Origin of the sequence: Rhizobium centroccidentale, from assembly GCF_030182565.1 — a bacterium.
Lineage (GTDB): Bacteria > Pseudomonadota > Alphaproteobacteria > Rhizobiales > Rhizobiaceae > Rhizobium.
On record NZ_JAQJCG010000018.1, the window covers coordinates 1 to 57,671 of the forward strand.

The 57,671-nt window shown below is 61.1% G+C and carries 47 protein-coding genes (1 of these 47 running past the window's edge); 25 read left to right on the forward strand and 22 right to left on the reverse strand.

The genetic code is table 11. From position 1 onward, the window contains the following. Positions 1–393: 393 nt before the first annotated feature. From hrpB to PH562_RS21720, 3 genes are all read left to right on the forward strand, one after another. The gene (hrpB, locus tag PH562_RS21710) at positions 394–2,859 is read left to right on the forward strand and encodes an ATP-dependent helicase HrpB (protein ID WP_285175699.1); all 2,466 of its coding nucleotides are present in this window, start codon (positions 394–396) and stop codon (positions 2,857–2,859) included. A 47-nt stretch (positions 2,860–2,906) separates the two neighbouring features. After that, positions 2,907–4,199 (forward strand): ActS/PrrB/RegB family redox-sensitive histidine kinase, encoded by a 1,293-nt coding sequence (locus PH562_RS21715; RefSeq protein WP_285175700.1) that lies wholly within the window; start codon positions 2,907–2,909, stop codon positions 4,197–4,199. Positions 4,200–4,274: 75 nt separating this feature from the next. Next, complete coding sequence (locus PH562_RS21720; protein WP_113233595.1) at positions 4,275–4,862, forward strand: ActR/PrrA/RegA family redox response regulator transcription factor; 588 nt, start codon at positions 4,275–4,277, stop codon at positions 4,860–4,862. Positions 4,863–4,922: 60 nt separating this feature from the next. Here the strand turns inward: PH562_RS21720 and PH562_RS21725 are convergent, their stop codons facing one another. Further along, on the reverse strand, positions 4,923–5,459 hold the full coding sequence (locus PH562_RS21725) for an MmcB family DNA repair protein (protein WP_285175564.1): 537 nt from the start codon (positions 5,457–5,459) through the stop codon (positions 4,923–4,925). A 181-nt stretch (positions 5,460–5,640) separates the two neighbouring features. Between PH562_RS21725 and PH562_RS21730 the strand changes: the two genes are divergently transcribed. Beyond that, positions 5,641–6,315, forward strand: coding sequence for a L,D-transpeptidase (locus PH562_RS21730; protein WP_285175565.1), 675 nt, complete (start codon positions 5,641–5,643; stop codon positions 6,313–6,315). Between the two features lie 256 nt (positions 6,316–6,571). Here the strand turns inward: PH562_RS21730 and PH562_RS21735 are convergent, their stop codons facing one another. The 6 genes from PH562_RS21735 to hslV form a co-directional block, all read right to left on the reverse strand. Continuing rightward, positions 6,572–8,740: a malate synthase G gene (locus PH562_RS21735; protein WP_285175566.1), complete on the reverse strand. Its 2,169-nt coding sequence runs from the start codon at positions 8,738–8,740 to the stop codon at positions 6,572–6,574. A 118-nt stretch (positions 8,741–8,858) separates the two neighbouring features. Next, positions 8,859–10,862, reverse strand: coding sequence for a hydantoinase/oxoprolinase family protein (locus PH562_RS21740; RefSeq protein WP_285175567.1), 2,004 nt, complete (start codon positions 10,860–10,862; stop codon positions 8,859–8,861). A gap of 86 nt (positions 10,863–10,948) precedes the next feature. Further along, a complete protein-coding gene (locus tag PH562_RS21745) occupies positions 10,949–12,343 on the reverse strand; it encodes a cytochrome P450 (protein ID WP_285175568.1) in 1,395 nt (464 codons plus the stop codon). A 119-nt stretch (positions 12,344–12,462) separates the two neighbouring features. Beyond that, a complete protein-coding gene (locus PH562_RS21750) occupies positions 12,463–13,416 on the reverse strand; it encodes a DUF1402 family protein (protein ID WP_285175569.1) in 954 nt (317 codons plus the stop codon). A gap of 163 nt (positions 13,417–13,579) precedes the next feature. Continuing rightward, a complete protein-coding gene (hslU, locus tag PH562_RS21755; RefSeq protein ID WP_285175570.1) occupies positions 13,580–14,890 on the reverse strand; it encodes an ATP-dependent protease ATPase subunit HslU in 1,311 nt (436 codons plus the stop codon). Between the two features lie 44 nt (positions 14,891–14,934). Then, positions 14,935–15,462 carry an ATP-dependent protease subunit HslV gene (gene hslV / locus PH562_RS21760; RefSeq protein WP_113233576.1) on the reverse strand — a complete coding sequence of 176 codons (528 nt, stop codon included), beginning with the start codon at positions 15,460–15,462 and terminating at the stop codon, positions 14,935–14,937. 213 nt (positions 15,463–15,675) lie between these two features. Here hslV and hisB point away from each other — a divergent pair, with 213 nt between their 5' ends. From hisB to coaA, 7 genes are read left to right on the forward strand one after another with little or no spacing between them, the layout of a single operon-like run. Next, complete coding sequence (gene hisB, locus PH562_RS21765) at positions 15,676–16,284, forward strand: imidazoleglycerol-phosphate dehydratase HisB (RefSeq protein WP_285175571.1); 609 nt, start codon at positions 15,676–15,678, stop codon at positions 16,282–16,284. A 23-nt stretch (positions 16,285–16,307) separates the two neighbouring features. Next, positions 16,308–16,805 (forward strand): DUF2628 domain-containing protein, encoded by a 498-nt coding sequence (locus PH562_RS21770; protein ID WP_285175572.1) that lies wholly within the window; start codon positions 16,308–16,310, stop codon positions 16,803–16,805. Positions 16,806–16,807: 2 nt separating this feature from the next. Continuing rightward, positions 16,808–17,458, forward strand: coding sequence for an imidazole glycerol phosphate synthase subunit HisH (hisH, locus tag PH562_RS21775; protein ID WP_285175573.1), 651 nt, complete (start codon positions 16,808–16,810; stop codon positions 17,456–17,458). A gap of 25 nt (positions 17,459–17,483) precedes the next feature. After that, positions 17,484–18,227, forward strand: coding sequence for a 1-(5-phosphoribosyl)-5-[(5-phosphoribosylamino)methylideneamino]imidazole-4-carboxamide isomerase (gene hisA / locus PH562_RS21780; RefSeq protein WP_285175574.1), 744 nt, complete (start codon positions 17,484–17,486; stop codon positions 18,225–18,227). Next, complete coding sequence (hisF, locus tag PH562_RS21785) at positions 18,224–19,012, forward strand: imidazole glycerol phosphate synthase subunit HisF (RefSeq protein WP_285175575.1); 789 nt, start codon at positions 18,224–18,226, stop codon at positions 19,010–19,012. The genes hisA and hisF overlap by 4 nt, the downstream gene beginning before the upstream one ends. 14 nt (positions 19,013–19,026) lie before the next feature. Further along, positions 19,027–19,341 (forward strand): phosphoribosyl-ATP diphosphatase, encoded by a 315-nt coding sequence (locus tag PH562_RS21790; RefSeq protein ID WP_285175576.1) that lies wholly within the window; start codon positions 19,027–19,029, stop codon positions 19,339–19,341. 7 nt (positions 19,342–19,348) lie between these two features. Continuing rightward, on the forward strand, positions 19,349–20,344 hold the full coding sequence (gene coaA, locus PH562_RS21795; RefSeq protein ID WP_285175577.1) for a type I pantothenate kinase: 996 nt from the start codon (positions 19,349–19,351) through the stop codon (positions 20,342–20,344). Between the two features lie 3 nt (positions 20,345–20,347). On the opposite strand, the gene PH562_RS21800 is transcribed toward coaA, so the two are convergent. The 3 genes from PH562_RS21800 to PH562_RS21810 all read right to left on the reverse strand — a co-directional run bounded on the left by PH562_RS21800 (position 20,348) and on the right by PH562_RS21810 (position 23,536). After that, positions 20,348–20,956 (reverse strand): alpha-ketoglutarate-dependent dioxygenase AlkB family protein, encoded by a 609-nt coding sequence (locus tag PH562_RS21800; RefSeq protein WP_285175578.1) that lies wholly within the window; start codon positions 20,954–20,956, stop codon positions 20,348–20,350. A 291-nt stretch (positions 20,957–21,247) separates the two neighbouring features. Then, entirely contained in the window at positions 21,248–21,682 is a 435-nt protein-coding gene (gene arfB, locus PH562_RS21805) for an alternative ribosome rescue aminoacyl-tRNA hydrolase ArfB (protein WP_106999661.1), read from the reverse strand. A gap of 243 nt (positions 21,683–21,925) precedes the next feature. Further along, entirely contained in the window at positions 21,926–23,536 is a 1,611-nt protein-coding gene (locus PH562_RS21810) for a phosphoenolpyruvate carboxykinase (protein ID WP_285175579.1), read from the reverse strand. A 351-nt stretch (positions 23,537–23,887) separates the two neighbouring features. Between PH562_RS21810 and PH562_RS21815 the strand changes: the two genes are divergently transcribed. The 12 genes from PH562_RS21815 to trxA all read left to right on the forward strand — a co-directional run bounded on the left by PH562_RS21815 (position 23,888) and on the right by trxA (position 41,751). Further along, positions 23,888–24,619 carry a response regulator transcription factor gene (locus tag PH562_RS21815; protein ID WP_208409584.1) on the forward strand — a complete coding sequence of 244 codons (732 nt, stop codon included), beginning with the start codon at positions 23,888–23,890 and terminating at the stop codon, positions 24,617–24,619. A 39-nt stretch (positions 24,620–24,658) separates the two neighbouring features. After that, positions 24,659–26,497: a sensor histidine kinase gene (locus PH562_RS21820; protein ID WP_113233586.1), complete on the forward strand. Its 1,839-nt coding sequence runs from the start codon at positions 24,659–24,661 to the stop codon at positions 26,495–26,497. Between the two features lie 8 nt (positions 26,498–26,505). Then, the gene (locus PH562_RS21825; RefSeq protein ID WP_113233587.1) at positions 26,506–26,970 is read left to right on the forward strand and encodes an HPr kinase/phosphorylase; all 465 of its coding nucleotides are present in this window, start codon (positions 26,506–26,508) and stop codon (positions 26,968–26,970) included. A gap of 140 nt (positions 26,971–27,110) precedes the next feature. Further along, entirely contained in the window at positions 27,111–27,512 is a 402-nt protein-coding gene (locus tag PH562_RS21830; RefSeq protein ID WP_015338202.1) for a PTS sugar transporter subunit IIA, read from the forward strand. A gap of 19 nt (positions 27,513–27,531) precedes the next feature. Continuing rightward, on the forward strand, positions 27,532–27,807 hold the full coding sequence (locus tag PH562_RS21835) for an HPr family phosphocarrier protein (RefSeq protein WP_069613940.1): 276 nt from the start codon (positions 27,532–27,534) through the stop codon (positions 27,805–27,807). A 181-nt stretch (positions 27,808–27,988) separates the two neighbouring features. Next, positions 27,989–29,389: an adenosylhomocysteinase gene (gene ahcY / locus PH562_RS21840; RefSeq protein ID WP_113233588.1), complete on the forward strand. Its 1,401-nt coding sequence runs from the start codon at positions 27,989–27,991 to the stop codon at positions 29,387–29,389. Positions 29,390–29,706: 317 nt separating this feature from the next. Then, complete coding sequence (locus PH562_RS21845) at positions 29,707–32,286, forward strand: PAS domain-containing sensor histidine kinase (RefSeq protein WP_285175580.1); 2,580 nt, start codon at positions 29,707–29,709, stop codon at positions 32,284–32,286. Beyond that, positions 32,283–33,794 carry a tRNA (adenosine(37)-N6)-threonylcarbamoyltransferase complex ATPase subunit type 1 TsaE gene (tsaE, locus tag PH562_RS21850; protein WP_285175581.1) on the forward strand — a complete coding sequence of 504 codons (1,512 nt, stop codon included), beginning with the start codon at positions 32,283–32,285 and terminating at the stop codon, positions 33,792–33,794. Before PH562_RS21845 ends, tsaE begins: the two co-directional genes overlap by 4 nt. 74 nt (positions 33,795–33,868) lie before the next feature. Next, complete coding sequence (locus PH562_RS21855; protein ID WP_285175582.1) at positions 33,869–34,600, forward strand: nucleotidyltransferase family protein; 732 nt, start codon at positions 33,869–33,871, stop codon at positions 34,598–34,600. Between the two features lie 4 nt (positions 34,601–34,604). Continuing rightward, positions 34,605–37,796 carry a double-strand break repair protein AddB gene (addB, locus tag PH562_RS21860; protein ID WP_285175583.1) on the forward strand — a complete coding sequence of 1,064 codons (3,192 nt, stop codon included), beginning with the start codon at positions 34,605–34,607 and terminating at the stop codon, positions 37,794–37,796. After that, a complete protein-coding gene (gene addA / locus PH562_RS21865; protein WP_285175584.1) occupies positions 37,789–41,355 on the forward strand; it encodes a double-strand break repair helicase AddA in 3,567 nt (1,188 codons plus the stop codon). The genes addB and addA overlap by 8 nt, the downstream gene beginning before the upstream one ends. A gap of 75 nt (positions 41,356–41,430) precedes the next feature. Then, complete coding sequence (gene trxA / locus PH562_RS21870; RefSeq protein ID WP_015338194.1) at positions 41,431–41,751, forward strand: thioredoxin; 321 nt, start codon at positions 41,431–41,433, stop codon at positions 41,749–41,751. A 252-nt stretch (positions 41,752–42,003) separates the two neighbouring features. Here the strand turns inward: trxA and PH562_RS21875 are convergent, their stop codons facing one another. From PH562_RS21875 to PH562_RS21925, 11 genes are all read right to left on the reverse strand, one after another. Continuing rightward, positions 42,004–43,356, reverse strand: coding sequence for a bifunctional folylpolyglutamate synthase/dihydrofolate synthase (locus PH562_RS21875; protein ID WP_285175585.1), 1,353 nt, complete (start codon positions 43,354–43,356; stop codon positions 42,004–42,006). A gap of 32 nt (positions 43,357–43,388) precedes the next feature. Further along, on the reverse strand, positions 43,389–44,300 hold the full coding sequence (accD, locus tag PH562_RS21880) for an acetyl-CoA carboxylase, carboxyltransferase subunit beta (protein ID WP_015338192.1): 912 nt from the start codon (positions 44,298–44,300) through the stop codon (positions 43,389–43,391). Between the two features lie 110 nt (positions 44,301–44,410). Continuing rightward, a complete protein-coding gene (gene trpA, locus PH562_RS21885) occupies positions 44,411–45,250 on the reverse strand; it encodes a tryptophan synthase subunit alpha (protein ID WP_112338587.1) in 840 nt (279 codons plus the stop codon). A 10-nt stretch (positions 45,251–45,260) separates the two neighbouring features. Continuing rightward, positions 45,261–46,475, reverse strand: a complete 1,215-nt coding sequence (trpB, locus tag PH562_RS21890) for a tryptophan synthase subunit beta (RefSeq protein WP_112606984.1) — start codon at positions 46,473–46,475, stop codon at positions 45,261–45,263. Continuing rightward, complete coding sequence (locus PH562_RS21895; RefSeq protein ID WP_113232986.1) at positions 46,472–47,146, reverse strand: phosphoribosylanthranilate isomerase; 675 nt, start codon at positions 47,144–47,146, stop codon at positions 46,472–46,474. The genes trpB and PH562_RS21895 overlap by 4 nt, the downstream gene beginning before the upstream one ends. Positions 47,147–47,421: 275 nt before the next feature. Continuing rightward, on the reverse strand, positions 47,422–48,183 hold the full coding sequence (locus PH562_RS21900) for a M48 family metallopeptidase (protein ID WP_285175586.1): 762 nt from the start codon (positions 48,181–48,183) through the stop codon (positions 47,422–47,424). 191 nt (positions 48,184–48,374) lie between these two features. Beyond that, entirely contained in the window at positions 48,375–48,815 is a 441-nt protein-coding gene (locus PH562_RS21905; protein ID WP_167078379.1) for a DUF2852 domain-containing protein, read from the reverse strand. Between the two features lie 435 nt (positions 48,816–49,250). After that, on the reverse strand, positions 49,251–50,528 hold the full coding sequence (locus tag PH562_RS21910) for a polyhydroxyalkanoate depolymerase (protein ID WP_285175587.1): 1,278 nt from the start codon (positions 50,526–50,528) through the stop codon (positions 49,251–49,253). A gap of 299 nt (positions 50,529–50,827) precedes the next feature. Further along, positions 50,828–51,670 (reverse strand): fumarylacetoacetate hydrolase family protein, encoded by an 843-nt coding sequence (locus PH562_RS21915; RefSeq protein ID WP_167078383.1) that lies wholly within the window; start codon positions 51,668–51,670, stop codon positions 50,828–50,830. Positions 51,671–51,802: 132 nt separating this feature from the next. After that, positions 51,803–53,221, reverse strand: coding sequence for a pyridoxal phosphate-dependent decarboxylase family protein (locus tag PH562_RS21920; protein WP_285175588.1), 1,419 nt, complete (start codon positions 53,219–53,221; stop codon positions 51,803–51,805). Between the two features lie 63 nt (positions 53,222–53,284). After that, positions 53,285–54,238 (reverse strand): glutathione S-transferase family protein, encoded by a 954-nt coding sequence (locus tag PH562_RS21925; RefSeq protein WP_285175589.1) that lies wholly within the window; start codon positions 54,236–54,238, stop codon positions 53,285–53,287. Positions 54,239–54,399: 161 nt separating this feature from the next. On the opposite strand from PH562_RS21925, the gene PH562_RS21930 reads away from it, so the two are divergent. Together PH562_RS21930 and PH562_RS21935 are read left to right on the forward strand one after the other, a co-directional pair. After that, positions 54,400–54,690, forward strand: a complete 291-nt coding sequence (locus PH562_RS21930; protein WP_285175590.1) for a DUF2218 domain-containing protein — start codon at positions 54,400–54,402, stop codon at positions 54,688–54,690. A gap of 79 nt (positions 54,691–54,769) precedes the next feature. Then, on the forward strand, positions 54,770–55,369 hold the full coding sequence (locus tag PH562_RS21935) for a nitroreductase family protein (protein ID WP_285175591.1): 600 nt from the start codon (positions 54,770–54,772) through the stop codon (positions 55,367–55,369). A 63-nt stretch (positions 55,370–55,432) separates the two neighbouring features. Here PH562_RS21935 and gyrB read toward each other — a convergent pair whose 3' ends face one another. Then, positions 55,433–57,671 carry the 3' portion of a DNA topoisomerase (ATP-hydrolyzing) subunit B gene (gene gyrB, locus PH562_RS21940; RefSeq protein WP_285175592.1) on the reverse strand. 197 nt of this gene lie beyond the right edge of the window, so the window shows 2,239 of its 2,436 coding nt (coding positions 198–2,436); its start codon lies off the right edge, out of view; it ends in the stop codon at positions 55,433–55,435.

A 57,671-nucleotide genomic window follows, 5' to 3' on the forward strand; every position in this document is an offset into this window, starting at 1 on the left:
TGATCGGGCTTATAGACCCTACCCAATGAAGTAGTCAACACTCCAGCTGTAAAAATTCTGACATTTTTGTAACACCATGAAAAACAACAGGAATTTGTGGGTAATGGGGGAATTGTGGAGAATTTTTCGCGATTGACCACGATTTTGGGATTCATTTTACGCCGACTGCCGGAATCGTCCAGATAAGCGCTCCCAAAGAGCTACTTGCGCCCGTTGCAAGCATCGGATCCAGCTCGCATTGCCAGCTGGACACCCAGGACCTAATAGACATCGAGAGATTGAAGGGAGCGGATATGGTGCTTCTCGATAAAAGGCGGGCGCAAGCCGCGCCCACCCAACAGATGCACGTTTTGCCCATAGACATATGCGGAGCGGGTAGGCGTGACCTATAGAGTGCCCTCATTGCCGGAACTGCCGGTCTCGCATGTGCTTGCCGATATCGGTGCGGCACTCACTAAAGAACGGCGTGCGGTGCTCTCCGCGCCGCCCGGCGCCGGCAAGACGACGCTGGTGCCGCTTTATCTATTGGGCGAAGCCTGGCGCGGCGATGGCAGGATCGTTCTTCTGGAACCACGGCGGCTGGCGGCAAGGGCCGCTGCTGCCCGCATGGCCTCGCTGCTGGACGAACAGGTTGGCGATACTGTTGGCTATCGTATGCGGCTCGACAACCGTATTTCTTCCAAGACCCGCATCGAGGTCGTGACAGAGGGCGTGTTCGCGCGGATGATCCTCGACGACCCCGAACTCTCCGGCATCTCCACTGTCATCTTCGACGAATTCCACGAGCGCTCGCTGGATGCGGATTTCGGCTTGGCCCTGGCGCTCGACGTTCAGTCGGCACTGCGGGAGGATCTGCGCATCCTGGTGATGTCGGCGACATTGGACGTGGAGCGTGTCGCAATCTTACTTGACCATCCACCCGTTATAGAAAGCATGGGCCGCAGCTTTCCGATCGATATCCGCCATCAGGATAGGCCGGCGGGAGAGCGGATTGAGGATACGGTGACGCGGGCCATCCTCAATGCGCATGCGAGCGAACAGGGTTCCATCCTCGGCTTCCTGCCCGGTCAGGCGGAAATCACCCGCACGGTGCAGCGGCTCGAAGGCCGCTTAGGATCGGAGACAATGATCGCGCCGCTCTACGGCAATCTCAGCCAGAAGGAGCAGGATGCGGCGATAAAGCCGGCCGCGCAGGGCACCCGCAAGATCGTGCTGGCGACGTCGATCGCTGAAACCTCCATCACCATCGACGGCGTGCGCATCGTCATCGACAGCGGATTGCAGCGCCTGCCCGTCTTCGAGGCTTCGACCGGCATTACGCGGCTAGAGACGGTGCGCGTATCGCGCGCCTCGGCCGATCAGCGCGCCGGCCGCGCCGGGCGAACCGAGCCTGGCATCGCCATCCGCCTGTGGCATCCGGGACAGACGGCGGCGCTTCCGGCCTTTACGCCACCGCAGATCCTTTCGAGCGACCTTTCAGGTCTCGCACTGGATCTCGCTCATTGGGGCGTACAGGATCCTGCAACACTTTCTTTCGTCGACCAACCGCCGGCAACGACGCTTGCCGAAGCACGAGCCCTGCTGCGGCAGCTGGGCGCGCTCGACGCGGACAACGGGCTGACGGCACGCGGACGGCTGATGCGCGAGCTCGCCTTGCCTCCACGGCTGGCAGCCATGGTGATTTCGGCTGGCGAATTCAGCCAAGCGCGCGAGGCGGCGTTGCTTGCCGTGCTGCTGACGGAACAAGGGCTCGGGGGACAGAGCATCGATCTGGAAGACCGGCTGCGACGCTTCAAGACGGAAAAGGGTGAGCGGGCCGAGGCGGCGCGCCGGCTGGCCGCGCGACTCGCGCAGGCTGCTGGCAGCAAAGGCAGCGCCGCCACTTCTGCTCCTCCGCTTGCTGGCGCGCTGCTGCTGCATGCCTTTCCCGATCGTATCGCCCTGCAGCGCGGCGGGCGGGGGCGATTCGTCATGGCCAATGGGCGCGGCGCGGAACTGCCGGAGACCGAGCGGCTGGCAGGATCGCAGATGCTCGTCATCGCCGACCTGACGGGACGGGCGGCACAGGCGCGCATACTCGCGGCGGCGGAGATTTCCCGCGCCGATGTCGAAGAACATCTGCCGGGCGAGATCCGCACCGAAGATCAGAGCTTCTTCGATAAAGCGAGCCGACAGGTGCGGGCGCGGCGGGCGACAAGGCTCGGCGCCTTCATCTTCGAGGAGACGCCTCTGCCTCGCCCCTCCGGTGAACAGGCGGCCAAGGCGCTCGCCGAAGGTATTCGCGAACTCGGGATCGGTATCTTGCCTTTCTCCAAGGAAGCCACGCAGCTGCGGGACAGGATCGGCTTCTTATATAGGACGATCGGCGAGCCCTGGCCCGATATGAGCGACGAGGCGCTGCTTGCCCGGCTCGACGAATGGTTCACGCCGTTTCAAAGCGATGTGCGCGGCCTCTCCGATATCTCGGCCGGCGGGCTCTCGAATGGACTGATGTCGCTGGTGCCGCACGAACTGCAGCGCGATCTCGCCCGGATGGCGCCGACGCACTTCGAAGCGCCCACCGGCCAGCGCCATCCCATACAATATGATGGTGAGGAGCCGCTCCTCACCATTCGCGTTCAGGAGCTCTTCGGGCTGAAACAGCATCCGGCGATCGGCGGCGGCAGATTGCCGCTGGTGCTGGAGTTGACATCGCCGGCGCATCGCCCGATCCAGACGACGCGCGACCTGCCGGGCTTCTGGGCCGGATCCTGGAAGGACGTGCGCGCCGATATGCGCGGCCGCTACCCGAGGCATCCCTGGCCGGAAGACCCGGCCGAGGCCTTGCCGACAACACGCGCCAAGCCACGAGGGACCTGATAATGGCACGCTTCTTCCGGGGACTGGAAAAACTCTCCGAAGCCGAAATGAAGGCGCAGGAGGGGCATCATACCAGCCGGCGGCTAAGGTTGCAGACGCTGGTGCGCCTGCGCTGGCTTGCGGTCGGCGGCCAGACGGTGACTGTCATGATCGTCGCCTTCTGGCTGAAATTTCCCATGCCGCTCCTGCCCTGCTGCGTGCTGATCGCCTGCCTTGCCTGGATCAACTTCTTCCTGACGCTGCGCTATCCGCCGACGCACCGGCTGGAGCCACCGGCCGCCTTCGCGCTGCTCAGTCTCGACCTTCTGCAGCTCTGTGGACTGCTGCTGATTACCGGCGGATTGGCCAATCCCTTCTCAGCGCTGGTCTGCGTGCCCGTCATCATTTCCTTCGCCTCGCAGCCGATCCGCTACAGCATGCCGCTGATCCTGCTGGCGATGATCTGCATTACCGGCCTTGCCTTCTCACCCTTCCCGCTTCCCTGGTACGAGGGTGTCTCCGTCAACGTGCATAGCGTCATGCAGCTGGGCGTCTGGTGTTCCATCGCTTCCACCATGGCCTTTGCCGCCTTCTATGCCTATCGCGTCTCCATGGAAGCCTCGCAGCTTGCCGACGCGCTCTCGGCAACCGAACTGGTGCTGCAGCGGGAAAAGCACCTGTCGCAGCTCGACGGACTGGCGGCAGCGGCCGCACACGAACTCGGCACGCCGCTTGCGACGATCAGCGTCGTCGCCAAGGAGATGGAACGGGAGCTTAAAGAAGACGACCGGTTCCGCGAGGACGTGGCGCTGCTGCGCAGCCAGAGCGAACGCTGCCGCGATATCCTGCGGCGGCTGACGACGCTCTCTTCCGAGGACGAAGCGCATATGCGGCGGCTGACGCTCTCGTCGATGATGGAAGAGATCATCGCGCCGCACCGCGAATTCGGAATCAACCTGGAACTCATCGAAAAGAGTCCCCGCTCCGGCGAGCCTGTTCTCTCGCGCAATGCCGGCATCATGTACGGCCTTGGCAACCTCATCGAAAATGCAGTCGACTATGCCCACAAGACGGTGACCGTAACGGTGGAATACACCGCCGAAACTCTGACTATTATCATCGAGGACGATGGCGGCGGGTACTCGCCGGAAATACTGGCACGGATCGGCGAACCCTATGTCACCTCCCGCCAGCGGGACGACACGGCAGGCGGCCTGGGGCTCGGGCTCTTCATCGCCAAGACGCTGCTCGAGCGCTCGGGCGCCACGCTTTCCTTCGGCAATCGCGATTCCGAGACGCCGGGAGCTCGCGTCCGCGTCGAATGGCCGCGCGTGTTAATCGACAGTAATTCGACAAAATGATTTTCGCGGCTTAAAACTGCCATCGTCAAAATCGGTTGAATATACAGGCGGATGGTCGCCGGGATAGAAGATAAAATGACGGATAAGGAAAGCGTTGCTCCGCAAGCCGGGGCCAAGGATGCTGAGGCCCATATCGGCCCGGATGCTACATTGCTGATCGTCGATGACGATGGTCCCTTTCTGCGCCGGCTGGCGCGGGCAATGGAGGCACGCGGCTTTGCAGTCGAGACGGCGGAATCCGTGGCGGAAGGCGTTGCCAAATCCAAGGCGACCCCGCCGAAATATGCCGTGGTCGACCTTCGCCTCGGCGACGGCAACGGGCTCGACGTGATCGAAGCCATCCGCCAGCGGCGGGACGACACGCATATCGTGGTTCTGACCGGCTATGGCAACATCGCGACGGCGGTGACCGCCGTCAAGCTCGGCGCGCTCGACTATCTGGCCAAGCCTGCCGACGCCGACGATGTCTATGCAGCGCTGACGCAGCGCCCTGGCGAGAAGGCCGAAGTGCCCGAAAACCCGATGTCTGCGGACCGCGTGCGCTGGGAGCATATTCAGCGCGTCTATGAAATGTGCGAGCGCAATGTTTCGGAGACGGCCCGCCGGCTCAACATGCATCGCCGCACGCTGCAGCGCATTCTTGCCAAGCGGGCGCCGAAATAGAGCATACTTTTGCCTCTGGAGAAGGACGCTGTAAGCGCGAGTTGCAAAAAGCACTCGAAGCTAAAGCTCCTTATCCCCCTCATCCGCCCTTCGGGCACCTTCTCCCCGAGGGGAGAAGGCAAAATCTTTACCCGTTGCCCACTCGGCCAACATTAGGCGCTGGGCGGCGGCGCGGGAGAAGTTGAGCGTTACAGATTTGCGCGTCGCAGGCGGCAGGCGATGATCCGGCGCCTCGCGCAGCATATGGGCGCCGTAACCATCAGACAGAAACAGCCCGCAATCCTCCGGGAAGATATCCAGCGGCACGTCCTTGTGCGTAGCGAAGAACATCCGGTCGCAATGCTGCCGGTATTCGGGCCATTTGCGGTCGACGCGAAAATCCTCGATCGAGGTCTTGATCTCGATGATCCAGATCTCGCCCTTTTCCGAGAGGCTGATGAGATCGGCGCGGCGCCCGCTGGCGAGCGGCAGCTCGGGTAGCACGGCGTGACGCATGTCGTGCAGTAATAGTTGCACGCCCTTGCGTACAAGCATGGCCCGTTCCGACTGCCGGCCATCTATTAACGGATTGTTATTGTAAACGTTCAAAATCGTCATGAATTGTCTCGTGGACAGGCCCGGCGTTGTTGCAAAAAAACCATGTCCTTCTAATTTGCGCGCCGGCCCTATTTTTGTAGGGCCAGAGCAGCTTGCAAAGCCAAGTTTAATGGAAAATAAACTTTAGACAAAGATGGTTGATAGCCATCCGTTTCCCGCCACGAAAATTCAAGAGACTTCCATGCGCATCCGTAATGCTATGACCGCACTCGGCCTTGTCGCAATGCTCGCATCGGCTGGCTATGCCACCACCGCCGCAGCAGCGCCGGCCGCTACCGCAAATTCGGCCACCGATACCATCAAGACGTTCGATGGCGACTATGGTGTGACGACCGACAATGGCTTTCAGCTGCCGGCGATCCCGATCCAGAAGGTGAAGCCGCAGTTCCGCCGTCAGATCGTCGAATACAAGACGAATGAGGCCGAAGGCACGATCATCGTCAACACGCGCGAACGTCACCTCTACTACATCCTCGGCAATGGCGAAGCGATGCGCTACGGTATCGGCGTCGGCAAGCAGGGCTTCTCCTGGTCCGGCACGGCATACGTAGCCTGGAAGCAGGAATGGCCGAATTGGCACCCGCCGAAGGAAATGGCTGTTCGCCGTCCGGAAATCGCCAAGTATGTCGATGGCGGCATGAACCCCGGCCTGTCGAACCCGCTCGGCGCGCGCGCCATGTATCTCTATAATGAAAAGGGCCAGGACACACTGTTCCGCCTGCACGGCACACCGGAATGGGCTTCGATCGGCACCGCCGCCTCCTCCGGCTGCATCCGCCTGATCAATCAGGACGTGATCGATCTCTACAGCCGCGTTCTTCCGGGCCGCAGCACCAAGGTTGTGGTGGTCCAGTAATCACTGGATGTTCGGATTGAAAAGGCCGCCGGATCGGTATCCGGCGGCCTTTTTGTTTGGTGCGGGAAGCACTCCCCTTCTCCCCTCGGGGAGAAGGAGCCCGAAGGGCGGATGAGGGGGGAGGTGCGGCAAAGAGATGATTCTTTCTGAAACATTGAGGTGGCGGCAACACCTCCTCACCCTGCCCTCTCCCCAAGGGGAGAGGGAGATCGCGCCAAGCACGCAGCTTCACCGAAAAAACAATAGAAGCGAAGGCTCAACCCGCCTGCTTCGCCTTCAGTTCCATGCGGCGGCGATGCAGGACCGGTTCGGTATAGCCGTTCGGCTGCTCGCGCCCTTTGAGGACGAGATCGAGCGCTGCCTGGAAAGCAACCGAACCGTCGAAATTGCCAGACATGGCGATGTAGTTGGGATCGCCGGCATTCTGCTGATCGACGACGGCGGCCATACGCTTCATCGTTTCCAGAATCTGCGCTTCGGTGATGACCTTGTGGTGCAGCCAGTTGGCCATGTGCTGCGCCGAGATGCGCAGGGTGGCACGGTCTTCCATCAGGCCGATATTGTTGATGTCCGGAACCTTGGAGCAGCCGACGCCCTGATCGACCCAGCGAACGACATAGCCGAGGATGCCCTGGCTGTTGTTGTCGATCTCGCGCTGGATTTCCTCCGGCGTCCAGTTCGGCCGCGAGGCGACCGGCACGGAGAGGATGTCTGATAGCTTGGCGCGGGCGCGGCTCTTCAGGCTCTTTTGCACCTCGGCGACATTGACGCGGTGGTAATGGGTAGCGTGCAGCGTCGCCGCCGTCGGGGACGGCACCCAGGCGGTGTTGGCGCCCGCCTTCGGGTGAGCGATCTTCTGCTCAAGCATGGCCGCCATCAGGTCCGGCATGGCCCACATGCCCTTGCCAATCTGGGCATGGCCGGAGAGGCCACATTCGAGGCCGATATCGACGTTCCAGTTTTCATAGGCCCCGATCCAGGCCGCCTGCTTCATGTCGCCCTTGCGGATCATCGGGCCGGCTTCCATCGAGGTATGGATCTCATCGCCGGTGCGATCGAGGAAGCCGGTATTGATGAAGACGACGCGTTCGCGGGCAGCGCGAATGGCTTCCTTGAGGTTGACCGTCGTACGGCGCTCCTCGTCCATGATGCCCATCTTGATGGTGTTCCGCGGCATCCCAAGCAGGTCCTCGACGCGCGAGAAAATATCGACGGCGAAGGCGACCTCTTCGGGACCGTGCATCTTCGGCTTGACGACATACATCGAGCCGGTGCGGGAATTCTTGCGGCGGCCATTTGGGCCGATGTCGTAGAGCGCGATCAGGCCGGTGATGGCGGCGTCCATGATGCCTTCCGGCACCTCGTTGCCGTCGCGGTCGAGAATGGCGGGATTGGTCATCAGGTGACCGACATTGCGCACCAGCATGAGGGAGCGGCAATGCAGATCGAACGTGCTGCCGTCTGGCGCGGTATAGGCGACATCGGGGTTGAGCCGGCGCGTGAAGGTCTTGCCGCCCTTCACGACTTCCTCTGTCAGATCGCCCTTCATCAGGCCGAGCCAGTTGCGGTAAACTTCGGCCTTATCCTCGGCATCGACGGCCGCGATCGAATCCTCGCAGTCCATGATCGTCGTGATCGCCGACTCCAGGCGGACATCGGAAATGCCGGCTGAGTCGGTCTTGCCGATGGCCGTGCTCGTGTCGATGACGATTTCGATATGGATGCCATTCTGCTTGAGCAGGATATCAGTCGGCGTGGCGGCATCGCCGAGATAACCGGCGAAATGGCTTCTGTCGGCCAGCTTTACAGCGGCGCCGTTGGTCGTAACCGCCAAGGCGCCATCCTTTACGGCAAAGCCGGTGATATCCTTCCAGCTTGCGCCATCAAGCGGCACGGTGGAATCAAGAAAATCCCGAACCCAGGCGATGACCTTCTCGCCACGCTTGGGATTATAACCCCCACCCTTTTCGGCGCCATCCGTCTCGGGAATGGCATCGGTCCCGTAGAGGGCGTCGTAAAGCGACCCCCAGCGGGCATTGGCAGCGTTCAGGGCATAGCGTGCATTCATGACGGGAACGACGAGCTGGGGGCCGGCGATCTCTGAAATTTCAGGATCGACATTAGCAGTCGATACGGCAAAGGCCGGGCCTTCGGGCACGATGTAGCCGATCTCGCGCAGGAAGGTTTCATAGGTGGCGAGATCGATGGGCGCGCCGTTCTTGCGATACCAATCGTCAAGTGCCGCCTGCATGCGGTCACGTTTCGCGAGAAGCTCGCGGTTCCTTGGAGCGAGATCGTGGACGATCTTGGAAAAGCCGGCGAAGAAGGCTTCAGCATCGACGCCCGAACCGGGTAGCGCCTCCTTGAAGAGGAAATCGTAGAGGACCTGTTCGATCTGAAGCCCGTGTTTTTCAATGCGGCTCATGCCATATACTCCTCAAGGCCGTGTTACGGCTCAATTTTTACATGTTGCCACTTTGCTCACGGTTTCACTTCTGTCAATTTGGCAATAGTTCGAAAGATTTATGCCGCTCGGGAAATAATTAGTCTGCGGCGATGCGCGGCCGGCCCGTGGCGGTCGCCACGAACCGGGCCTCGATCAGCTTGCGACTGCCCTCCACCTCTGGCGCATCCACCTGCTCGTCCACCGCCACCACCAGATCCACGGCACCGTTAAGCCTTGCTTGCGCCATCGCAGCGTCGACAGCGCGCGAGCGGGCATCGGCGAAGCTACGATCCTCATCAGTGAAGCGCAGACTTTCACCGGCGCCGTTCAGCACATAAATGCCATCCTCCGGCATGGTGACGAAGACGGTGACGCTGGTGCGGACCTGACCGACGACGGCACCGACGGCATTCGCCACATCCGAATCGCTGGGAATGGCGCTCTCGGTCGCCAGCATCCCGGCAATAGCTGGATAATAGACCGGAGCGGAAGCGCCGAGGCCGACAAGCGGCCGATCGAGCGAAATGGCAAAACGCGCGATCCCCGGCGCACGGCGAAGCGCACGATCGATGGAGATGGATTTGGCGGGGTCCAGATCGGCCACGCCATCTTCGGCCAAGCAGGCGGCAAGAATGACGTCGGCTGACTGACGGGTGAGGCGATCGACGATCTTCTGCGCCAATTCCTCGACAGATTCGGCGATGAGACGTCCAGACCCATCCTTCAGCCGCATCGCCAGGGCCAATCCCAATCGGGCAGCCTCGGCATTCCACTGGCTTTGCCGGCCGAGCATATGCATGGCATCCGAAGGCGTCAGGCCGCTCAGATGCACGAGACCGCGCGCGACAAGCCGATCCAGTGTCGCCTTCTGCGATGTCATTGTCAGAAGCTTGTCGAGCGCAACGGGAACGGCACCGATTCGATCGAACAACCCCTGCTCCGGGCCGCTGAGGCCGCTTGCCAGATGATCCGGCACACCGGTGCGCAGCGCAAAGCGGCCGGCATTGCGGGCAAGATGCGTCGCCCGCAGCTGCTGCTCCAGGACATTCAAGACGGCATCGCCATGCATGTGAGCGGCGAGGCTCAGCGGCAACAGGCGGCGCGGGCCGAGTTCGAAGGCGGCGGAGAGGCCGCGGTCGTTGATCTTCACTTCGGAATCGCCACCGAGGCCATAAGTACGCATGGCCACAGCCTCGACCATGGTGCGGTAGCCGCCGACCACGGCGCCATCGGCATCGAGACGCGGCCTACCATCCTCCATGACGGCGACGTCGGTGGTGGTACCGCCGATATCGGAAACGACGGCATTGTCGAGGCCGGTGAGATAGCGGGCGCCGACGAGACTTGCGGCCGGACCCGAGAGGATAGTCTCGATCGGCCGCAGCTTGGCTTCATCGGCCGAAATCAAGGCGCCATCGCCGCGCACCACCATCATCGGCGCGGCAATGCCGCGCGTCGCCAAAAACCCTTCGCAGGCACCCACGAGGCGATCGATCATCGAGACGAGGCGGGCGTTCAGCAGCGTCGTCAGGGCGCGGCGCGGGCCGCCAAGCTTCGATGAAAGCTCGTGGCTGCAGGTGACCGGCAGATGCGAAAGCTCGCGGATACAATCGCGCACCCTGATTTCATGAGCCGGATTCCGCACGGCGAAATAGCCGGCGACGGCGAAAGACGACACCGACTTCGCCAATCCGGGTAACGCATCGCGCAAAGCCGTCAGATCGAGCGGGTTTTCATTGCCGTGAACATTGTGGCCGCCAGGGAGGAACAGCACCGGATCGGAGCCCAATGCTTCCGCAAGGCCATCACGCTTGAGATCCTCGGGGCCGAAACCGATCATGACCAGCCCGGCCCGGCCGCCCTGCCCTTCCACCAGCGCGTTGGTGGCAAGCGTCGTCGACAGCGACACGAGCCCGATGGCCGAAACGGGAACGTCAGCCTTGGCGATGACGGTATCGACGGCGCCGGCAATGCCGACGGCCAGATCATGCCGCGTGGTTAGCGATTTCGCCTTGGCGATCACGCCATCGGTTTCATGGAAGAGAACGGCATCGGTGTAGGTTCCACCCGTATCGATGCCGAGCAGGAAATGAGACGTCACGACAATATCCAGCCTTGAATGCACGGTGATGTCGTTATTGCACCCTTCCGGGTCGGGCCGCTAGCTGGCAAACGGCAAAAACAGTCCTACCGCCTCGTAACCCGCATCGGCAGACCGCCACGCGGCTGGGTCGTCAGCTTCTGCACCGGCCAGGGATCGGTGTCATCAGTCAGGTCGAAGCGGAAACGGCGCATCATCACGGCAAGGGCGATGACCGCTTCCTGGAGCGCGAAAGTCGCGCCGATGCAGACGCGGGGACCGGCGCCGAAAGGCAAATACTGGAAGCGGTTGATCTTGCCGCGGTTCTCCGGAAGAAAGCGCTCCGGCATGAAGGCACGTGGCTTCTCCCAGTAGAGTTCGTGACGATGCAGTGTCCAGGGCATGATGAGGACGGTGATGCCCTTCTCCATCGTCACGCGCTCGCCGGTGGCGCTCGTCCATTCGTCATCGGCGATGGCGGCGCGATTGATCGACGGTGCCGGCGGATAGAGGCGCATCGCCTCCTCGAAGGCGGCGCGGACGTTCAGCATCAGGTCGAGCCAGGCGACCGGCTCCGCATCGGTTGCGAGCACCCGATCGATTTCCTCTTCCATAGCTTGGCGGATATGCGGGCTGTTAGCAACGCAATAGAGCGTCCAAGCAAGGGCACGGGCTGTTGTCTCATGGCCTGCCCCGATGAAAGTGAGGATATTGTCCTCGATCTCTTCCATGGTCAGTCCATCCGGACCGGCCTTTTCGAGCAGTAGCGTCAGAAAATCATCCGGCGCGCTGGCGCGATCCCGGCGCATCTTTTCCAGCCGCTGGTCCATGGTTGTGCGGACGATGCCGCGGAACTTGTCGAGCACGCGCTGGCCGCCGATGCGGGTGATGCGCGGCACCCAGGCAGGGGCGCGCAAAAGATCCATCGGATCGACCCGGCCCATGCGATGCAGGAGCTCATTGACCTCATCGGAAAAACTCGTGCTTTCGGTGACGATCTCGCCGGAGAACAGGGTTTCGGCCAGAATGACGAAAGTCAGCTCGGTCATGTCGGCAGCGATATCGAATACCGCACCCTCCGCGCCAATGTCCTCATATTTTTGCACATAGTCCAGGCTCTGGCTCAGCATCTGGCCGGCGAAGCCCTGTGCGTGGCGTGGCGTGAACACCGGTGCCACAGCCTTGCGCGAGCGCTTCCAGACCGGCCCTTCCGCCGTCAGCAGGCCATCGCGCAGAATGGGCCGCAGCACGAGCTGGCGGATATCGGCCATGCGGTAATTGGCGGCATTGTCGACCAGAATATGCTTGATCAGGCCGGGATCATTGACGATCAGCGTCCGCTCGTTGAAGAACTTGGTCTTGATCCAGGGCAGCGTATAGGAGGGCTCACCCCAAAGCTCGAGCGGATTGCGCAGGATCGTGCGGATGATCGTCAAGCGCGACGGCGGCACGTTGCGCGGAATCGGCGCCGGCGGAGAGAAGGCTTCTGGAATCATGTCCATGGATCAACTCTCCTCGAAAACCAGCCATTTCCCGAACGAACACGGCCGGAACGGCGCATCCGTCCGATATGGAGAACGCCGCCTGCGAAATCCAGACGATAAAACGTCGCGCTACGCGCTTATAACAGCGACTTCAGGTCGCTCAGCTTATCATTGATGAGCCAGCCGTAGTAATTTTCTTCCGGCCAGACCGGCTGCGAAGAGCCGCGGTTCTTGGCGGCAAGGGCGGCGGCGCGCTTGCGGGAGTTGCCGAGATTGTAGAGCGTCGCGGTGATGCCGGGATTGCCTGATATATCCATGCCGGCGATCGAGCGGTAGTCGTCGATCGACTTGCGGATCGAGGCCGCAACGAAGGCAAGCGACAGATCCGGGTCCATGATCGCCTTGTAGACACCGCCCGCATCCTTCTCGCTGAGCTTCGGGATGCCCGAGGTGCGGCTGACGAGATCCGAAAGCTCAAGGGCCGTCAGCGGATTGACCTGACCGAGGCCGAAAGTCTGGCCGGCATAGAAGGGCTGGAAGAAGACAGCACTGAAACGATTGTCGGGATAGGATTTGCCGCCGACCGTCTTGCCACGGAAATCGTCTTCCCAGACATCCTCGCGGCAAGTCCAGAGACTGTAGGAATCTTGCCTGCCCTTGCAGGTATCGAATTGCGGCCGCGCGACGAAATCATCAACGTTTTCACCATTATAGGCGAAGCGGAAGCTCTGGCCGGCATAGGACGCCGCCTTGACGTAGTAGGACTGCAGACCGTCATAGGCGTCGACATTGTAGGTATGCTCGCCGACGAGCGCGCCGATGATGTGGATGGGCTCGATACCATAGGCCCGCGCCGTCGACTTGATCTTTGCCATCAGCTTCGTATCGGTCGCCAGCAATTCGCGGACTTTCTGATACTTGCGCTCAAAGCTCGAATTCGTGCCGCGGGTCCGCCGGACGGAGGCGCCGGGAACCGGCGGCTGCTCAGCATTGCGGTTGCCCGAAGGCACCGTTGTCGCCGCATCCGCATAGGCAGGGATCCAGGAAAGGCTGACAACTGCCAGAAAAAGAGTGATCAGTATCCGTCGCAAGATGGCTGTCCTGTCGAAGTTTAAACCGATGTTTCCGTGCGGCTGCCTGAAGGATAATCTTGGCCGAATAAAGCCACGCGACACAAAGAAACGGGCCCCTAACTAAAAAGTTAACGGCCCGCTGTCGAGTGTTTACTGTCTTAAATCGCCTTTGCCGGCCCGCTTACAGAATGAAGCGGGACAGGTCGGTGTTGCTGGCAAGGTCGCCGACATGCTCGCGGACATAGGCGGCATCGATGGTTATCGATACCCCGGCACGATCCGAGGCGTTGTAGGAGATCTCATCGAGCACTCGCTCCATGACGGTCTGCAGGCGGCGGGCGCCGATGTTCTCGACGGTGGAGTTCAGATGTACGGCGACGTCGGCAAGAGCGTCGATTGCATCGTCGGTGAAGTCGAGCTTCAGGTCTTCCGTTTCCATCAGCGCCTTGTACTGGCGGATGAGGCTTGCCTGCGGCTCGGTGAGGATGCGGCGGAAGTCTTCCTTGGTCAGCGGTCGAAGTTCGACGCGGATCGGCAGGCGACCCTGCAGTTCCGGCAGGAGATCCGAAGGCTTGGAGACATGGAACGCGCCGGATGCGATGAAGAGAATATGGTCTGTTTTGACCGGGCCATACTTCGTCGAGACCGTCGTGCCTTCGACCAGCGGCAGCAGGTCGCGCTGCACGCCTTCGCGGGAGACGCCCGCACCCATGCCGCCATCGCGGGCGGCAATCTTGTCGATCTCGTCGAGGAAGACGATGCCATCATTCTCGGCGGACTGCACGGCTTCGCGCTGGATCGCCTCATTGTCGATCAGCTTGTCGGATTCGTCGCGGATCAGTTCCTTGTAGGAATCCTTGACGGTCGTACGCACCTTCTTGGTGCGGCCGCCCATGGCCTTGCCGAACATTTCGGAGAGGTTGAGCACGCCGATATTGGCGCCGGGCATCCCGGGGATTTCAAAGCCGCCGGGCATGCCGGAGCCTGTATCGGCCACTTCAATGTCGATTTCCTTGTCGTCGAGCTGGCCATCACGCAGCTTCTTGCGGAAGCTGTCGCGCGTTGCCGGCGATGCGGTAGCGCCAACCAGCGCATCAAGCACGCGCTCTTCGGCGCTCATATGCGCCTTGGCCTGCACCTCGGCGCGCTTCTTTTCGCGCACCAGGCCGATGCCGACTTCGACGAGATCGCGGATGATCTGCTCGACATCGCGGCCGACATAGCCGACTTCGGTGAACTTGGTGGCTTCGACCTTGATGAAGGGGGCGCCGGCGAGCTTGGCAAGGCGGCGGGAGATTTCCGTCTTACCGACACCGGTCGGGCCGATCATCAGGATGTTCTTGGGCATGACTTCGTCGCGCAGTTCCGGCTCGAGCTGCTGGCGGCGCCAGCGATTGCGCAATGCAATCGCCACGGCGCGCTTGGCCTCATGCTGGCCGACAATATAGCGATCGAGCTCGGAAACGATCTCGCGGGGGGAAAAAGTGGTCATTTCGTATGTTCCCTGTCAGGGCTGGAAACTATCAAGAGAGGAACTTAGGCTTCGGCATCGAGCGTTTCGACGACCACGTTATGGTTCGTGTAGACGCAGATGTCGGCAGCAATATCGAGGGCGCGGCGGGCGACGTCTTCAGCCGATTTGTCGCTGTCCATCAGCGCGCGTGCGGCGGCGAGCGCGAAATTGCCGCCGGAGCCGATCGCCATGGCGCCGTGTTCGGGCTCGAGCACATCGCCGTTGCCGGTGATGGCGAGCGTTACTTGTTTGTCGGCAACCAGCATCATGGCTTCGAGGTTGCGCAGATATTTGTCCGTCCGCCAATCCTTGGCGAGCTCGACGGCGGCGCGCATCAGCTGGCCGGGATATTGTTCGAGCTTCTTTTCGAGGCGCTCGAGAAGAGTGAAGGCATCGGCGGTCGCGCCGGCGAAACCGGCGATGACATCGCCCTTGCCGATGCGGCGAACCTTGCGCGCATTGCCCTTCATTACGGTCTGGCCAAGGCTCACCTGGCCATCACCAGCCATCACGACCTTGCCGTTCTTGCGAATAGTCACGATTGTCGTCATTCAACACCTGTTTGCCCCCGTTGCGGCGGGCTTTCTGTCGGGCCGCTTATCGGCCCCGTCAGCACCTATGTAAGAGGGGTTTTGACGATTGCAAATGGCAACCACGCCCAAATAATGGCGACAAGCCGGCTAAACGCGTAAGGCCCTTGCGTAACTTCTGGATATTTCCCGATCCGCCTGATATGGAACGGCCGTATTCCGATGGAGCAGCCCATGGCAGAGACCGTAGCGAGCCGCACGGCAAGCGTTTCCCGCAAGACCAACGAGACCTCGGTCTCCGTTTCCGTCAATATCGACGGCAGCGGCAAATCGACGATTTCGACCGGCGTCGGCTTCTTCGACCATATGCTGGAACAGCTGTCGCGACATTCGCTGATCGACATGGAGATCGACACCAAGGGCGACCTGCATGTCGATGATCACCACGCCGTCGAGGATACCGGCATCGCGATCGGCCAGGCGATCGCCAAGGCGCTGGGCGACCGGCGCGGTATCACTCGCTACGCCTCGATCGATCTCGCCATGGACGAGACGATGACGAAGGCGGCCGTCGATCTCTCAGGTCGGCCCTTTCTCGTCTGGAACGTGTCGTTCAGCGCGCCGAAGATCGGCACCTTCGATACCGAACTGGTGCGCGAATTCTTCCAGGCCTTAGCGCAGAATGCCGGCATCACCTTGCATATTCTCAATCATTATGGCGCCAACAATCACCATATAGCCGAGACATGCTTCAAGGCCGTTGCGCGCGCATTGCGCACCGCAACCGAGATCGATCCGCGGCAGGCAGGCCGGGTGCCCTCGACGAAAGGCACGCTCGCCTGACCCCATTTTGGGGAATTGAGGAAATGGCAAGCTATCTGATTTTGTCTCCGCCCGGAGCATCGAACCGGTCCGAAGTAGCGGATCGGTATCACGATGACACGCGATTCATCCGCGACGGCTTTTCGTGGACGGCGTTTCTGTTTCCGACGCTTTGGATGCTCTTTCATCGGCTGTGGCTACACGCGGTCGCCGCCTTCCTGCTGCAGGGCATTGCGCTGGAACTGATGCGTCAGCCGGGCTTTTTCGCCGCCGGAGCCACGCTTCTGCTTGGTGTCCGCGCCCTTGCGGCTCTTGAGGGCCGACATTCGGTCAGCAATCGTCTCATCAGCCGCGGCTGGAAGGTTGAAAACCTCGTCTCGGCAGACGATCTGGCGACTGCGGAGGAAATCCACTTTTTCGAGCTCGAGCAGAATCCAAACCCGGATATCCACTCTAAAAATTGGGATATCTCGGCCATCAACACGAATACCAGCCGCCCAGGCCCGAGCTTCGGCCTTCCCGGCTATGACGGAGGACGCTGATCATGCGCGTCGCGATTATCGACTATGGTTCCGGCAATCTGCGCTCGGCCACCAAGGCTTTCGAACGGGCGGCCCGCGATGCAGGCATCGACGCAGAGATCGACCTGACCGATGACGCCGAGCGCGTCGCCACCGCCGACCGCATCGTGCTTCCCGGCGTCGGCGCCTATGCCGATTGCCGTCGGGGCCTCGATGCCGTGCCCGGCATGGCGGAAGCCGTCGTCGACGTCGTGGAGCACAAGGCCCGCCCCTTCCTTGGCATCTGTGTCGGCATGCAACTGATGTCGTCGCGCGGGCTGGAAAAGACGATCACTCAAGGGTTTGGCTGGATCAAGGGTGACGTCAAGGAAATGACGCCGAGCGATCCCAGCCTGAAAATCCCGCAGATCGGCTGGAACACTCTAGATATCCGTCACCCGCACGCGCTTTTCGACGGAATCGAGACGGGGCCGAACGGCCTGCATGCCTATTTCGTCCACTCCTACCATCTGGCCGCCGACCATGGCGACGACGTGATCGCGACGACGAACTATGGCGGGCCGATGACCGCCTTTGTCGGCCGTGACAATATCGCCGGCGCGCAGTTCCATCCGGAAAAGAGCCAGAAACTCGGCCTTGCCCTGATCGCCAATTTCCTGCGCTGGAAGCCGTAAGGCTCGCGCTCCAAGGACAGACATCATGATTCTTTTTCCTGCTATCGACCTAAAAGACGGCCAATGCGTGCGCCTCAAGCTCGGCGACATGGAGCAGGCGACCGTCTACAATCCCGATCCCGGTGCGCAGGCGAAAGCCTTTGAAGACCAGGGCTTCGAATGGCTACATGTCGTCGATCTCAACGGCGCCTTTGCCGGCGAGACCGTCAACGGCGCCGCCGTCGATGCCATTCTCAAGGCGACGAAGAACCCGGTGCAGCTCGGCGGCGGCATCCGCACGCTCGACCACATCGAAAACTGGCTGTCGCGCGGGCTTGCCCGTGTCATCCTCGGCACCGTGGCCGTGCGCGATCCGGCGCTTGTCGTCGAGGCCTGCCGGCGTTATCCCGGCCATATTGCCGTCGGCATCGATGCCAAGGGCGGCAAGGTAGCGGTCGAGGGCTGGGCCGAGGCCTCCGAACTCGGCGTCATCGAACTCGCCAAGAAATTCGAAGGTGTCGGCGTTGCCGCGATCATCTATACCGATATCGATCGCGATGGCATTCTCACGGGAATCAACTGGGATTCGACTTTGGAACTGGCAAACGCCGTTTCCATTCCCGTCATCGCCTCCGGCGGGCTTGCCTCGCTGGACGATATCCGCCGCATGACGCAGCCGGATGCCCGTAAACTGGAAGGTGCGATTTCCGGCCGCGCGCTCTATGATGGCCGGATCGATCCGAAAGAGGCACTGGCCCTGATCAAGCAGGCCAAGGAGGCAGCGCAATGACCCTGAAAGCCCGCGTCATCCCCTGCCTCGACGTCAAGGACGGCCGCGTCGTCAAGGGCGTCAACTTCGTCAATCTCGTCGATGCCGGCGATCCGGTCGAGGCTGCCAAGGCCTATGACGCGGCCGGTGCGGACGAACTCTGCTTCCTCGATATCACCGCTTCCTCCGACAATCGCGACACCATCTTCGACGTCGTGGCCCGCACCGCCGAACAATGCTTCATGCCGGTCACGGTCGGCGGTGGCGTGCGCACCATCGCCGACATCCGCAAGCTGCTGCTTTGCGGCGCCGACAAGGTTTCGATCAATTCGGCGGCGGTCAACAATCCCGATTTCGTGGCTGAAGCGGCCGATAAGTTCGGCAACCAGTGCATCGTCGTTTCCATCGATGCCAAGCGGCGCCGGACCGAGGCGCTCGGTGGCGACAATCTGAGCGCTTGGGAAATCTACACCCACGGCGGCCGCAACGCGACCGGCATCGATGCGGTCGATTTTGCCCGCAAGATGGTCGAGCGCGGTGCCGGCGAGTTGCTCGTCACCTCCATGGACCGCGACGGCACGAAGGTCGGCTACGATCTGGAGCTGACGCGGGCGATCGCCGATTCAGTGCGCGTGCCCGTCATCGCGTCGGGCGGCGTCGGCGATCTCGACGATCTGGTCGACGGCGTCAAGGAAGGCCATGCGACGGCGGTGCTTGCCGCCTCGATCTTCCATTTCGGCACCTATTCGGTGGGCGAAGCAAAGCGCTACATGGCCGAGCGCGGCATTCCGATGCGGCTGGATTAGGAGACAGCGGACCAATGAGCGGATTTACCCTTTCCGACCTCGAACGAATCGTCGAGGAACGCTCCAAGGCCTCGCCGGACGAATCCTGGACTGCGAAGCTTCTTGCCGCCGGCCAGCCGAAAGCGGCGAAGAAACTGGGCGAAGAAGCGATCGAAGCCGTAATGGCGGCGGTCGCCAACGATCGCGACAACCTCACCTATGAGGCGGCCGATCTGCTGTATCATCTTTTAGTCGTATTGAAGATTGCCGGCATTCCGTTAGAGAATGTCATGGGTGAGCTCGAAAGGCGCACCGCCCAATCCGGCCTTCAGGAAAAGGCCAGCCGGTAAGAACGCGATGACGACAGCGACCAAGACCGAGCCGGCACACGAGACGCTCGATATTTTCCAGGCGAAAGCCTATTCGCCCTATTATTTCTTTTCCTCGGAAGAATGGGCGAAATTCCGGGCGGACACGCCACTGACGCTGACATCAGACGAAGTGAAGCGGCTGCGCTCCATGGGCGACCCGATCGATCTCGACGAAGTCAGGCGCATCTATCTGTCGCTGTCGCGGCTGTTGTCCTCGCATGTGGAATCCTCGCAGATTCTCTTCGAGCAGCGCAATCGCTTCCTCAGCCTCTCCGATATCGCCAAGACGCCCTTCGTCATCGGCATCGCCGGTTCGGTCGCCGTCGGCAAGTCCACGACAGCACGTATCCTGAAGGAATTGCTGGGCCGCTGGCCGTCGAGCCCGAAGGTCGATCTGGTCACCACGGACGGCTTTCTTTATCCGAATGCCGAATTGCAGCGCCGCAACCTGATGCAGCGCAAGGGTTTTCCGGAAAGCTACGATACGGCGGCGCTGCTGCGTTTCCTCTCGGCGATCAAGGCCGGCCAGCCAAATGTGCAGGCGCCTTCTTATTCACACCTCGTCTATGACGTGCTGCCGAGCGAGTTCAAGACGGTCGACCGCCCGGATATTCTGATCTTCGAAGGCATCAACGTGCTGCAATCGCGGCATCTGCCGGCCGATGGCAAGATCGTGCCGATGGTCTCCGATTTCTTCGACTTCTCGATCTATATCGACGCCGACGAAGAGCTCATCCACAACTGGTATGTCGCCCGCTTCATGCGGCTGCGCGAAACCGCCTTTCGCGACCCCAACTCCTTCTTCCACCGCTATGCCTCGATCAGCGAGGAAGAGGCGCTGGCGATCGCCGAGGGGCTGTGGAAGAACATCAATCTGAAGAATCTGCGCCAGAACATCCTGCCGACGCGGCCGCGCGCCGATCTCATCCTGCAGAAGGGCAAGAACCATCTGATCGAACAGGTGGCGTTGAGGAAGCTTTGAGGCTCAGGGCTGGACGCGCCTGAGGGTAAGATTGATCCGGCCGCCGTTCTTCAAGAGTGTCGAAGTCGCCGGATAGATGCGGTCGACGCCGTGGAAGCACAATCTTCCTTCGCCGCCGAGAACGACGATATCGCCGCTCGCAAGCTTGAAGGATAGCGTGCGGTCATTGCGGTTGAGACCACCGACCCGGAAGAGGCAGGTATTGCCGAGCGAGACCGACAGAACCGGCGCCTTGAGATCCTGTTCGTCGCGATCCTGATGCAGACCCATGCGGGCATCATCGTTGTAGAAATTGACGAGGCAGGCTTCGGGCGGTTTTTCATAGCCTGCTATATCGCGCCACAAATTCAGCAATGGCAATGGTATTGCGGGCCAAGGGCGGCCGGTGACCGGATGCGTCTTCTGGTAACGGTAGCCGTGCTGCTTGTCCGTCACCCAGCCGAGCGAGCCGCAATTGGTCATGCGCACCGACATCTCCTTGCCGGTACCCGGCATGACCGGTGTGTAGAGCGGCGCCTCTGCCACGACGACGCGGATCGCCTCGACCAGCGCTTCCTGGGCAGGGCGGTCGAGATATCCGGGGAGATGACGAATTCCGTTGGGGAGCAGCATCGAGTTGTTCCAGTGAATTGTGCCGGTCAGGTGAATATGCCGATGCCGCGACTTTGTGCATGGCCCCTCACCCCAACCCTCTCCCCGCAAGCGGGGGCGAGGGAGCTATCTTGCCCTAAGCCAGCCCGCAGTAATGGAGAGGCTCGCTGTTTCGCGCTGTCGTCCCTTCTCCCCGCATGGCGGGGAGAAGGCTAGGATGAGGGGCCAGGCACATAACCTCCGCAAAATCGAACTCGCCTGACACGCCAATTTTGACCCAACAAAACCCGGCACGCAGCCCGAAAACAAAACCTAATCGCCGCCGACCTTGCCGCGCATCTTCTTGACCTCGGAACGCCCGGATTTCTCCTTCAGCCGGCGCTCGATCGATCCCTTTGTCGGCTTGGTCTTCCGGCGGGGCGGCGGCGGTGGGGCGGCGGCTTCGAGGATCAGTTCCTTCAACCGCTCGCGGGCATCTTCGCGATTGCGATCCTGGCTGCGGAAGCGGCTGGCCTCGATCATCAGAACGCCATCCTTGGAAACCCGCCGGCCGGCAAGCCTGATCGCATTCGCCTTGACGCGGTCGGTCAGCGAGGGGGAGTTCTGGACGTTGAAGAAAAGCTGGACGGCGGTCGCGACCTTGTTGACGTTCTGACCGCCGGGACCGCCTGCCAGAACAAACTGTTCCGTCAGCTCCCAGCCGGCAATCGTGATCCGGTCATTAATGTAAAGCGCTTCGCTGGCCATGATTTTCTCCGCGCCTGTCTATCCCACATTGATGCGCGGTTGAAAATACGGTAGCGGCGAGTTTGGGGGCCGCCTCGTCCTTCGAGGCTTTGCTCTTCGAGCTCCGCACCTCAGGATGAGGCGGAGCAAGCTATGCGACCGGGCACAAGAGACTAGCCCTCATGGTGAGGAGGCCCGAAGGGCCGTCTCGAACCACGAGGGCGAGTGGGTTTCACGTGAGTCATGGCTCCCGTGAGAGATTATTTACTCCGCAGCGACCGGCATCCCCGGCGCGGCATCACGGACGTTGCCGTCCACATGATCCTCGAACTTGGCGAAATTGGTGACGAACATCTGCACCAGCTTTTTCGCCTGTGCATCATAGGCGTCGCCATCGGCCCAGGTGGAGCGTGGGTCGAGGATGGCGGTATCGACGCCTTCAACGGCGACCGGCACAGCAAAGCCGAAATTCGCATCGGTGCGGAATTCGACATTATCGAGATCGCCCTTCAAGGCGGCCGCGAGCAGCGCACGCGTCGCCTTGATCGGCATGCGGCTTCCCTTGCCGTAGGCGCCGCCGGTCCAGCCGGTGTTGACCAGCCAGCAACGGGCGCCGTGGCGGGCGATCAGCTCCTTGAGCAGATTGCCGTATTCGGCCGGATGGCGCGGCATGAAGGGAGCGCCGAAGCAGGTCGAGAAGGTCGCTTCCGGCTCGACGACGCCCTTTTCCGTGCCGGCGACCTTGGCGGTGTAGCCGGACAGGAAGTGGTACATGGCCTGATCCGGTGTCAGCTTTGCGATCGGCGGCATAACGCCGAAAGCGTCCGCCGTCAGCATGATGATCGTTTCGGGGTGGCCGGTGATACCGGATTCCGAAGCATTCGGGATGAAATGCAGCGGGTAGGCGCTGCGGGTGTTTTCCGTCAGCGAGCCATCATCGAGATCCGGCCGGCCGTGCTCATCGAGCACGACGTTTTCCAGCACGGTGCCGAAACGGCGCGTCGTGGCGTAAATTTCCGGCTCGGCTTCTGCCGAAAGACGGATGGTCTTGGCGTAGCAGCCGCCTTCGAAATTGAAGATGCCGTTTTCGCCCCAGCCATGCTCGTCGTCGCCGATGAGCGTGCGGGTGGGATCGGCAGAGAGCGTCGTCTTGCCCGTGCCGGACAGGCCGAAGAAAATCGCGACATCGCCTTCCGGGCCGACATTGGCCGAGCAGTGCATCGGCATGACGCCGCGCTCCGGCAGCATGTAGTTCAGCGCCGTGAACACCGATTTCTTCATCTCGCCGGCATAGGAGGTGCCGCCGATCAGGACGATGCCATTGACGAAATCGCAGGCAATCACCGTTTCGGTGCGGCAGCCATGACGCTCCGGATCGGCGCGGAAGCTCGGCAGGTCGATGATCGTCAACTGCGGCACGAAGCTTTCCAGCGCCGCACGATCGGGGCGAATCAGCAGATTGCGAATGAATAGCGAGTGCCAGGCGAATTCGGTGATGACGCGCGTCGGCAGAGCATATTCGACGTCGGCGCCACCGATCAGATCCTGCACGAACAGGTCCTTGCCGCGGGCATGGGCAAGCATGTCCTCATGCAGGAGTTCGAAATGCTCCGGCGACATCGGCTTGTTGTTATCCCACCAGATCTGGTCTTCGGTGGTAGCGTTGCGCACCACGAACTTGTCCTTCGGAGAACGGCCGGTATGCTGGCCGGTCAAGGCCCTGAGCGCACCGTCGGCGGTCAGATCGGCTTCGCGACGGCGAATCGCCTCTTCATAGAGGTGAGCTTCCATGAGGTTGTAACGCACACTGGCGGCGGCTCCCAGGCCGATCGATCCCAGTTCAGTCGCGGGATTGCGGACGCCGAATTGCTCCATCACTTTTTCCTCTACAAAGGGGCTTGGCCGTTAAAACTAACTAAAGCGTAGAGGGCTCTTTTTAAAAGCACAAGAGCTAGAAGCGAAAAATATTTAATGATATCAGTTATTTAATCGATTTAAATAAATTTTCTTATTTTTAAATCGTTTGAATAGCGGGTGGCGCGACGTCACGTCACACAACCCCTGCGCAAGGGTTTTTCCCGGCAACAATCCTCCCCTTTATCTTTGCCACAATTTGTTCCACCTTTATCCCCATAAGCGCGCCAGGTTACCGCCGACCGAGCTGGCAGACCGCCTGGGCTGGATTCCAAATCCGGGAGACGCGCACTGATGACGGAGACGAACACCATGTTGACAATCGCGCTCGTTGACGACGACCGCAATATCCTGACTTCCGTATCGATTGCCTTGGAAGCAGAGGGATATAAGGTAGAGACCTATACGGACGGAGCCTCGGCGCTGGACGGCCTGCTTGCCCGGCCGCCGCAACTGGCGATCTTCGATATCAAGATGCCCCGCATGGACGGCATGGAGCTCCTGCGCCGCCTGCGCCAGAAATCCGACCTGCCGGTGATCTTCCTCACCTCGAAGGACGAAGAGATCGACGAACTCTTCGGCCTGAAGATGGGCGCCGACGACTTCATCACCAAGCCGTTCTCCCAGCGCCTGCTGGTCGAACGCGTCAAGGCCGTTCTCCGCCGCGCCTCCGCCCGCGAAGCCGCAAATGCGGCCGGCGGCGCAGCCGCCGCCAAGCCGGGTGCTGCACAGCAGGCCCGTTCGCTGGAACGCGGACAGCTCGTGATGGACCAAGAACGCCATACCTGCACCTGGAAGGGCGAGCCGGTGACGCTCACCGTTACCGAATTTCTCATCCTGCATTCGCTGGCGCAGCGCCCCGGCGTGGTCAAGAGCCGCGATGCCCTGATGGACGCGGCCTACGACGAGCAGGTCTATGTCGATGACCGCACGATCGACAGCCACATCAAGCGGCTGCGCAAGAAATTCAAGATGGTCGACCTCGATTTTGATATGATCGAGACGCTGTATGGCGTCGGCTACCGCTTCCGTGAAGCTGCATAAGAGTTAACTAGACCATACGGCGAACGATGGAATAAGAGCATGCGGACGGGATCGACGATCCCGTTCTTCGAAAGGGCCGTTGGCTTGGCACAGCTGGTGCAGGACAGGGATATAGACGACTCGGAAAGCCCGAGCGGCGCTCGGATTGCGCGCCGGCGCTGGACTCATCCGTTTGTTCTGATCCGCCGCATCTTCGGTAATGCCGTATTTTCGAGCCTGACGCGGCGCATCCTGTTTTTCAATCTGGCCGCCCTCGTCGTTCTGGTCGGCGGCATTCTCTACCTCAATCAATTCCGCGAAGGCCTGATCGATGCCCGCGTCGAGAGCCTCTTGACGCAGGGCGAGATCATCGCCGGCGCCGTCTCGGCATCGGCATCGGTCGATACCAACTCCATCACCATCGACCCGCAGAAGCTGCTGGAGCTGCAGGCCGGCCAGAGCATCACGCCCGTTCCGAACGACGAGGATCTCGAATTCCCGATCGATCCGGAAAAGGTGGCGCCGGTGCTGACGCGGCTGATCTCGCCGACGCGCACGCGCGCGCGCATCTTCGATGCAGACGCGAACCTGCTGCTGGACAGCCGCCATCTCTATTCCCGCGGCCAGGTGCTGCGCTACGATCTGCCGCCCGTCGAAGACGAGAAGCAGAGCTGGTCCGACTGGTTCAGCGGCCTGCTCAACAAGATGCTGCAGCCGGGCAACCTGCCTGTCTATAAAGAAGCGCCCGGCGGCGACGGCTCGATCTATCCGGAAGTCATGAACGCGCTGACCGGCGTACGCGGCGCCGTTGTCCGCACCACGGAGAAAGGCGAGCTGATCGTTTCGGTCGCTGTGCCGATCCAGCGCTTCCGCGCCGTTCTCGGTGTCTTGCTGCTCTCGACCCAGGCGGGTGATATCGACAAGATCGTTCATGCGGAGCGTCTCGCAATCATGCGTGTCTTCGGCGTCGCGACGCTGGTCAACGTCGTGCTCTCGTTGCTTTTGTCCTCCACCATCGCCAATCCGCTCCGCCGGCTTTCGGCTGCGGCCATCCGCGTGCGGCGCGGCGGGGCGAAAGAACGCGAGGAAATTCCGGACTTTTCCGCCCGCCAGGACGAGATCGGCAACCTTTCGATCGCGCTTCGCGACATGACATCGGCGCTTTACGACCGCATCGATGCGATCGAGAGTTTCGCAGCCGACGTTAGCCACGAACTGAAAAACCCGCTGACATCGCTGCGCAGCGCTGTCGAAACGCTGCCGCTCGCCAAGAGCGACGATTCCAAGAAGCGGCTGATGGACGTGATTCAGCACGACGTGCGCCGCCTCGACCGCCTGATCAGCGATATCTCCGACGCATCGCGCCTTGACGCGGAGCTCGCCCGTTCGGATGCTAGATCGCTGGATATGGAAGTGCTCCTGCGCGACATGATCGAGATTTCAAGGCAGGTCGGACACAGCAAGAAAGCTGTCGAGATCGACTATATCGTCGACCGCAAGCCGGGCAACAAGGCGAATTTCTCCATCGACGGTCACGACCTGCGCATTGGCCAGATCGTCACCAATCTCATCGAAAACGCACGTTCCTTCGTTCCGGCGGAAACCGGCAAGATCACCGTGCGGCTGACGCGGACGCGGACGCGCTGCGTCATCTATATCGAAGATAATGGTCCGGGCATTCAGGCCGAAAATATCGACCGTATCTTCGAGCGCTTCTACACCGACCGGCCCGAATCCGAAGGTTTCGGGCAGAATTCCGGTCTCGGGCTTTCGATCAGCCGGCAGATCGCCGAGGCGCACGGCGGCTCGTTGCGCGCGGAAAATATCGTCGACAGCGATGGCGCGACGCTGCTCGGCGCCCGCTTCATCCTATCCCTGCCCGCCCAGACCACGGCGTGAGCAGCCGCATGACCGGCGAAACCACCAATATCCATGCAACGGCGATCGTCATAGGCAAGACCGGGCTTTTGTTCCTTGGCCCTTCGGGCAGCGGCAAATCCGCTCTCGCCTTCTCCTGCATTGCCGCCGCCAAGCCCCTCGGACTGGCGGCAAGCCTTGTTGCCGACGACCGGGTACTGATCAGCGAGCACAATGGCTCCGTTATCGCAAAATGCCCGCCCTCGATCGCAGGACTCATGGAAATCCGTTATACCGGCATCGTTCGCATGCCTTACATTTCCGAGGCCGAAATGCACTTCGCCATCCGGCCTGTCGACACGGCAACGGCCGAAAGACTGCCACCCGAGGATGAGCTGATCGATATTACCGCATCCGCGCGGTTGCCGTTGATCCGATTGGCTGCAACCTCGGCGAATCCGCTTGCCATAATAACGGCGAAAATCGGCGCGAGTTTGGATGAATCGGCCATTTAGGCCCGAACAGGCGCGCAAATCCTGTATTTTAAGCTTGCACTTCGTCTTTTCATCGCCAAGATGTCCCCCCACTGGTGGACGACATTGCTGCATTGCGATATGGGCCACCTGTTTGCGTATGCGATGGGAGCAGTAATATCATGATTGGACTTGTGCTTGTCACTCATGGCAAGCTGGCTGAAGAGTTTCGGCATGCTGTCGAGCATGTCGTTGGTCCGCAGAAGTTCATAGAAACGGTATGCATTGGTCCCGAAGACGACATGGACAAGCGGCGGCAGGATATTCTGCAGGCCGTTGCCGGTGCCGACGACGGGCACGGTGTCATCATCCTCACCGACATGTTCGGCGGCACTCCTTCCAATCTCGCAATCTCCGTCATGAATAGCGGCCACACCGAGGTCATCGCCGGCGTCAATCTGCCGATGCTGATCAAGCTCGCAGGCGTGCGCGGCGACAACAACATGGAAAGGGCCCTGGTGGAAGCTTCAGAGGCCGGGCGCAAATATATCAACGTGGCCAGCCGTGTGCTCAGTGGCAAATAACGAGGCAAACACCGCCCCCATGACCGAGCTTTCCCGGGAACTCCTGATCATCAACAAGCGGGGTCTGCATGCCCGTGCATCGGCGAAATTCGTGCAGACCGTCGAAGCCTACGACGCCGCGATCACCGTTTCCAAGGATGGCACCACAGTTGGCGGCACGTCGATCATGGGCCTGATGATGCTCGCCGCCAGCCCCGGCTGCAGCGTGCTGGTCACGGCGAGCGGCAACCAGGCCGCAGAAGCGCTTGAGGCGCTCGACCAGCTGGTCGCCAACAAGTTTGGCGAGGAAATCTAGGCGTTTGCCTGCGATTGCCAATTGGATATAAAGACATAAAGACTTCTTTATATCATTATTGATTTCCATCCTGAAGCCTGCTACACGGCATCATCCACACGCTGTCAGCGTGCAATTCTTGTTGCATTCGGCCGAGGCGTCTGCCCGCGGCGCGGCTGCATCGTTCAGGCTGGAGACCTTCATGAGCACTGAAAAGGACTACATCGTCGCGGATATCGGCCTTGCCGACTTCGGCCGCAAGGAGATCACGATCGCCGAAACCGAGATGCCGGGCCTGATGGCCTGCCGCGCCGAATTCGGCGAAGCGCAGCCTCTAAAGGGTGCACGCATCACCGGTTCGCTGCACATGACGATCCAGACGGCCGTTCTCATCGAGACGCTGGTCGCACTCGGCGCTCAGGTGCGTTGGGCATCGTGCAACATCTTCTCGACGCAGGACCATGCCGCCGCCGCGATCGCCGCCTCCGGCGTTCCGGTCTTCGCCATCAAGGGTGAAAGCCTCGAAGACTACTGGACCTACACGGACAAGATCTTCCAGTGGACCGATGGCGGCCTCTCCAACATGATCCTCGACGATGGCGGTGATGCCACCATGTACATCCTGCTCGGCGCTCGCGCCGAAGCCGGTGAGGACGTGCTCTCCAACCCGCATTCGGAAGAAGAGGAAATCCTCTTCGCACAGATCAAGAAGCGCCTTCAGGCAACGCCCGGCTGGTTCACCAAGCAGCGCGACGCCATCAAGGGCGTAACGGAAGAAACCACCACGGGCGTCAACCGTCTGTACCAGCTTAGCCAGAAGGGCCTTCTGCCCTTCCCGGCCATCAACGTCAACGACAGCGTCACCAAGTCGAAGTTCGACAACAAGTACGGCTGCAAGGAATCGCTGGTCGACGGTATCCGCCGCGCCACCGACGTCATGATGGCCGGCAAGGTCGCTGTCGTCTGCGGCTATGGCGATGTCGGCAAGGGTTCTGCCGCTTCGCTTTCCGGTGCCGGCGCCCGCGTCAAGGTCACGGAAGTCGACCCGATCTGTGCCCTGCAGGCAGCCATGGACGGCTATGAAGTCGTTCAGCTCGAGGACGTCGTTTCCTCGGCTGACATCTTCATCACCACGACCGGCAACAAGGACGTCATCCGCATCGACCACATGCGCGCGATGAAGGACATGGCGATCGTCGGCAATATCGGCCACTTCGACAACGAGATCCAGGTTGCCGCGCTGCGGAACCTGAAGTGGACGAACATCAAGCCGCAGGTCGACATGGTCGAGTTCGCCAAGGGCAACCGCATCATCCTGCTGTCGGAAGGCCGTCTCTTGAACCTCGGCAACGCCACCGGCCATCCCTCCTTCGTGATGTCGGCTTCCTTCACCAACCAGACGCTGGCGCAGATCGAGCTCTTCACCAAGCCCGGGCACTACAAGAACGAAGTCTACGTACTGCCGAAGCACCTCGACGAGAAGGTCGCCCGTCTGCATCTTGCCAAGCTCGGCGTGAAGCTGACGGAGCTTTCGGAAGAGCAGGCTTCGTATATCGGTGTGACGCCGAAGGGCCCGTTCAAGTCCGACCACTACAGATACTGATTATTAAAACAGTATCCACAACATCTTGTGGCCCTGGCATTGACAAATGCCGGGGCTTATTTTTTAGCCAGCTCCCTTCCCCCGGATTCTCCTAGGCAGTATTGTTTTTACACTTGATTCGTGACGAACCGGGCGTGCCCGGAGCCATGAAAATGGGATGTCTTGTCAGGATGCGGCACAGTAGAGCCGGATGATTTTAGGTCTGTTCGACCTAAAATCTGAATCCCCTCTACAATCAGATGAGTAGAGCATGATGTCATCCGAAAACCGCTTACACTTTTCGGCATCATGCTCTGAAGGACGGAGACAGACCTCTTATGTTTGAAGGGGAAGACAACCGGCATCGATCAGCGCTACACGAAGTGGCGGCGCGGTTGCTGCGGGGCAGTGCATATCGGCTTTCGACAGGCGCAAAGCAGGGCAAAGGCCGGCTCGCTCGCCTGAACCGCCTGTTGAAGATCAGCGTTTTCGGTGGTCTGTTGACCAGTTGGGTCGGACCCGCTTTTGCGCAGGGCAATGGCGCTGCGCAGGCGAGCATGCGCCTCTTCACCTCCTCCGAAATGGCCGTCTTCTCCATCATCATCGGCGTCATTTCCGCCGCGCTCCTCTCGACCATGTGGATGGTCCGGCAGCGGGGCAACATGGAAAGTGAAAGTCGCGAGATCCGCACGGCCCTGTCGGACGCAAACCAGCGTATTTCGCAGTATCAGGCGCTGATTGCCGACAAGAACCGCCGAATCGTCATCTGGGATGGTCCGAATGCGCGGCCCGAACTGCTCGGTCAGCTGCCGGTCGAGACCGGCGCGCCGCAGGACAGTGAATTCCTTGCCTTCGGCCGCTGGCTGAAATCATGGTCGGCCGGCGAGCTCGACAAGGCGATCGACACGCTGCGCGGCAGCGGCCAGAGCTTCGACATGGTGGTCGAAACCAACCGCGACGAAATCCTGGAGGCACAGGGTCGCATTTCCGGCGGCCGCGCCTTCGTCCGCTTCATCGCGCTCAACAATCTGCGCGCCGAACTCGCCGAGTTGAAGATCGAACGCGACCGACTGATGACCTCGATCTCCACCTTCCAGAATTTGCTCGATGCCATCGACCTGCCCGTCTGGCAGCGCGATGCGGAAGGCAAGCTCACCTGGGTCAATCAAGCCTATGGCGAGGCTGTCGAGGCTATTTCGGCGGAAGAGGCGATTCGCGAAGAACGCGAATTCCTGACGACCGTGGCCCGCGAGCGCATCCGCGCATCGGCAACGCCGGAATCGCCCTTCCACGACAAGATTTCGACCGTCGTGCACGGCAACCGCACGTTCTTCGACGTCGTCGACGTCAAATCACCAAACGGCTCCGCCGGCATGGCGATCGATATTTCCGAAGCGGAAGCGGTTCGCGCCGAGCTTGCCCGTACACTCAAAAGCCACGCCGAAACCCTCGACCATCTCGCAACACCGGTTGCGATTTTCGATGGCGACAGACGACTGCAATTCTATAATCAGGCCTTCGTCCAGCTCTGGGAACTCGATATCGCCTTCCTTGAGAAACGACCCGACAATAGCGAGCTTTTGGACCGGCTGCGCGGCGCCAAGAAGCTTCCGGAACAGCTGAACTGGAAGACCTGGAAGGACGGCGTCCTTTCGGTCTATCGCGCGCTCGACACGCAGACCGATCTCTGGCACCTGCCAAATGGCCAGATTCTCAAGGTTTTCGCGACCGCGCATCCGCAGGGCGGCGCCACCTGGGTATTCGAGAACCTGACCGAGCAGGTCGATCTCGAAACGCGCTACAACACGCTGGTCAAGGTCCAGGGCGAGACCATCGACCATCTATCGGAAGGCGTCGCCGTTTTCGGTCCCGATGGCCGCATCCGCCTGTCGAACCCGGCATTCCGCATTCTCTGGAACATCACAGAGGCGCAGGCAAAGCCCGGCACGCATATCCAGGCGCTCGCCGAAGCTTGCTTGCCCTCCTATGACAGGCCGGACGGCTGGAAGCGCTTTGCCGAGCAGATCACCAGCTTCGACGATGAGCGCCCATCCTCACAAGGCACGCTGGAGCTCTATTCCAATCTGGTGCTCGACTACGCGGTCATTCCGCTGCCGAACGCGCAGACCATGCTGACCTTCGTCAACAAGACCGACAGCGTGCGCGCCGAACGCGCCCTGACCGAGAAGAACGAAGCACTGCTGAAGGCGGACGAGCTGAAGAACGATTTCGTCCAGCATGTCTCCTACGAGCTGCGCTCGCCGCTCACAAACATCATCGGCTTCACCGACCTTCTGAAGACGCCGGGCATCGGCTCTTTGAATGAGCGGCAGGCCGAATATATCGATCATATCTCCACCTCCTCTTCCGTACTGCTGACGCTGGTCAACGACATCCTTGATCTCGCGACGCTCGACGCCGGCATCATGCGGCTGAACTATTCCGAAATCGTGCTTTCCGATCTGCTCGATGAAGTCTCGATGCAGATCGCCGACCGGCTGCAGGAAAGCGGTGTGACGCTCGAAATCACCGTGCCGGCGCACCTCGGCTCCATCGTTGCCGATCAGCAGCGATTGAAGCAGATCCTGCTCAAGCTCCTGACCAATGCCGCCAATTTCGCGCCGGAGGGATCGACGATTTCGCTGAAATGCGGACGTGAAGGCGCGGATTTCGTCTTCTCAGTCGCCGATAAGGGTCCGGGCATACCGGAAGAACTGATCCAAAGCGTCTTCAACCGCTTCGCCTCCGGCGGCAAAGGCGGCAAGCGCAGCGGTGCCGGCCTCGGCCTTTCCATCGTCGAAAGCTTCGTCAGCCTGCATGAGGGCGAGGTTTCGATCGAAAGCCAGCCGGGCAAAGGAACGACGGTCACCTGCCGAATTCCTTCGGCCGAACTGCCCCACTCCGTCGCAGCAGAATGACAGCCTCAGAAAGCAGCATTTCCCTTTTCCTCGCAGATGACGCCGCCACGGCTCAGCTCGGCGAAGATCTGGCGCTGGCCCTGAAGGTCGGCGACTGTCTAGCACTATCAGGCGATCTCGGCGCTGGGAAATCCTCGCTCGCCCGCGCGCTGCTGCGCGCCATGGCCGACGATCCCGAACTGGACGTGCCGAGCCCGACCTTTACCCTCGTGCAATCCTACGAGCTGCGCATCCCGGTCTCGCATTTCGACCTCTATCGGCTCGGCAATCCCAGCGAGTTGACGGAGCTCGGCTTCGACGAAGCCCTGCAGACCGGCATCTGCCTTGTCGAATGGCCCGAAATGGCCGAAGGCGAGCTGCCGAAAGAGCGCATCGATCTCAAGCTGACGCATGAGGGCGAAGGACGGCGCGCCGTCATCACGGCACCGGCGAAGCAGATCGCACGCATCGAGCGCGTATTGGCTATACGCGCCTTTCTCGATTCGCATGGCTATCGCGGTGCCGCCAGACGTTTCCTCACTGGCGATGCCTCGCTGCGGGCTTACGAGTCCCTTTATCCCGCCGACGGCAGCGACCGCGTGATCCTGATGGATTGGCCACGGCTGCCGGAAGGGCCGCCGGTACTCGACGGCAAGCCCTATCCCAAGGTCGCGCATCTTGCCTGGGATACTTATCCCTTCGTTGCGATCGCCAATATCCTCAGCGAAAACGGCTTTGCCGCCCCGGAAGTCTTTGCCGCCGATTACGACCAGGGCATTCTTCTGATCGAGGATCTCGGCACCGATGGCGTGGTCGACGCCGGAGGAAAGCCTATTGCCGAGCGCTATCGCGCCAGTGTCGCCTGCCTTGCGCATCTGCACGGTCTTTCCATTCCCCGCGACATTCCGGTCACGCCGGATCACATCCATCACATTCCGGATTTCGACCGGACCGCCATGAAGATGGAAGCGCGGCTGCTGCTCGATTGGCATCTGCCCTGGAAGCGCGGCACGCCGGCAAGCGATGAGGAACGAGCCAGCTACCTGGCGATCTGGGACAGACTGATCGATCAGCTCGAGGACGTGGAAAAGAACCTGCTGCTACGCGACATGCATTCACCGAATATCATCTGGCGGGCGCATGAACAGGGCATAAAGCGTGTCGGCATGATCGATTTTCAGGATGCGATGATCGGACCGACCTCCTATGACGTCGCCTCGCTGGTGCAGGATGCACGGGTGACGATCGAGCGCGATCTGCATGACCAGCTGATGGCCGACTACCTCACGCTTCGGCACGTCCAGGACGGCTTCGACGAGGCGAAATTCCTGAAAAGCTGGGCGATCATGTCGGCGCAGCGCAATTGCAAGCTCGCCGGCCTCTGGGTGCGGCTGTTGCAGCGTGACGGCAAGCCGGGATATCTGAAGCATATGCCGCGCACGCTCGCCTATCTCGCCATCGCCTTCGAGCATGAAGCGCTCGCGCCGTTACGCGAATGGTGCGAGAAGGCCGGTATTGGCCGGGTATAGCGGGCCAAGACCCGCGACGGCTTTCCGGCCCTGTGCTATGGAAATCAGATAGCGAATCGAGAGTTCGAGACGAAATGACCATCAAGCAAGCCATGGTACTGGCGGCGGGGCTTGGAACCCGCATGCGACCGATCACCGACACTATCCCGAAGCCGCTGGTGAAGGTCGCCGGCAAGCCGATGATCGATTATGCGCTGGATGCGCTGGCGGAAGCCGGCGTCGAGCAGGTCGTCGTCAACGTTCATCACCACGCCGACCAGATGGAAGCACATCTGCGCGGCTATCGCGGCCTCGAAATCCTGATTTCCGACGAGCGGGACGCGCTGATGAACAATGGCGGTGGTCTCGTCAAGGGCTTGAAACTTTTGAGCCGCGATTCGGTGTTCGTCATGAATGCCGATCTGTTCTGGATCGGCGAGAAGCTAGGCCATCCCACCAATCTTGAAAAGCTAGCCGGATTCTACGACGAGCAGCGCATGGACATGGCTATGCTCTGCGTTGAGTTGGAACGGACCACGGGTCATAATGGCAAGAATGACTTCGCCATGGCGCAAGATGGAAGGCTCGCCCGCTATCGCGATGTCGGACACGACGGCGTCGTCTATGCCGGTGCAATTGCGATGAACCCGTCCTTCCTCGACGACGCACCTGACGACGCCTTCAACATCAACACATACTACGACAAGGCCATCGCTCGCAGCCGGCTCTATGGCACGATGCTCGACGGTCACTGGCTGACTGTCGGCACGCCGGAGGCGGTCGGCGAGGCGGAGGAAACGATCCGGAATTTCCGGGCGTTTGCGTGAGCCTATGGCAGGCGGACACCGGCAGCGCATTCTGACGATTCCGGCAGGCCTGCCCTTCCTGAGGACCCTTGCGACGGCTCTTTGCGATGGCCGGCTGACCGAGCATTTCCGTCACGATCCAGCCGACCCGCTGTCGCTCGCCAAAGTCAGCATCTTCCTGCCGACGCGGCGCGCGGCGCGCGTGCTGCGTTCGGAATTCGTTGACCTGCTCGGCGGCCGCTCCGCCATCCTGCCGATCATTCGCCCGCTCGGCGAAACCGATGACGACAGCGGCTATTTCGAAGAAACCCTGCCGGAAACGGCCGATCTGGCGCAGCCGCTTGCCAATACCGCCCGATTGCTGGAGCTGGCGCGGCTAATCCTTGCCTGGCGCAATAAGCTGCCGCAGATCGTGCGCGATATTCACTCCGATTCGCCGCTGGTGGCGCCTGCAAGCCCGGCTGACGCCATATGGCTCGCGCGCAATCTCGCCGAACTCATCGATTCGCTGGAGACGGAGGACCGCGAATGGAGCGAGCTTGCGGCTCTCAGCGCGGAGGATCATGCGCTCTGGTGGCAGCTGACGGCGGAATTCCTGGCGATTGCCAGCGCCTTTTGGCCGGCGCGTCTTGAAGAACTCGGAAAGTCCTCGCCCGCCCGCAATCGCAATGCCGTCCTACGCGCCGAGGCGCAGCGCATGTCCACTATGCGGCATCCGGGGTCGGTTATCATAGCAGGCTCGACCGGCTCGGTGCCAGCAACGGCTGAGCTGATCGCAGCGGTCGCCTCCTTGCCGCAAGGTGTCATCGTGCTGCCCGGCCTCGATCTTGCGATGCCGGAAGAGGACTGGCAGCTCGTGGCGCCGGAGACGTCCATCGGCGAAAGAGCCGATCCGACGACGCGCAGCCATCCGCAATATGGTCTCTCGCTGCTGCTGAAACGGTTGCAGGTCACGCGGCGCGATGTCGAACCCATCGCGGATGCGGCTGAAACCATGCAGATGCGGGCGCAGATCCTGTCGCGCGCACTGACGCCGGCCAAGGCGACGAGCGGCTGGGGAAGCTGGCGCAAGACGCTCCCTCCCGATGCGATCCCGGATGCATTCGCCGACGTGGCGCTGATCGAAGCGGCCAATGAGCGCGAGGAGGCGACCGCGATCGCCATCGCCTTACGGCTGGCGCTGGAAAAGCCGGGGCGCAACGGCGGCGAAAGCCAAACGGCGTTGATCACCCCAGACCGCAATCTGGCGCGGCGGGTCACCGCCGAGCTCGCCCGCTTCGGCATCACCGCCGACGATTCGGCCGGCACGCCGCTGAACGCGACGCCACAGGGCACACTGCTGCAATTGCTGCTGGAAGCATCCCTTCGACCCGGCGATCCCGTTGCCGTTGTCGCGCTGCTCAAGCATCCCCTCGCCTTGTTCGGCCTGCCTGCGGAGATCCGACAGCCCGGCGTCGATGCGCTGGAGATCCTGGCACTTCGGGGCGGCGTCGCCGATGTCGACATCGGCGGGCTGGAAGCCTTGCTCGACGACCGCGTGGCGGAACAGGCCAATGACCGCCATGCACCGCAATGGCGCAAAGCGCTGCCGTCCGAGGCCATCGAGCATGCGCGTGCGCTTGCCCAGCGAGTGACGGCGGCATGCGAACCGCTGGTATCGGCGCTTTCTCTGCCCGTATCGGAAGGTCTCCTCACGCTTTCGGACTGGGCGGAGCGTACCGGCCGCGCCCTGGAAGCCGCAGGCGTTGATGAGCGTGGCAGCCTAGCAGGCCTCTGGTCTGGCGAAGCCGGCGACACGCTTGCCAGCCTTCTTCGGGACGTCATCGAAACAGATGGCCAGCTGGAAGCCGACGGAATGCAGTGGATCGATATTATGGCCGCGCTCTCAGTGGGTCAGGCGGTGAAGCCGCGGGCGCTCAGCCATCCCCGTCTCTTCATCTTCGGTACGCTGGAAGCGCGCCTGCAGAGTGTCGATACGCTGATCCTCGGCGGGTTGAACGAAGGCTCATGGCCGGGGCAAACGGCGAACAACCCCTTCATTTCGCGCAGCATGAAGACCGAGATCGGCCTGGAGCCGCCGGAGCGCCGCATCGGCCAGCTCGCGCACGATTTTGAAATGGCGAACGGCACCCGCGATCTCATCTACTCGCGCGCGCTGCGCCAGGGCTCGACGCCGACGGTCGCCTCACGCTGGCTGCAGCGGCTGATCGCACTCGGCGGCGAGGAATTGGAAGAGGCCATGAAGGCGCGCGGCGACCAGTATCGCCATTGGGCTGCGATGATCGACGAGGGTGAAAACCAGGCACCGGCGCTGCGCCCGGCACCGAAGCCGCCTGCAGAGCTGCAGCCGAAGAGCTATTCCTTCAGCGAGGTGGGGCGGCTGCGGCGCGATCCCTATTCGATCTACGCCCGGCGCGTGCTGCGGCTCGATCCGGTCGATGCGTTCAACCGCGATCCCGGCTTGGCCGAACGCGGCACGCTCTACCACAAGATCATCGACCGTTTCGTCCGCGAAGGGCATGTGGCCGGCACGCCCGATGCGGCACTGGCCATGGATCGGATCATTGCAGAGCTTTTCGATGCCGAAAAGCTGCCCGTCCATATCGACAGCGTCTGGCGACCACGTTTCCGCGAGGTGGCGCGCGCCTTCCTTGATTGGGAAGCGGAACGGCGGCCAGAAGTGCGCAAAACGGCAACGGAAGTGCCCGCTGGCGTCGAGATCGAACCGATCGGCATTCGCCTGACGGGCGTTGCCGACCGCATCGACATCAAGAGCGACAAGGGCGCCGACCTTATCGATTACAAGACCGGCTATAATCCCTCGCCGCCACAGGCGCGCGCACTGCTCGATCCGCAGCTGGCGCTGGAAGCCTATGCGCTGAAGGCCGGCGCCTTCCGCAATATCGGCGCGCTGGTGCCGGAAAACCTGCTTTATGTCCGGCTGAGGCCCGGCGATCGCTTCAAGGTCGATCAGGTCAACAACGAGCATTCCAGCCGGGGTGGCAAGACGGAAACGAAGTCGGCTATGGATCTGGCGCAGGAATCGATGGACCAGCTGGTGAAGTTCGTCTCGCTGCTGCAATCGGGCGAGAAGGGCTTCTCTTCGCGGCTGATCCCGGCACAGCAGTTCGAATATGGCGGCGACTACGATCACCTCGCCCGCGTTTCGGAATGGTCGACGGCCGAGACCGAGCAGGAAGGTGGCGGCGATGAGTGATTTTTCCGCCGACGACTTCGCTACCCTGCCCGAAAGCGACGACCCCGGCGTCTGGATCAGCTGGACGACAATCCAGCAATCGATCGCCTCCGACCCCGAACGCTCGGCCTGGGTTTCGGCCAATGCCGGCTCCGGCAAGACGCATGTGCTGACGCAGCGTGTGATCCGCCTGCTTCTAGCTGGTGCGCGGCCCTCGGCGATCCTCTGCCTCACCTATACCAAGGCGGCAGCGTCCGAAATGTCGAACCGCGTCTTCGATCGGCTCGCGGCCTGGGCGACGATGCCGGACGAGGAGCTGAAGAAACGCATCGCTGATATCGAAGGCAAGGAGCCCGATCTCTTCAAGCTCGCCGAGGCACGCCGGCTCTTTGCCAAGGCGCTGGAGACGCCTGGCGGACTGAAGATCCAGACCATCCATGCCTTTTGCGAGGCCTTGCTGCATCAATTTCCGCTCGAAGCAAACGTCGCCGGGCATTTCTCCGTTCTCGACGATCGCGCCGCCGAAGTCCTGCTCGACGACACACGCCGCGCGTTGCTGACGGCAACGACACCGCATGGCGATGCCGAACTGGCGCGAGCTTTCGACTATGTGCTCGATCTCGGTGATGAATCCGGCCTTGAGACCCTACTGGGTGATATCGTCGCCAACCGTAACGCGATCCGTCGCTTCACGGAGAGTGCGGACCGCAAGGGCGGCATCGAGGCCGCACTGCTTGCCCGGCTTGGCCTCACGCCCGGTGAAACGGAAACGAGCATTGCCGAGCAATATTGGCCGCTGCCCGGCCTCTCAGGCGCAACGCTGGAGCTTTACCTGACGCTCGCCGACGAGAAGGGTGGCGCCAAGGCACAGGAGGTGGCTTACGCGCTGCGCCTTGCCAAGCGCGAGGCAGATCCGCTTGCCCGCGCCGAGATCCTGGAAAGGGCCATGTTGACCGCCAAGGGCGAACCGAAGTCTGACAGCCAGTTCTTCGTCAAGGCGATGCTTGCGGATGCGCCTATCCTCGCCGAGGCGGTCGCTGAGGCGCGCGCCCATGTCGTTGCCAGCCGCGATCGGCTGAAGCTGATGCGGATGTATCGCGCCACCCATGCCGCCCTCATTCTCGCCGATCGCCTGAACCGCGACTATGAGGAGCTGAAGAAGCGGCGCAGCCAGCTCGATTTCGAAGACCTCATCACCCGCACGGCCGATCTCTTGACCAAGAAGGATGTCGGGCCGTGGATTCACTACAAGCTGGATCAGGGCATCGACCACATCCTGGTGGACGAGGCGCAGGATACAAGCCCGATCCAGTGGAGCGTCATCCAATCGCTGGCGGAGGATTTCTTCTCCGGCGACAGCGCCCGGCCGACGCTGCGCACGATCTTTGCCGTCGGTGACGAGAAGCAATCGATCTATTCGTTCCAGGGCGCCCGTCCTGAACGCTTTTCCGAGGAGAGCGACCGCACGCGCCGGCGAGTGGCGACGAGCGGCCAGCAGTTCTCGTCGATCCGCCTGCCACTCTCCTTCCGCTCGACCGCCGATGTGCTCGGCGCCGTCGATCATGTCTTCACGAGTCCGGAGAATGCCCGGGGGCTCAGCGCCCTCAACGAGCCGGTGGTGCATCGCTCCAGCCGCATTGGCCACCCCGGCGCTGTCGATCTCTGGGAGATGATTGCACCGGAGCCGGCCGCCAAGGAAGAGGACTGGACCGCACCTTTCGATTCGACGCCGGAGAGCGCACCGGCCGCCATTCTGGCGCGGCGGATGGCGCATACGATCGGCAATCTCGTTGGCCGGGAAAAGATCATCGAGAACGGCAAGGCGCGCTTCATCGAAGCCGGCGACATTCTCGTGCTGGTGCGCAAGCGCGACAGCTTCGTCAATGCGCTGACGCGCGCCCTGAAACGACGTGGCAACATTCCTGTCGCCGGCGCCGATCGCCTGGTGTTGACGAGCCATATCGCCATTCAGGATCTTCTGGCGCTCGGCCGCTTCCTGCTGCTGCCGGAAGACGATCTTTCGCTTTGCGCGCTGATGAAGAGTCCGCTGTTTGATCTCAGCGAAGAGGATGTCTTTGCGGTCGCCGCCTATCGCGATGACAGGGAAAGCGTCTGGAGCCACCTGCAGAGATTTGCAGCCGACGGCCATGAACGCTTCAGCCAGGTGGTCGAACGCTTAAGAACCTTCCTTGCTTTGTCGAGGAGCCTTCCTGTCCATGATTTCTATGCGCGCGTGCTCGGCAGCTTTGGTGGCAGGCGGCAGTTTCTGGCGCGGCTCGGCACCGAGGTCAGCGATATCCTCGACGAATTCCTGACCTTTACGCTCGATCACGAGACAAGCGGCCTGCCCGGCCTGCAATCCTTCATCTCGACGCTGGAACTCGAAGCGCCGACCGTCAAGCGCGAGCAGGACAAGGGCCGCAATGAAGTGCGGATCATGACGGTGCACGCCTCGAAGGGGCTGGAGGCACCGATCGTTTTCCTCGTCGATGGCGGTGGCAAGGCCTTTACCCATACGCACCTGCCGAAACTGCGGCTGATCGAAACCAGAGGGGATGAGATCCCGCTGCCCGTCTGGGTGCCGGTCTCGGCGCTTGCCAATTCGCTGACGCAGGCCGACACAGTGCGGCTGCAGGCGCTGGCGGAGGAGGAATATCGACGCCTGCTCTATGTGGGCATGACGCGCGCCGCCGACCGGCTGATCATCTGCGGCTATCGCGGCATTCGCGAGAATGCCGATACCTGGCACGCGATGATTTCCGCGGCGCTGCGCGGGGATGAGTTGCGCTGCACGCAGAAGACCTTTACCGGCCCGGACGGCGACTGGCAGGGCTTGAGCTGGCGCGTTGCCCAGGTTCAGCTCGAATTCGAGACCGCGAGGGAGCATGAGAAACGCTCCGAACGCGCTGGCCTGCCCGACAGCCTCAACCGCCCACTACCGCCGCAGAAAAGCCTGCCGCGGCCGCTCAGCCCCTCCGGCGTCGGCACCGTCGTCGATGAGGAAGCCGACGATCTGCTGGTGACTTCGGCGCTTTTCGGCGAGAAGGCGAAGTCCGACCGCGCCCTGCAAAAGGGTCGCTTCATCCACCGGATGCTGCAGACCTTGCCTGAAATCGCGCCCGAAGAGCGGGCCGATGCCGCCCGGCGCTACGCCGAGCGGGCCGCGCGCTTCTGGCCGCAGGCCGAGCAAGAGGCGCTGGTGAAGTCCGTCATGGCGCTGCTGTCGCATCCGGATCTGCAGGGCACGTTCAGCACCCATGCGCAGGCGGAAGTCTCGATCATGGGCACGCTCCAGCTCGGCAATCAGTCCTACGCCGTCTCCGGCCGCATCGACCGGCTCGCAGTGCTGGATGATCGTGTGGTCATTCTTGACTACAAAACGAATCGCGTGCCGCCCCGCGAGGAAAGCAGCATCCCCTTCGCGCACAAAGCCCAGCTGGCGATCTACCGCGAGATCCTTTCGCCGCTCTATCCGGGAAAGCGCGTTGACTGCATGCTGGTCTATACCGAAAATGCCTCGATCTACACGCTGTCGGACGGGGCGCTTGCATTGGCGCTTGCGGAGCTCGAGACAAAGTGAAATACCAGATATTGAAATCTGGGCACCGCACCATCACATATCTAGCAACCCGTAAATCCTGGTAAGGAGCAGCCTATGGCTACCGTTAAAGTCGATACCTCCAACTTCGCCACCGAAGTGCTGCAGTCAGCAGAGCCTGTCGTCGTTGATTTCTGGGCCGAATGGTGCGGTCCTTGCAAGATGATCGCCCCGGCTCTCGAAGAGCTCGCCGTGCAGTTCGAAGGCAAGGTCAAGGTTGCCAAGCTCAACATCGACGAAAACCCGGAACTGGCCGCCCAGTTCGGCGTTCGGTCGATCCCGACACTTGCCATGTTCAAGGCCGGCGAAGTCGCCGACATCAAGGTCGGCGCAGCTCCCAAGACGGCTCTGCAGAACTGGATCTCCAGCGCAGCCTGATCGGTATCGATCGCGTGAAACAAAAAACCCCGCTTCGGCGGGGTTTTTTGTTGGTTCAGAGAGAGCGGGCCATCCTCGCCCTTCGAGGCTTCGCACCTCAGGGTGAGGATGGAGCAGGCTCGTCGCCATGGCAACGAAGAGGCGACGAAGAAATGAGCCCGTAGCGGCTGGGCGCAAAGGTCAGCCCTCATGCTGAGGAGGCCCCAGGCCGTCTCGAAGCACGAGGGCGGGTGGTTGACCACCCGACCAAAATCACCGCGGCGGCGCGCCGTTGTCGGCAAGAACATCGCCAACGAGATAAAGCGAGCCGCCGATCAGGATGCGCGGGGGAGGCGAATTCGGCACGGCCGCACCCTTGATCGCATCCAGCGCCTCGACGACGCTGGACATGGGTTCTGCTATGAGACCGGCATCATAAGCGGCATTGGCGAGAATGACCGGATCGACCATGGCTTCGCTGCCGCGGATCGGCACGCAATAAACTTTTTCGACGAGACCGGCAAACGCCTTGAAATAGCCGATCGGATCCTTGGTGTTGATCATGCCTGTGATCAGGAACAAGGGCCGCGGTTGGCGCTCCTCGAAATTGGCCATGGCTTCCGCGATGACTTCGCCGGCGCCGGGATTGTGGCCGCCATCGACCCAGATTTCCGAACGCTCGGGGGCATGTGGCAGCAGTTCGCCTTCCGTCAGTCGCTGCAGGCGCCCCGGCCATTCGACCGAGGTCATCGCCTTTTCCATCATCGCTTCGGTGACGACGAAGCCGGCGGCTTTGACGGCGCGGATGGCGGCGGCGGCATTGCCATATTGGTGGCGGCCCGGCAGGCGCGGCAGCGGCAGGTCGGCAAGGCCGAACTCATCCTGATAGACCAGCTTGCCATATTCCTCATGGGCGGAAAAATCCTGGCCGAAGACGGCGGTCGGACAACGAAGCCGTTCGGCCGTCGAGATCAGCACGTCGAGTGCTGCATCATAGTCCTGATGGCCTATGACGACGGGATGGCCCGGCTTCATGATGCCGGCCTTTTCCGCTGCGATCAGTTCGACGCGGTCGCCGAGATAGGGCTGGTGATCCAGCGAAATCGGCATGATGACGGAAACAGCCGGATCGGAGAGGACATTGGTAGCATCGAAACGACCGCCAAGGCCAACCTCGATGACGGCAACATCGGCCGGATGCTCGGCAAAGAGGAGAAAGGTCGCGGCCGTCAAGATTTCGAAGACGGTGATCTTCTGCCCGTCATTGGCCTCGGCGATGCGCTTGAGCGCATCGGCAAATACGGCATCGTCGACGAGCTTGCCGCGGCCGCCCTTGACGCCGATGCGATAGCGCTCGTGCCAGTTGACGAGATGCGGCGAGGTATGGACATGCACGCTATAGCCGCCGGCTTCGAGCAGTGCGCGGCAGAAGGCTGTGACGGAGCCCTTGCCGTTGGTGCCGGCGACATGGATCACCGGCGGCAATTTCTGATGAGGATTGCCGAGGGCGTCGAGCAGCCGGGTTATTCTCTCCAGAGAAAGATCGAAGCCCTTGGGGTGCAGCCCCATGAGCTTCTCGATCTCGCGTGCTGCCTCGCTCATTGCGGACTGATCCATAGACGTCATCCCGCACCTCCGCCCGTCGGCAATCGATGATGTCAGGCGCTCGCTGCTATTGCCAGTGCCGCGCCATTCTTGTTCTTGACCGATACGTCGTTTGCCGGCGCCTTGGTCAGGATCTTCAGAAGCGTCGCCAAAGTGTCGGGAATGTCGTGACGCTTGACGACCATATCCACCATGCCGTGCTCCAGCAGATATTCCGAGGTCTGGAAGCCCTCGGGAAGCTTTTCGCGCAACGTCTGCTCGATCACGCGCTTGCCGGCAAAGCCGATTTCGGCGCCAGGTTCGGCAAGGTGAATGTCTCCCAGCATAGCGTAGGAGGCCGTGACGCCGCCGGTCGTCGGGTTCGTCAGAACCACGACGTAGGGCTGGCCAGCTTCCTTCAGCATGTCGACGGCGACCGTCGTGCGCGGCAGCTGCATCAGCGACAGGATACCCTCCTGCATGCGGGCGCCGCCCGAAGCCGGGAACATCACAACAGGGCATTTTTCGGCGATCGCACGCTCGAAAGCCTTCACGATGGCTTCGCCGGCCGCCATGCCGAGCGAACCGCCGATGAAGTTGAACTCATGGACGATGGCGACGAGCTTCAGGCCGCGAACTTTGCCGACGCCGGAGAGGATCGTATCCTCCTGCTCGGTCTTCAAGCGGCTGTCCTTCAGGCGGTCGGTATATTTCTTCGAATCCCGGAACTTCAGCGGATCCTGCGCGACCTTCGGCTGCGGCAGGGCTTCGTATTCGCCGTTGTCGAAGAGATCGGCAAGGCGAGCCTTGGCCGGCATCTTCATGTGGAAACCGGAAGCAGGGATGACCCACTTGTTGTCTTCCAGATCCTTGTGGAAGACCATTTCGCCCGTTTCCGGGCACTTGATCCAGAGATTCTCCGGAACCTCGCGACGGCCCAGCATGGAATTGATCCGCGGGCGGACGTAGTTCGTGATCCAGTTCAATTCGAAACTCCTAATCGACCGAATTAATCGATATCCTAGTCGTCACCAAATGCCCATAGGCTTTTCCCCTCAATCCGCAGGGGATTTGATGAGAGGCCTATATGGGAAAACTATTCGGCGGCAACAAGGCGGGCGGAACGCGTTCCTGTCGACAGGCCGCGCACCAGGGTGGCGACAGCCTGGATGGTGTCTGCTGTTGCTTTGCCGTCCTTGGTGAGGCTGGTGGCGATCTGGTTGACGATCGCGGTGCCGACGACGACGCCATCGGCGGACGCGCCGATCAGCTTGGCGTGTTCGGCAGTCTTGACGCCGAAGCCGACGCAGACCGGCAGCTCGGTGTGCTGCTTGATGCGCTCGACGGCACCCGAGACCAGCGACGGGTCGGGCAATGCCGAACCGGTGATGCCGTTCATCGAAACGTAATAGACAAAACCGGTCGTGTTCTTCAGAACCGTCGGCAGGCGCTTGTCATCGGTGGTCGGCGTTGCCAGGCGGATGAAGTTGATGCCCTTGCGGATCGCCGGAATACAAAGCTCGTCATCCATTTCCGGCGGCAGGTCGACGACGATCAGGCCGTCGATCCCAGCTGCAAGTGCATCGTCCAGGAACTTTTCGACGCCATAAATATAGATCGGATTGTAATAGCCCATCATCACGATCGGCGTATCGGCATCGACCTTGCGGAAATCGGCGGCGAGCTGCAGCGTCTTCTTCAGCGTCTGGCCGGCCTTTAGGGCGCGCTGGCCGGCAAGCTGGATCGCCGGGCCGTCGGCCATAGGATCAGAAAAGGGCATGCCAAGCTCGATGACGTCGGCGCCGGCTTCCGGCAGCGCCTTCATGATGCCGAGCGAGGTCTCGTAGTCGGGATCGCCGCCCATGAAATAGGTGACGAGTGCCGGGCGGCCTTCAGCCTTCAAAGCGGCGAAGCGTTTGTCCATACGTGCGGTCATGGCGTCTAACTCACATTCCCAGAATCTTGCCGACGGTGAAGATGTCCTTGTCGCCGCGGCCGGAGAGGTTCATCAGGATGATCTCGTCCTTGCCCATCTTCGGCGCGCGCTTGATCACCTCTGCGAGCGCGTGGCTCGGCTCGAGCGCCGGGATGATGCCTTCGAGGCGCGTCAGCGTCTGGAAGGCTTCGAGCGCCTCATGGTCCATGATCGGCACATATTCGGCGCGACCGATATCGTTCAGCCAGGAATGCTCTGGGCCGATGCCGGGGTAATCGAGGCCGGCCGAGATGGAATGGCCTTCCTTGATCTGGCCGTCGCCGTCCTGCAGCAGATAGGTGCGATTGCCATGCAGCACGCCGGGCGAACCGGCGGTGATCGAGGCGCAATGCTCATCACCCTGCAGACCCTTGCCACCGGCTTCGACGCCGACGATCTTGACGCCCTCATCATCGAGGAAGGGATGGAAGATGCCGATCGCATTCGAGCCGCCGCCGACGGCCGCAATGACGAGATCCGGCAGGCGGCCTTCAGCTTCCAGAATCTGCGCGCGGGCTTCGGTGCCGATCACGGCCTGGAAATCGCGGACCATTTCCGGATAGGGGTGAGGGCCGGCGGCCGTGCCGATCAGATAGTAGGTGTCTTCGACATTGGTGACCCAATCACGAAGGGCTTCGTTCATGGCGTCCTTGAGCGTGCCGCTGCCGGCTGTCACCGGAATGACCTCGGCGCCCAAGAGCTTCATGCGGAAGACGTTCGGCGCCTGACGCTCGACATCGGTCGCGCCCATGTAGACGACGCAGGGCAGGCCGAAGCGGGCGGCAACCGTTGCCGACGCCACGCCATGCTGGCCGGCACCGGTTTCGGCGATGATGCGGGTCTTGCCCATGCGCTTGGCGAGCAGGATCTGGCCGATACAGTTGTTGATCTTGTGCGAACCGGTATGGTTCAGCTCTTCGCGCTTGAAGTAGATCTTCGCGCCGCCAAGCTCCGCCGTCAGGCGCTCGGCAAAGTAAAGCGGGCTCGGTCGGCCGATATAATGCGTGCCGAGAGACTTCAGCTCCGCCTGAAAAGCCGGATCGTCCTTCGCCTTCGCCCATTCCTCCTGCAGATCCAGGATCAGCGGCATGAGCGTTTCGGCAACGAAACGGCCGCCATAAATGCCGAAACGGCCGTCCTCATCGGGGCCGGAGCGGAAGGAATTGGGTTTAGGCGTCTGGTTCACTTTCTACTCCCTGCTGCCGGTTCCGGCACGCATGCTTCTGCAAAAGCGTCGAAAAACTGGTCGATCTTGCCTAGATCCTTCACACCCGGCGAACTCTCGAGGGCAGAGGAAAGATCGATGCCGCTGGCCTTGGTGGAAGCCAGCGCCTCGGCGACATTGTCCTTGTTGACGCCGCCGGACAGCATGTAATCCACCCGATCGTCGAGCCAGCTCATCAGGCTCCAATCGAAGGATACGCCGTTTCCGCCCGGCAGCACAGAGCCGGCGGGCGGCTTGGCATCGAAGAGGAAGCGGTCAGCTATACCGATATAGGATTCCACCCGCTTCAGATCGTCCGCATCGCGCACCGACATGGCCTTCATGACCGGCACGTTGTGGACCGCCTTGATGGTCAGCACGCGCTCCGGGCTTTCATTGCCATGAAGCTGCAGCATATCGGGCTTCACCAGCGCCATGATCTCATCAAGATCGTCATTGGTGGGATCGACCGTGACGGCAACGACTTTCGCCCTGCCGCGGGCACGCTCGGCGAGCGCGCCGGCGAGATCCGGCTCGATATAGCGCGGGCTTTTTTCAAAGAAGATAAAGCCGATATGGGTAGCGCCGCGCTCAAGAGCACGATCCACCGCTTCCGGCGTCTTCAGACCACAAATTTTGATATCGGGGTTCATGGCAGCGGAGTGACATGAAATTTCGAAAGAGTCGAGCCTAAAGGCGACGTTGGCGGGATTTTTGCGTGGCTCTAAGGCCATCGTATATGAAATAGAAAAGGCCCCTCACCCCAGCCCTCTCCCCGTTTTGACGGGGAGAGGGGCGGTCTCGTCAAGCCCCTTCTACCCGCGTGCGGAGAGAAGGTGGACTCGAACAGTTGAGCGAAGCGAACTGTGAGAGGACGGATGAGGGGCCAACCTGGCTATATGCGATTGCCTTGCGCGCCTCTATGCATTCAATCAAAATCGATCGCGTGCAGCTGGCTGCCGTGGCGCTTCAGCCAGGCTTTCGCCTCGTCCATGTCGGGGCAGAGCCTGCGGCAAAGCGACCAGAAGCGGGGGCCATGGTTCATTTCGCGCAAATGCGCGACCTCATGGGCGGCGAGGTAATCGATGACCAAGGGCGGCGCCATGACGATGCGCCAGGAGAAGCTCAAGTTCCCTTGCGAGGAGCAGGAGCCCCAGCGGCTGCGGGTATCCTTCATGGTGATGGATGTGACGCTGGCGCGGACGGCCTTGGCGTGGATAGCCACAAGCTTTTCCAGATCGGCGCGCGCCTCCTTCTTCAGGAAGGTGGCGATGCGGCGGCCGGCATGTTCCGGCAGGCCGCTGACGCGCAGCACCGGTATGCCCTCGACGACGATCGCTTCGGTGAGACCGCGCAGGGTGCCGGTATGCTCGATCCGATGGCGCACGCCGCGCAGGAGGATTTCGCTGCCGCTGCGCAGACTGCTGTCGACCGAGAATTTCGCAAGCTTGGTCAGAAGCCAGCCCTGATGCCGGTCGAGGAAAGCGTTGACCTCGCGTGCCGCCAAACCACGTGGAATGGTCATCTTCAGCGACCGCCCGCCGGGCTCGATCCGGAGCGTGATGCGGGTCGCGCGCTCGTGCTGACGGATCGTCAGCGGCATCAGCCGGCCGGCGACATCGAGCGTACGCGTTTCCGGCGCAGCCAACTTGGCTTGCGGTTTGCGGGATCTGGAGAGCAGCGGAAACATAAGGCAGTTTTATATGATTCGCCAAAGCGCGTCGCAATCTTTCAGATTCGCTCCGTGCGCTTTGGTCTTTGATTTACGCATGTCGTTATCGCAAAACCGCTGCGCACTTTTACGCGACTTGCTTTGCGATTTCTGGCAAAGAAAAACCGGCATCGAGCGATGCCGGCTTTGACCTCGTGACGGAGCTTCCGTCACGGCGTCTGGAATTCGGTCGGCGAGCCGCCATTGTCATTGCGCTTGACGTTGTTGCGCTCGCGCATGAAACGGTCGAACTCTTCCTGATCCTTGGCACGACGTAGTTCGCGGGCGTAGGAGTCGAACTCGGCGCGCATCTCGTCCAGCTTGCGGCGTTCCTGTTCGAGGCGCTCGAGCTCTGCCCGGCGCCAGTCGTCGAAGGCGACGTTGCCGGTGGAGGAATAGGAGTGGCGATGACGATTGCGATAACGTCCGCAGCCAGCAAACATGCCGTCGGTCCTTTCGTTTACATCCCGTTTGAATTCCCGCAAACGTTCTCCGAAGAGAATATAGGCGAGCATGGCAAAGCCAAGCGGCCAGAAGACCACGAAGCCAAGCACCATCAGGGCAATAGTAGCCGGAGTCCAATCCGGTCGAAGCAATGCAGATTGGTTCATTGTCAGGTATCCTCGCACGGCGCATCGCCCCTCGACCGTTACCGGTCATTGGTCAGGCTTCTGCGCGGTTTTTAAAGCTCTACCTGCATCTCAGCGCGTTCCAAGGACGCGCGGCGCGGTAAACGGCCCGATCTTTGCGGTACCGCTGGAATCGAGATGGTAACCTCTTCGTGAGGCTTCAATGGGATCGCGAGGCTGAATCGGACAAGTGTTTGAATCCGCCCGGATAATTCAACAAAAGCTAATAGTTTGCACAGCAAAAGCGGTTCGGGCGCCGACAATGCTCCGGGACGGATTTATCCCATTGATTTTACTTGTTCTCTTAGAGCGGGATGCCGAAAAGTGTGCGCGGTTTTCGGGCGACATCCCGCTATAGCTTTTTGAGTTAGAGACGGATTCAGATTTCAGGTCGAACAGACCTGAAATCATCCGGCTCTAGGCAGATTTGCCGCCCTTGATGACACGCTTGACGACCGAGTGACCGGTGCGGGCATGCTCGCGGGTGAAGGCCAGGATACGCGGCGCGATCTCGCGGCGGAAGCGTGAGCCGTTGAAGACGCCGTAGTGACCGACATCCGGCTGCAGATAGTGCATGCGCATATGTTCGGGGATATTGGTGCAGATGGTCTGTGCCGCATGCGTCTGGCCGACGCCGGAAATATCGTCGTTTTCGCCCTCGACGGTCAGAAGCGCGATGTTGCGGATGGCGGAGGGATCGACACGTTCGCCGCGGTGCATAAGCTCGCCCTTCGGCAGCGCGTGCTTGATGAAGACCTGATCGACCGTCTGCAGATAGAATTCCGCCGTCAGATCCATGACAGCCAGATATTCGTCGTAGAAATCACGATGCTTCTCGGCCGGCTCGCCGTCATTCTTGACGAGATGCACGAAGAAGTCCTTGTGGGCGATCATATGGCGATCGAGGTTCATCGACATGAAGCCGGAAAGCTGCAGGAAGCCGGGATAGACGGGCCGCAGGAAGCCCGGCTGCGGCCAGGGCACGTTCATGACGACATTGTCGGCGAACCATTCCAGCGGCTTTTCCTTGGCAAGCTGGTTGACCGCCGTCGGATTGATGCGGGTATCGATCGGGCCGCCCATCAGCGTCATCGACGAGGGTGCCAGGCGATCGCCCGCAGCTTCCATCACGGCAGCGGCGGCAAGGACCGGGACGGACGGCTGGCAGACGGCAACGACATGCGTATCCGGCCCGAGGTGGTGCAGCATCTCGATGACATAATCGATGTAGTCTTCCAGATCGAAGGTACCTTCAGTCATCGGCACCATGCGGGCGTCGATCCAGTCGGTGATATAGACATCGGCGCCCGGCAGCAGCGCCTCCACGGTGCCGCGCAGCAGCGTCGCATAGTGGCCCGACATCGGCGCGACGATCAGGATACGCGGATCGGCGCCGTGGCCGGCGGGCAGGCTGCGCTCGAAATGGATGAGATTGCAGAAGGGCTTCTTCCAAACGATCTTTTCGTGCACGGAGACGCGTTTGCCCTCAATCTCGGTTTCAGGCAGGCCGAATTCCGGCTTGCCGTAGCGCCGGGTGGTGCGCTCGAAGACCTCGAGACTGGCCGTCAGGGTGCGGCCGAATACCGTATGCGAAAGGGGATTAAGGGGATTGGCGTAAGCCAGGCGCATCATGTCTGCTGCGGCGCGAAAAGGGGCGAGAGCGGCATGGTTGAGTTCATAAAACTGATAAAACATGGGGGCTTTACCTTTCGTGATGCGAGGCATCCGGCCGCGCAAATCACCTAAATCATTGAAGCGCACGCGTCTTGCGTGTCGATGCCTTCACTGCGGCGCTCCTCCAGTCGGCGCTGTGCAGCAGGATAATGACGGCTCCTCAGGCGCGATCCTCATCCTTCCTTATGATCCAACCTAGCAGTTTTTGCTGCAGAGCAACATAACTACAATTGGTTCTTATCGATAAAAAACGCCGGAGAATCGCTTCCCCGGCATCAACAATGATCTCAAAAGGTTAAAGTTCCGGAGCTTCGCACCCCTTACGCGTCGGCGAGGAAGGTCTGCTTCTGCGTGCCCAGGCCTTCCATGCCGAGCTCGACGACATCGCCCGGCTTGAGGTACTGCGGCGGCTTCATGCCCATGCCGACGCCCGGAGGCGTGCCGGTGGAAATGACATCGCCCGGATGCAGCGACATGAACTGGCTGAGATAGGAGACGAGGTAGGCGACGCCATAGACCATGGTCCTGGTCGAGCCGTTCTGCATCATCTTGCCGTTGACCTTCAGCCACATGCCGAGGTTCTGCGGATCGGCGATCTCATCCTTGGTGACGAGCCAGGGGCCGATCGGGCCAAAGGTGTCGCAGGACTTGCCCTTGGTCCACTGTCCCGAACGCTCGGTCTGGAAGGCGCGCTCGGAGACATCGTGGGAAACGCAGTAACCGGCGACATAGTCGAGAGCGTCGGCTTCGCTGACATATTTTGCCGTCTTGCCGATCACGACGCCGAGCTCGACTTCCCAGTCGGTCTTTTCAGAACCGCGCGGGATCAGCACGTTGTCGTTCGGGCCGACGATGGCGGAGCTCGCCTTCATGAAGATGATCGGCTCCGGCGGCACGGTGGCGCCGGTTTCGGCGGCGTGGTCGGAGAAGTTCAGGCCGATGCAGATGAACTTGCCGGTGCCGGCAACGCAAGCACCGAGACGGCCTTCCGGCAACTCGGGCAGGCTCTTCGGATCGAGGGCTGCGATCTTCGCAAGACCTGCGGGCGAAATCGCTTCGCCGCCGATATCGGCAACATGCGCGGAGAGATCGCGGATCTTGCCGTCGCTATCCAGAAGCGCCGGCTTTTCCTTGCCGACTTCGCCAACACGCAACAGTTTCATGGATTTTCCTTCCCTGCATTTTCAAAGACGAAATTGATGAAGCCATATATGAACGAACTATTTACCAGTGTCATCAGGCGATTTTAGGGAGCCTAGCATGGCTTGGCCCTCCGCGCTGGAAAAACAGCTTTTCTAAGCCGAGGATAATGATCTGGCGATTTCAACGATGACGTCGAAGGCGGTGTCGATATCATCAGCCGTCGCCTCAAACTGGCCGGCTTGGAAACGGATAACCAGACGCCCGGAAACACGAGTCTGCGTCAGATAGATACGGCCGTCATTGTTGATCGCATTCAGCAGCCGCTGGGTATGGCTTTCCTGATCGACCCCCTCGGGCGCCTTGTGATCGAAGGAAAACAGCGAAAGGAACGGCTCGGTGACAATTTCGAAATCCGGCTCTGCAGCCAGGCGCTTCGCCAGATTCTGCGACCAGGCGACATGGTTGCGGATCATCGTCCGCAAACCTTCCAAGCCGTGATAGCGCAACAGGAACCAGAGCTTCAGCGCACGGAAGCGGCGGCCCAGCGGCACCGACCATTCCGAATAATTGATGATGCCATCATGGCCGTGCGTGCGCAGATATTCGGGCTGAATCGCCAGCGTGCGGACCAGCGTCTCCGGCTCGCGCACGAACTGGACGGAGCAATCGAATTGCGCGCCGAGCCATTTATGCGGGTTGAAGACGACGGAATCGGCCCGTTCGACACCTTGCCATAGGGTGCGGAATTCCGGGCAGATCATCGCCGAGCCAGCCCACGCGGCATCGACATGGACATAGAGCCCATGCGCATGGGCGACCTCAACGACGGCGGCGATATCGTCACAGGCGCCGACGCTGGTACCACCGACACAGGCGATGACGCCGGCCGGCAGCAAACCAGCAGCGCGATCACGTTCGATCGCATCGGCAAGCGCTTTCGGATCCATGGCCTTGTTGGGGCCGCCAGAGGGAATGCGCACCAGATTCTCATCGCCGACGCCCGATATCCAGATGGCACGGTCTATGGACGTGTGCACCTGGTCGGTCGAATAGATGCGCACTGCCTTATTGGCCGCAAGCCCGCTTTTGTTGCCCTGCCAGTCCAGCGCTCGCTCGCGCATGACAAGAACGGCGGCAAGGGTCGCGGTCGAGGCAGAATCCTGAATGACGCCGGTGAAGGTTTCGGGCAGACCAAGGGCCTGGCGCAGCCAATCGACCACCTTCGTTTCAAGCTCGGTCGCGGAAGGCGATGTCTGCCACAGCATGCACTGGGCGGCGATGGCGCTCACCAGATATTCGGCAACCACCGAGACAGGGGCGGCATTGGCGGGGAAATAAGCGAAGAAGCGCGGGTGCTGCCAATGCGTCATCCCGGGCACGAGGATATTCTCAAAGTCTTTGAAGATATCCTCCATGGTTTCCCCCGATTCCGGCGGGGAATCGGCGATGTGAGCCGCAATCTCGCCGGGCGCCGCCTTTGCCCGGACCGGCCTGTCGCGCAGCGACGCACGATAATCCGCACCCCAATTGGCCGCTTTCTCCGACCACTGCCGGAACTGCTCCCAATCCATGGCGATCCTCCCTGTTCCATCGGACGGGCGGACCTTAGACCGGTTTCGGTACTTGGTCGAGTATCAGAACAGCTCGTCCAGCGCCGGTCCGAGCGGCACGATCCCTGCGGGATTGAGCGTCTTTATCGAATAATAGCCGCGCTTGATATGATCGAAGTTCACGGTTTCCGCAACACCGGGCCAATCGAACATGCGGCGGCAGAAGGATTGCAGATTCGCATAGTCCGACAGGCGACGGAGATTGCATTTGAACAGGCCGTGATAGGCGACATCGAAGCGGACGAGCGTAACGAAGAGCCTGATATCACTTTCGGTTGGATTGTTGGCAACGAGTAAATCCTTGCCTTCCAGCTCGATCTCAAGCTGATCGAGGCAATTGAAGACCTCGCTAAAGGCTTCTTCATAGGCGATCTGCGTCGTGGCGAAGCCCGTGCGATAGACGCCATTGTTGAGAGCGGGATAGATCCGGGCATTGAAACTGTCGATTTCATCCCGCTTGCCGGCCGGATAGAGATCGATGTCATTGCGGGCAAGATCGCCGAAGCCGTCATTCAGCATGCGCAGGATATCGGAGGATTCGTTGTTGACGATCGTGCCTTTCTGCTTGTCCCAAAGAACAGGCACGGTTGCGCGTCCGGTGAAGACAGAATCGGCCTTGGTGTAAATCTCGTGCATGTAGGTAGCGCCGTTTATCGGATCGTTCGTCGCACCGGGATAGTCGCCAAACCGCCAGCCCTGCTTGGACAACACGGGTTGGACGACGGAAACGGAAATGACCTCTTCCAGACCCTTCAGCTTGCGGCCAATCAGGGTACGTGAAGCCCAGGGGCAGATCAGAGCGACGTAAAGATGATAGCGGCCGGCCTCTGCTTTGAAACCGCCGTCACCCGTCGGTCCTGCACGACCATCGGGTGTGACCCAGTTGCGGAAGCTCGAAATCTGGCGAGCGAAACCGCCCTTCTCATCCTTGGCCTGGACCGGCTGCCAATCCTCAGTCCATTTTCCATTTACCAGCAAGGCTCTGTCTCCGCTCGCACGCGTTCCTATAGGCGCGGAGCATAGCGGAACAGAATTTCACTGGAATAACGCAAACTTGAAACAGACTGTCTACCTGGCGAATGCAGATGCCTCTATGTATCAAATGACGCGTTTGCGATCAGGTTTATCGGAGAAATCCCATGGCGACATCCGTTTCCAACGTCAGGACCGACCATGCCAGCCGCTATCTCCAGCAGCTCTGCAAGCATTGGAGTCATCGCTTCAGCGTGGAATTCGATGCGGTTGCCGGCAGGGTGCCGTTCAGCGCGGAAAACTTCCTCGATCTGGCCGCCGAGCCCAGCAACCTCGTCATGACGCTGACGGTCGAGAAGCCCGAAGACCTCGAGCGCATGCAGAGCGTCGTTGCCGACCACCTCAAGCGCTTCGCCTTCCGCGAGGAGCTAGACGTGAGCTGGGCTGCCCGAGTTTAAGTTTCCATCCTCTATTTATAACCAGCCAACGGCCAGTTTCGATCGCCCGCGGCAGACGTTCACCAAGGAAGAAGCCCTCATGACATCAAGTAATAGCCGCGAATCCCAATATCCGATCGACAAGCTCTTTCTCGACCGCTGGTCGCCGCGCGCCTTTTCCAATGAGACCCTGCCGGAAGCCGACCTGCTGACCATCCTGGAAGCGGCGCATTGGGCACCCTCCGCCTCGAATCTGCAGCCCTGGCGTTTCCTCTATGCTCTGCGCGGCTCGGAACATTGGGATCGGTTTTTGAGCGTCCTGATCGACTTCAATCAGGGCTGGGTGAAATCCGCTGGTGCGCTGCTTTTCGTCATTTCCCGCACCCACAGTGGGGAACTCGGCTCCGCTGAGCAGAAGCCCAGCTACAGTCATTCTTTCGATGCGGGCGCGGCCTGGGGCTTCTTGGCGATCCAGGCGCATTTAGCCGGCTATGAAGCCCATGGCATGACCGGCTTCCACGTCGAGAAGGCGTATGAGGTTCTCGGCGTTCCCGACGGCTTCCGGGTCGAGGCTGCCGTTGCGATCGGCAAGATCGGCGACAAGAACCAGCTTCCGGAAAAGCTGCGCGAGCGCGAAGTTCCGAGCCAGCGCAATCCGCTTTCGGGGCTCGCCTTCAACGGCACTTTCGTTGCCAAGTAATTGATAAAAAGAAAGGCCCGCCAAAATTATCTGGCGGGCCTTTTTTGCATCTTCTTCGAGCGATCAGATGTCGAGATTGGCGACGTTCAGCGCATTGTCCTGAATGAACTCGCGCCGCGGCTCGACTTCATCGCCCATGAGCCGGGCAAACAAGCCGTCGGCATCGGTCGCATCCGTGACCCTCACCTGCAGCAGCGAGCGGACGTTCGGGTCGAGCGTCGTTTCCCAGAGCTGCTCGGCATTCATCTCGCCGAGACCTTTATAACGCTGCAATGTCAGCCCCTTGCGGCCGCCGGAAAAGATCGTGTCCAGCAGCTGGCGAGGGCCGGAAATCTCCGTCTCGCCATCGCGGCGAACGAGCTTTGGCGGTGTGACATAGACTTCCTTCAGCCGCGCGCCGAGCTGATCGATGAGGCGAGCATCCTGCGAACCGATGAGCGCCATGTCGAGGAAGACGACTTCCTTGACGCCGCGTACGGTGCGCTCGAAGCGCAGGCCACCCTCGCCCGTCACAGCGCCACTCCAGCCGCGTTCGGTTTCCTCGGCGATGACATCGAGCCGCTTGGCAACGTCATTGGCGAGCGCCTCCGCACGCGTGGGATTGCTGACCATTTCGGCGTTGAGAGCCCCCGCAATAGCGGCCTGTTCGACGACAGCGCGATTGTAGCGGGAATGCAGATTGTCGATCAGCGTACGCAGGCGAAGCGCGTCATAAATCGCCTCGCGCAGATCCTGACCGGTGCGGACTTCGCCATTGCCGAGGCGCAGACTTGCATCGTCCGTGCCCTGTCCGATCAGATATTCTTCCAGTGCCTTCTCGTCCTTGACATATTGCACCGACTTGCCGCGCGTCACCTTATAGAGCGGCGGCTGGGCGATATAGAGATGGCCGCGCTCGATGAGATCGGGCATCTGCCGGAAGAAGAAGGTCAGCAGCAGCGTGCGGATATGCGCGCCGTCGACGTCTGCGTCCGTCATGATGATGATCTTATGGTAACGCAGCTTTTCGGCGTTGAATTCGTCCTTGCCGATGCCGGTGCCGAGCGCGGTAATGAGCGTACCGATTTCCTGGCTCGACAGCATCTTGTCGAAGCGGGCGCGCTCGACGTTGAGGATCTTGCCGCGCAGCGGCAGGATGGCCTGGTTTTCGCGCGAACGGCCCTGCTTGGCCGAACCGCCCGCCGAGTCGCCCTCGACGAGGAAGACTTCGGACTTGGCGGGATCGCGCTCCGAGCAGTCCGCAAGCTTGCCGGGCAGCGAAGCGATATCCAGCGCGCCCTTGCGGCGGGTCAGCTCGCGGGCCTTGCGGGCCGCTTCTCGGGCAGCTGCAGCCTCGACGACTTTGCCGACCAGAACCTTGGCTTCGGACGGATGCTCTTCGAGCCAGGTGCTGAGGGCTTCGTTGACCAGGCTTTCGACGACGGGACGAACTTCGGAGGAAACCAGCTTGTCCTTGGTCTGCGAGGAGAATTTCGGATCGGGAACCTTGACCGACAGCACGGCCGTCAGGCCTTCGCGGCAGTCGTCGCCGGTCAGCGTCACCTTTTCCTTCTTGGTAATGCCCGAGCTGTCCGCATAGGAGGTGATCTGGCGCGTCAGGGCGGCGCGGAAGCCGGCCATATGCGTGCCGCCATCGCGCTGCGGGATGTTATTGGTGAAGCAGAGCACGTTTTCGTGGTAGCTGTCGTTCCACCACATCGCCACTTCGACGGTGATTCCGTCCTTCTCGCTGCGGATCGATACCGGCTTTTGAACCAGCGGCTTCTTGGCGCGATCGAGATAGGAAACGAAGGCTTCCAGGCCGCCGTCGTAAAGCAACTCTTCCTGCCTGATGTCGGAATGACGCTTGTCGGTCAGAAGAATGCGGACGCCGGAATTCAGGAAGGCGAGTTCGCGCAGACGATGCTCGAGCGTGCTGTAATCGAACTCAATCATGGTGAAGGTTTCGGAGCTCGGCATGAAGCTGACTTCGGTGCCGGTCTCATCGCCCGCATCACCGGTTTCCTTCAGCGGCGCATCGGCCACGCCATGGGTGAAGCTCATTTCATGGATCTTGCCCTGGCGGCGGATTTTCAGCTTCAACCAGACGGACAGCGCATTGACGACCGAGACGCCGACGCCATGCAGGCCACCGGAAACCTTATAGGAATTCTGGTCGAACTTACCGCCGGCATGCAGCTGGGTCATGATAACCTCAGCCGCCGAAACACCTTCGCCGCTGTGAATATCCGTCGGGATGCCGCGGCCGTTGTCGGTGACCGTGACTGAACCGTCGGGATTGAGCGTCACCGTGACGATATCG

What these genes read in the sequence shown, in the direction of transcription:
- PH562_RS21920 (WP_285175588.1), bottom strand. Translation starts at nt 53,221, where the DNA reads ATGGATTGGGAGCAGTTCCGGCAGTGGTCGGAGAAAGCGGCCAATTGG.
- PH562_RS21790 (WP_285175576.1), top strand. Translation starts at nt 19,027, where the DNA reads ATGAGCGGATTTACCCTTTCCGACCTCGAACGAATCGTCGAGGAACGC.
- PH562_RS21830 (WP_015338202.1), top strand. Translation starts at nt 27,111, where the DNA reads ATGATTGGACTTGTGCTTGTCACTCATGGCAAGCTGGCTGAAGAGTTT.
- PH562_RS21730 (WP_285175565.1), top strand. Translation starts at nt 5,641, where the DNA reads ATGCGCATCCGTAATGCTATGACCGCACTCGGCCTTGTCGCAATGCTC.
- PH562_RS21935 (WP_285175591.1), top strand. Translation starts at nt 54,770, where the DNA reads ATGACATCAAGTAATAGCCGCGAATCCCAATATCCGATCGACAAGCTC.
- PH562_RS21845 (WP_285175580.1), top strand. Translation starts at nt 29,707, where the DNA reads ATGTTTGAAGGGGAAGACAACCGGCATCGATCAGCGCTACACGAAGTG.
- PH562_RS21810 (WP_285175579.1), bottom strand. Translation starts at nt 23,536, where the DNA reads ATGGAGCAATTCGGCGTCCGCAATCCCGCGACTGAACTGGGATCGATC.
- PH562_RS21725 (WP_285175564.1), bottom strand. Translation starts at nt 5,459, where the DNA reads ATGACGATTTTGAACGTTTACAATAACAATCCGTTAATAGATGGCCGG.
- arfB (WP_106999661.1), bottom strand. Translation starts at nt 21,682, where the DNA reads ATGGCCAGCGAAGCGCTTTACATTAATGACCGGATCACGATTGCCGGC.
- PH562_RS21815 (WP_208409584.1), top strand. Translation starts at nt 23,888, where the DNA reads ATGTTGACAATCGCGCTCGTTGACGACGACCGCAATATCCTGACTTCC.
- trpA (WP_112338587.1), bottom strand. Translation starts at nt 45,250, where the DNA reads ATGACCGCACGTATGGACAAACGCTTCGCCGCTTTGAAGGCTGAAGGC.
- hisF (WP_285175575.1), top strand. Translation starts at nt 18,224, where the DNA reads ATGACCCTGAAAGCCCGCGTCATCCCCTGCCTCGACGTCAAGGACGGC.
- PH562_RS21875 (WP_285175585.1), bottom strand. Translation starts at nt 43,356, where the DNA reads ATGACGTCTATGGATCAGTCCGCAATGAGCGAGGCAGCACGCGAGATC.
- PH562_RS21915 (WP_167078383.1), bottom strand. Translation starts at nt 51,670, where the DNA reads ATGAAACTGTTGCGTGTTGGCGAAGTCGGCAAGGAAAAGCCGGCGCTT.
- PH562_RS21905 (WP_167078379.1), bottom strand. Translation starts at nt 48,815, where the DNA reads ATGAACCAATCTGCATTGCTTCGACCGGATTGGACTCCGGCTACTATT.
- PH562_RS21735 (WP_285175566.1), bottom strand. Translation starts at nt 8,740, where the DNA reads ATGAGCCGCATTGAAAAACACGGGCTTCAGATCGAACAGGTCCTCTAC.
- trxA (WP_015338194.1), top strand. Translation starts at nt 41,431, where the DNA reads ATGGCTACCGTTAAAGTCGATACCTCCAACTTCGCCACCGAAGTGCTG.
- hslU (WP_285175570.1), bottom strand. Translation starts at nt 14,890, where the DNA reads ATGACCACTTTTTCCCCCCGCGAGATCGTTTCCGAGCTCGATCGCTAT.
- PH562_RS21800 (WP_285175578.1), bottom strand. Translation starts at nt 20,956, where the DNA reads ATGCTGCTCCCCAACGGAATTCGTCATCTCCCCGGATATCTCGACCGC.
- hslV (WP_113233576.1), bottom strand. Translation starts at nt 15,462, where the DNA reads ATGACGACAATCGTGACTATTCGCAAGAACGGCAAGGTCGTGATGGCT.
- PH562_RS21825 (WP_113233587.1), top strand. Translation starts at nt 26,506, where the DNA reads ATGACCGGCGAAACCACCAATATCCATGCAACGGCGATCGTCATAGGC.
- PH562_RS21770 (WP_285175572.1), top strand. Translation starts at nt 16,308, where the DNA reads ATGGCAAGCTATCTGATTTTGTCTCCGCCCGGAGCATCGAACCGGTCC.
- PH562_RS21930 (WP_285175590.1), top strand. Translation starts at nt 54,400, where the DNA reads ATGGCGACATCCGTTTCCAACGTCAGGACCGACCATGCCAGCCGCTAT.
- hisH (WP_285175573.1), top strand. Translation starts at nt 16,808, where the DNA reads ATGCGCGTCGCGATTATCGACTATGGTTCCGGCAATCTGCGCTCGGCC.
- coaA (WP_285175577.1), top strand. Translation starts at nt 19,349, where the DNA reads ATGACGACAGCGACCAAGACCGAGCCGGCACACGAGACGCTCGATATT.
- PH562_RS21855 (WP_285175582.1), top strand. Translation starts at nt 33,869, where the DNA reads ATGACCATCAAGCAAGCCATGGTACTGGCGGCGGGGCTTGGAACCCGC.
- PH562_RS21820 (WP_113233586.1), top strand. Translation starts at nt 24,659, where the DNA reads ATGCGGACGGGATCGACGATCCCGTTCTTCGAAAGGGCCGTTGGCTTG.
- tsaE (WP_285175581.1), top strand. Translation starts at nt 32,283, where the DNA reads ATGACAGCCTCAGAAAGCAGCATTTCCCTTTTCCTCGCAGATGACGCC.
- ahcY (WP_113233588.1), top strand. Translation starts at nt 27,989, where the DNA reads ATGAGCACTGAAAAGGACTACATCGTCGCGGATATCGGCCTTGCCGAC.
- PH562_RS21900 (WP_285175586.1), bottom strand. Translation starts at nt 48,183, where the DNA reads ATGTTTCCGCTGCTCTCCAGATCCCGCAAACCGCAAGCCAAGTTGGCT.
- addA (WP_285175584.1), top strand. Translation starts at nt 37,789, where the DNA reads ATGAGTGATTTTTCCGCCGACGACTTCGCTACCCTGCCCGAAAGCGAC.
- PH562_RS21720 (WP_113233595.1), top strand. Translation starts at nt 4,275, where the DNA reads ATGACGGATAAGGAAAGCGTTGCTCCGCAAGCCGGGGCCAAGGATGCT.
- hisA (WP_285175574.1), top strand. Translation starts at nt 17,484, where the DNA reads ATGATTCTTTTTCCTGCTATCGACCTAAAAGACGGCCAATGCGTGCGC.
- PH562_RS21745 (WP_285175568.1), bottom strand. Translation starts at nt 12,343, where the DNA reads ATGGACATGATTCCAGAAGCCTTCTCTCCGCCGGCGCCGATTCCGCGC.
- addB (WP_285175583.1), top strand. Translation starts at nt 34,605, where the DNA reads ATGGCAGGCGGACACCGGCAGCGCATTCTGACGATTCCGGCAGGCCTG.
- hisB (WP_285175571.1), top strand. Translation starts at nt 15,676, where the DNA reads ATGGCAGAGACCGTAGCGAGCCGCACGGCAAGCGTTTCCCGCAAGACC.
- PH562_RS21715 (WP_285175700.1), top strand. Translation starts at nt 2,907, where the DNA reads ATGAAGGCGCAGGAGGGGCATCATACCAGCCGGCGGCTAAGGTTGCAG.
- PH562_RS21835 (WP_069613940.1), top strand. Translation starts at nt 27,532, where the DNA reads ATGACCGAGCTTTCCCGGGAACTCCTGATCATCAACAAGCGGGGTCTG.
- PH562_RS21895 (WP_113232986.1), bottom strand. Translation starts at nt 47,146, where the DNA reads ATGAACCCCGATATCAAAATTTGTGGTCTGAAGACGCCGGAAGCGGTG.
- PH562_RS21910 (WP_285175587.1), bottom strand. Translation starts at nt 50,528, where the DNA reads ATGTTTTATCAGTTTTATGAACTCAACCATGCCGCTCTCGCCCCTTTT.